The sequence below is a fragment of the Paenibacillus sp. GCM10027626 genome, from assembly GCF_042676285.1.
Taxonomy (GTDB): Bacteria; Bacillota; Bacilli; order Paenibacillales; family Paenibacillaceae; genus Paenibacillus_Z.
On record NZ_JBHTHC010000003.1, the window covers coordinates 403,700 to 461,370 of the forward strand.

The 57,671-nt window shown below is 50.6% G+C and carries 47 protein-coding genes (2 of these 47 running past the window's edge); 16 read left to right on the forward strand and 31 right to left on the reverse strand.

The annotated features are described in order from the left end of the window. The 3 genes from ACFQ0N_RS08910 to ACFQ0N_RS08920 form a co-directional block, all read left to right on the forward strand. Nucleotides 1-1,147, forward strand: the 3' portion of a protein-coding gene (locus ACFQ0N_RS08910) for a glycoside hydrolase domain-containing protein (protein ID WP_379325000.1). It extends 524 nt beyond the left edge of the window; only the last 1,147 of its 1,671 coding nucleotides appear in the window; the start codon falls outside the window, past its left edge; it ends in the stop codon at nucleotides 1,145-1,147. A gap of 207 nt (nucleotides 1,148-1,354) precedes the next feature. Next, nucleotides 1,355-2,179 carry a hypothetical protein gene (locus tag ACFQ0N_RS08915; protein ID WP_379325002.1) on the forward strand — a complete coding sequence of 275 codons (825 nt, stop codon included), beginning with the start codon at nucleotides 1,355-1,357 and terminating at the stop codon, nucleotides 2,177-2,179. 162 nt (nucleotides 2,180-2,341) lie between these two features. Then, complete coding sequence (locus ACFQ0N_RS08920; protein WP_379325004.1) at nucleotides 2,342-2,743, forward strand: hypothetical protein; 402 nt, start codon at nucleotides 2,342-2,344, stop codon at nucleotides 2,741-2,743. Nucleotides 2,744-2,844: 101 nt separating this feature from the next. Here the strand turns inward: ACFQ0N_RS08920 and ACFQ0N_RS08925 are convergent, their stop codons facing one another. From ACFQ0N_RS08925 to ACFQ0N_RS08970, 10 genes are all read right to left on the reverse strand, one after another. Next, entirely contained in the window at nucleotides 2,845-3,813 is a 969-nt protein-coding gene (locus tag ACFQ0N_RS08925) for a Gfo/Idh/MocA family protein (RefSeq protein WP_379325006.1), read from the reverse strand. Nucleotides 3,814-3,911: 98 nt separating this feature from the next. Continuing rightward, entirely contained in the window at nucleotides 3,912-5,249 is a 1,338-nt protein-coding gene (locus tag ACFQ0N_RS08930; RefSeq protein ID WP_379325008.1) for an FAD-dependent oxidoreductase, read from the reverse strand. Between the two features lie 520 nt (nucleotides 5,250-5,769). After that, nucleotides 5,770-6,783, reverse strand: coding sequence for a LacI family DNA-binding transcriptional regulator (locus tag ACFQ0N_RS08935; RefSeq protein ID WP_379325010.1), 1,014 nt, complete (start codon nucleotides 6,781-6,783; stop codon nucleotides 5,770-5,772). 140 nt (nucleotides 6,784-6,923) lie between these two features. Then, entirely contained in the window at nucleotides 6,924-7,517 is a 594-nt protein-coding gene (locus ACFQ0N_RS08940) for a TetR/AcrR family transcriptional regulator (protein WP_379325012.1), read from the reverse strand. 26 nt (nucleotides 7,518-7,543) lie between these two features. After that, on the reverse strand, nucleotides 7,544-8,965 hold the full coding sequence (locus ACFQ0N_RS08945) for an MDR family MFS transporter (protein WP_379325387.1): 1,422 nt from the start codon (nucleotides 8,963-8,965) through the stop codon (nucleotides 7,544-7,546). A gap of 167 nt (nucleotides 8,966-9,132) precedes the next feature. Then, on the reverse strand, nucleotides 9,133-10,143 hold the full coding sequence (locus tag ACFQ0N_RS08950; protein WP_379325014.1) for a zinc-dependent alcohol dehydrogenase: 1,011 nt from the start codon (nucleotides 10,141-10,143) through the stop codon (nucleotides 9,133-9,135). A gap of 12 nt (nucleotides 10,144-10,155) precedes the next feature. Continuing rightward, on the reverse strand, nucleotides 10,156-12,405 hold the full coding sequence (locus ACFQ0N_RS08955; RefSeq protein ID WP_379325016.1) for a helix-turn-helix transcriptional regulator: 2,250 nt from the start codon (nucleotides 12,403-12,405) through the stop codon (nucleotides 10,156-10,158). Nucleotides 12,406-12,456: 51 nt separating this feature from the next. Then, a complete protein-coding gene (locus tag ACFQ0N_RS08960) occupies nucleotides 12,457-13,326 on the reverse strand; it encodes a carbohydrate ABC transporter permease (protein WP_379325018.1) in 870 nt (289 codons plus the stop codon). Next, nucleotides 13,320-14,285 carry an ABC transporter permease gene (locus tag ACFQ0N_RS08965; protein WP_379325020.1) on the reverse strand — a complete coding sequence of 322 codons (966 nt, stop codon included), beginning with the start codon at nucleotides 14,283-14,285 and terminating at the stop codon, nucleotides 13,320-13,322. The genes ACFQ0N_RS08960 and ACFQ0N_RS08965 overlap by 7 nt, the downstream gene beginning before the upstream one ends. 478 nt (nucleotides 14,286-14,763) lie before the next feature. Next, nucleotides 14,764-16,389, reverse strand: coding sequence for an extracellular solute-binding protein (locus tag ACFQ0N_RS08970; RefSeq protein ID WP_379325022.1), 1,626 nt, complete (start codon nucleotides 16,387-16,389; stop codon nucleotides 14,764-14,766). A 464-nt stretch (nucleotides 16,390-16,853) separates the two neighbouring features. Here ACFQ0N_RS08970 and ACFQ0N_RS08975 point away from each other — a divergent pair, with 464 nt between their 5' ends. The 4 genes from ACFQ0N_RS08975 to ACFQ0N_RS08990 all read left to right on the forward strand — a co-directional run bounded on the left by ACFQ0N_RS08975 (nucleotide 16,854) and on the right by ACFQ0N_RS08990 (nucleotide 21,832). Then, entirely contained in the window at nucleotides 16,854-18,212 is a 1,359-nt protein-coding gene (locus tag ACFQ0N_RS08975) for an extracellular solute-binding protein (RefSeq protein ID WP_379325024.1), read from the forward strand. 14 nt (nucleotides 18,213-18,226) lie between these two features. Next, complete coding sequence (locus tag ACFQ0N_RS08980; RefSeq protein WP_379325026.1) at nucleotides 18,227-19,525, forward strand: sulfatase-like hydrolase/transferase; 1,299 nt, start codon at nucleotides 18,227-18,229, stop codon at nucleotides 19,523-19,525. Between the two features lie 57 nt (nucleotides 19,526-19,582). After that, a complete protein-coding gene (locus ACFQ0N_RS08985) occupies nucleotides 19,583-21,088 on the forward strand; it encodes a sulfatase family protein (RefSeq protein WP_379325029.1) in 1,506 nt (501 codons plus the stop codon). 105 nt (nucleotides 21,089-21,193) lie between these two features. Continuing rightward, nucleotides 21,194-21,832 (forward strand): pentapeptide repeat-containing protein, encoded by a 639-nt coding sequence (locus tag ACFQ0N_RS08990; protein ID WP_379325031.1) that lies wholly within the window; start codon nucleotides 21,194-21,196, stop codon nucleotides 21,830-21,832. Between the two features lie 72 nt (nucleotides 21,833-21,904). On the opposite strand, the gene ACFQ0N_RS08995 is transcribed toward ACFQ0N_RS08990, so the two are convergent. The 6 genes from ACFQ0N_RS08995 to ACFQ0N_RS09020 are packed head-to-tail and all read right to left on the reverse strand — an operon-like array spanning nucleotide 21,905 to nucleotide 27,689. Beyond that, a complete protein-coding gene (locus tag ACFQ0N_RS08995) occupies nucleotides 21,905-22,804 on the reverse strand; it encodes a Gfo/Idh/MocA family protein (protein ID WP_379325033.1) in 900 nt (299 codons plus the stop codon). Further along, the gene (locus ACFQ0N_RS09000) at nucleotides 22,797-23,981 is read right to left on the reverse strand and encodes a M20 metallopeptidase family protein (protein ID WP_379325035.1); all 1,185 of its coding nucleotides are present in this window, start codon (nucleotides 23,979-23,981) and stop codon (nucleotides 22,797-22,799) included. Before ACFQ0N_RS09000 ends, ACFQ0N_RS08995 begins: the two co-directional genes overlap by 8 nt. Beyond that, nucleotides 23,965-24,891 carry an L-serine ammonia-lyase, iron-sulfur-dependent, subunit alpha gene (gene sdaAA, locus ACFQ0N_RS09005; RefSeq protein ID WP_379325037.1) on the reverse strand — a complete coding sequence of 309 codons (927 nt, stop codon included), beginning with the start codon at nucleotides 24,889-24,891 and terminating at the stop codon, nucleotides 23,965-23,967. Before sdaAA ends, ACFQ0N_RS09000 begins: the two co-directional genes overlap by 17 nt. Then, nucleotides 24,888-25,571 carry an L-serine ammonia-lyase, iron-sulfur-dependent subunit beta gene (sdaAB, locus tag ACFQ0N_RS09010; protein ID WP_379325040.1) on the reverse strand — a complete coding sequence of 228 codons (684 nt, stop codon included), beginning with the start codon at nucleotides 25,569-25,571 and terminating at the stop codon, nucleotides 24,888-24,890. The genes sdaAA and sdaAB overlap by 4 nt, the downstream gene beginning before the upstream one ends. 27 nt (nucleotides 25,572-25,598) lie before the next feature. Continuing rightward, complete coding sequence (locus ACFQ0N_RS09015) at nucleotides 25,599-26,615, reverse strand: dihydrodipicolinate synthase family protein (protein ID WP_379325389.1); 1,017 nt, start codon at nucleotides 26,613-26,615, stop codon at nucleotides 25,599-25,601. Nucleotides 26,616-26,672: 57 nt separating this feature from the next. Next, entirely contained in the window at nucleotides 26,673-27,689 is a 1,017-nt protein-coding gene (locus ACFQ0N_RS09020) for an NAD-dependent epimerase/dehydratase family protein (RefSeq protein WP_379325042.1), read from the reverse strand. Nucleotides 27,690-28,186: 497 nt separating this feature from the next. Between ACFQ0N_RS09020 and ACFQ0N_RS09025 the strand changes: the two genes are divergently transcribed. Next, nucleotides 28,187-28,669: a hypothetical protein gene (locus ACFQ0N_RS09025; RefSeq protein WP_379325044.1), complete on the forward strand. Its 483-nt coding sequence runs from the start codon at nucleotides 28,187-28,189 to the stop codon at nucleotides 28,667-28,669. An 89-nt stretch (nucleotides 28,670-28,758) separates the two neighbouring features. Here ACFQ0N_RS09025 and ACFQ0N_RS09030 read toward each other — a convergent pair whose 3' ends face one another. From ACFQ0N_RS09030 to ACFQ0N_RS09055, 6 genes are all read right to left on the reverse strand, one after another. Continuing rightward, nucleotides 28,759-30,099, reverse strand: coding sequence for a helix-turn-helix domain-containing protein (locus tag ACFQ0N_RS09030; protein ID WP_379325046.1), 1,341 nt, complete (start codon nucleotides 30,097-30,099; stop codon nucleotides 28,759-28,761). 446 nt (nucleotides 30,100-30,545) lie between these two features. After that, a complete protein-coding gene (locus tag ACFQ0N_RS09035; RefSeq protein ID WP_379325048.1) occupies nucleotides 30,546-31,001 on the reverse strand; it encodes an OsmC family protein in 456 nt (151 codons plus the stop codon). 185 nt (nucleotides 31,002-31,186) lie between these two features. Beyond that, entirely contained in the window at nucleotides 31,187-32,011 is an 825-nt protein-coding gene (locus tag ACFQ0N_RS09040) for a carbohydrate ABC transporter permease (protein ID WP_379325050.1), read from the reverse strand. Nucleotides 32,012-32,039: 28 nt separating this feature from the next. Further along, on the reverse strand, nucleotides 32,040-33,002 hold the full coding sequence (locus ACFQ0N_RS09045; protein ID WP_379325053.1) for a carbohydrate ABC transporter permease: 963 nt from the start codon (nucleotides 33,000-33,002) through the stop codon (nucleotides 32,040-32,042). A gap of 24 nt (nucleotides 33,003-33,026) precedes the next feature. Next, nucleotides 33,027-34,451, reverse strand: coding sequence for an ABC transporter substrate-binding protein (locus tag ACFQ0N_RS09050; protein ID WP_379325054.1), 1,425 nt, complete (start codon nucleotides 34,449-34,451; stop codon nucleotides 33,027-33,029). 25 nt (nucleotides 34,452-34,476) lie between these two features. Continuing rightward, nucleotides 34,477-36,738 (reverse strand): Ig-like domain-containing protein, encoded by a 2,262-nt coding sequence (locus ACFQ0N_RS09055; RefSeq protein ID WP_379325055.1) that lies wholly within the window; start codon nucleotides 36,736-36,738, stop codon nucleotides 34,477-34,479. 156 nt (nucleotides 36,739-36,894) lie between these two features. Here ACFQ0N_RS09055 and ACFQ0N_RS09060 point away from each other — a divergent pair, with 156 nt between their 5' ends. The 4 genes from ACFQ0N_RS09060 (at nucleotide 36,895) to ACFQ0N_RS09075 (ending at nucleotide 41,991) form a co-directional block, all read left to right on the forward strand. After that, nucleotides 36,895-38,706: a cache domain-containing sensor histidine kinase gene (locus ACFQ0N_RS09060; RefSeq protein ID WP_379325057.1), complete on the forward strand. Its 1,812-nt coding sequence runs from the start codon at nucleotides 36,895-36,897 to the stop codon at nucleotides 38,704-38,706. A gap of 21 nt (nucleotides 38,707-38,727) precedes the next feature. After that, nucleotides 38,728-39,783: a response regulator transcription factor gene (locus ACFQ0N_RS09065; protein WP_379325059.1), complete on the forward strand. Its 1,056-nt coding sequence runs from the start codon at nucleotides 38,728-38,730 to the stop codon at nucleotides 39,781-39,783. Between the two features lie 712 nt (nucleotides 39,784-40,495). Beyond that, nucleotides 40,496-41,044, forward strand: coding sequence for an RNA polymerase sigma factor (locus ACFQ0N_RS09070; RefSeq protein WP_379325061.1), 549 nt, complete (start codon nucleotides 40,496-40,498; stop codon nucleotides 41,042-41,044). A gap of 5 nt (nucleotides 41,045-41,049) precedes the next feature. Further along, nucleotides 41,050-41,991 carry a DUF4871 domain-containing protein gene (locus ACFQ0N_RS09075; RefSeq protein WP_379325063.1) on the forward strand — a complete coding sequence of 314 codons (942 nt, stop codon included), beginning with the start codon at nucleotides 41,050-41,052 and terminating at the stop codon, nucleotides 41,989-41,991. Here ACFQ0N_RS09075 and ACFQ0N_RS09080 read toward each other — a convergent pair. Continuing rightward, nucleotides 41,975-42,313 (reverse strand): L,D-transpeptidase, encoded by a 339-nt coding sequence (locus ACFQ0N_RS09080; protein ID WP_379325065.1) that lies wholly within the window; start codon nucleotides 42,311-42,313, stop codon nucleotides 41,975-41,977. The genes ACFQ0N_RS09075 and ACFQ0N_RS09080 overlap by 17 nt on opposite strands. Nucleotides 42,314-42,441: 128 nt before the next feature. Here ACFQ0N_RS09080 and ACFQ0N_RS09085 point away from each other — a divergent pair, with 128 nt between their 5' ends. Further along, nucleotides 42,442-43,344 (forward strand): hypothetical protein, encoded by a 903-nt coding sequence (locus ACFQ0N_RS09085; RefSeq protein ID WP_379325067.1) that lies wholly within the window; start codon nucleotides 42,442-42,444, stop codon nucleotides 43,342-43,344. Nucleotides 43,345-43,621: 277 nt separating this feature from the next. Here ACFQ0N_RS09085 and ACFQ0N_RS09090 read toward each other — a convergent pair whose 3' ends face one another. The 4 genes from ACFQ0N_RS09090 to ACFQ0N_RS09105 all read right to left on the reverse strand — a co-directional run bounded on the left by ACFQ0N_RS09090 (nucleotide 43,622) and on the right by ACFQ0N_RS09105 (nucleotide 48,158). Next, nucleotides 43,622-43,756 carry a hypothetical protein gene (locus ACFQ0N_RS09090; RefSeq protein WP_379325069.1) on the reverse strand — a complete coding sequence of 45 codons (135 nt, stop codon included), beginning with the start codon at nucleotides 43,754-43,756 and terminating at the stop codon, nucleotides 43,622-43,624. Between the two features lie 236 nt (nucleotides 43,757-43,992). Continuing rightward, nucleotides 43,993-45,399 carry a hypothetical protein gene (locus ACFQ0N_RS09095; RefSeq protein ID WP_379325071.1) on the reverse strand — a complete coding sequence of 469 codons (1,407 nt, stop codon included), beginning with the start codon at nucleotides 45,397-45,399 and terminating at the stop codon, nucleotides 43,993-43,995. A 127-nt stretch (nucleotides 45,400-45,526) separates the two neighbouring features. Next, nucleotides 45,527-46,627, reverse strand: a complete 1,101-nt coding sequence (locus ACFQ0N_RS09100; protein WP_379325073.1) for a mechanosensitive ion channel family protein — start codon at nucleotides 46,625-46,627, stop codon at nucleotides 45,527-45,529. A 247-nt stretch (nucleotides 46,628-46,874) separates the two neighbouring features. Continuing rightward, nucleotides 46,875-48,158 carry an ArsB/NhaD family transporter gene (locus ACFQ0N_RS09105; RefSeq protein WP_379325075.1) on the reverse strand — a complete coding sequence of 428 codons (1,284 nt, stop codon included), beginning with the start codon at nucleotides 48,156-48,158 and terminating at the stop codon, nucleotides 46,875-46,877. 1,030 nt (nucleotides 48,159-49,188) lie between these two features. Here ACFQ0N_RS09105 and hflX point away from each other — a divergent pair. After that, entirely contained in the window at nucleotides 49,189-50,457 is a 1,269-nt protein-coding gene (gene hflX / locus ACFQ0N_RS09110) for a GTPase HflX (protein WP_379325077.1), read from the forward strand. A 53-nt stretch (nucleotides 50,458-50,510) separates the two neighbouring features. On the opposite strand, the gene ACFQ0N_RS09115 is transcribed toward hflX, so the two are convergent. Continuing rightward, nucleotides 50,511-51,671: a response regulator gene (locus tag ACFQ0N_RS09115; protein ID WP_379325080.1), complete on the reverse strand. Its 1,161-nt coding sequence runs from the start codon at nucleotides 51,669-51,671 to the stop codon at nucleotides 50,511-50,513. A gap of 172 nt (nucleotides 51,672-51,843) precedes the next feature. Then, nucleotides 51,844-51,972, reverse strand: a complete 129-nt coding sequence (locus tag ACFQ0N_RS09120) for an aspartyl-phosphate phosphatase Spo0E family protein (protein WP_379325082.1) — start codon at nucleotides 51,970-51,972, stop codon at nucleotides 51,844-51,846. Nucleotides 51,973-52,256: 284 nt separating this feature from the next. Here ACFQ0N_RS09120 and ACFQ0N_RS09125 point away from each other — a divergent pair, with 284 nt between their 5' ends. Beyond that, nucleotides 52,257-52,595, forward strand: coding sequence for a helix-turn-helix domain-containing protein (locus ACFQ0N_RS09125; protein WP_379325084.1), 339 nt, complete (start codon nucleotides 52,257-52,259; stop codon nucleotides 52,593-52,595). A gap of 161 nt (nucleotides 52,596-52,756) precedes the next feature. Here ACFQ0N_RS09125 and ACFQ0N_RS09130 read toward each other — a convergent pair whose 3' ends face one another. After that, on the reverse strand, nucleotides 52,757-52,957 hold the full coding sequence (locus tag ACFQ0N_RS09130) for an LPXTG cell wall anchor domain-containing protein (protein WP_379325391.1): 201 nt from the start codon (nucleotides 52,955-52,957) through the stop codon (nucleotides 52,757-52,759). A 172-nt stretch (nucleotides 52,958-53,129) separates the two neighbouring features. Here ACFQ0N_RS09130 and ACFQ0N_RS09135 point away from each other — a divergent pair, with 172 nt between their 5' ends. Further along, nucleotides 53,130-53,462, forward strand: a complete 333-nt coding sequence (locus ACFQ0N_RS09135; RefSeq protein WP_379325086.1) for a helix-turn-helix domain-containing protein — start codon at nucleotides 53,130-53,132, stop codon at nucleotides 53,460-53,462. A 148-nt stretch (nucleotides 53,463-53,610) separates the two neighbouring features. On the opposite strand, the gene ACFQ0N_RS38295 is transcribed toward ACFQ0N_RS09135, so the two are convergent. Continuing rightward, nucleotides 53,611-57,671 carry the 3' end of an isopeptide-forming domain-containing fimbrial protein gene (locus ACFQ0N_RS38295; protein ID WP_483874985.1) on the reverse strand. It continues 4,258 nt past the right edge of the window, so the window shows 4,061 of its 8,319 coding nt (coding positions 4,259-8,319); its start codon lies beyond the right edge, outside the window; it ends in the stop codon at nucleotides 53,611-53,613.

Here is a 57,671-nt window from a genome sequence, read left to right on the forward strand (position 1 = left end):
CGACTGGTTCCATACCGACTGTCTGGCCACTTATTACAATGTGGAAGTATTTAGCGAGCGGCACTGGCAAATAATCGAAGCCTTCGTCAAAACGGCTGTTGCAAACGGAATGAACATGATTTTGACGCCGATCTTTACCCCGCCGCTCGATACTAAGATTGGCGGCGAACGTCCGACTGTGCAGCTTATCGATGTCGAAGTGACAGACGGCGCCTACCGTTTCGGCTTTTCAAAACTGGAGCGCTGGATAGAAATGTGCAGCGCTGCCGGCATCCGCTATTTTGAGCTCGCTCATCTGTTCACCCAATGGGGAGCGAAGCATGCGCCGAAAATTGTCGGCACCGTGGATGGCGAGATGAAGAAGCTGTTCGGCTGGGAGACCGAAGCGACCGGCGAGCAGTATAAAGCCTTTTTGGCCGCTTTACTGCCGAAATTGACGCGTTTCCTGGAAGATAAAGGGCTGAAAGGCCGCTGTTACTTCCATATTTCCGATGAACCGCATCAAACCCAAATTGAAGATTATAAAAAAGCGAGCGATTGGGTAGCCTCCTTTATTGAAGGCTGGCCGACGCTTGACGCGCTGACAGACTACGAGCTGTTCGAGCAGGGCTTAGTGCAAAAGCCAATCCCTGCCTCGAATCATATAGAACCTTTTCTGGAGAACAAAGTTGAAGGGCTGTGGACCTATTATTGCTGCGGCCAGTACCGCGAAGTTTCCAACCGTTTCTTCTCGATGCCATCGCAGCGCAATCGCATTATCGGATTGCAGCTGTACAAATTCCAGATTGAGGGTTTCCTGCATTGGGGGTACAATTTCTGGTATACGCAATATTCGATCAAAGCGATCGATCCTTACCGGGTAACGGATGCTGGCGGCGGTTTCCCGTCCGGCGATTCTTTCCTTGTCTATCCGGGCGAGGACGGCACACCGGTCGAATCGCTTCGCCTCGTCGTATTCACCGAGGCGCTGCAGGACATGCGGGCATTGCAGCTGCTTGAGAGTCTGGCAGGGCGGGAGCGCACACTCGAAATTTTAGAGGAGGGGCTTGCTGAGCCGCTTACTTTCAGCAAGTATCCGACCGATGAAGCTTGGCTGCTTGCCTGCCGCGAACGGATCAACGCCGCGATCGCCGCTCATAGCAAATAAGGAGCTGCATGCTCTGTTGACAATGGCATAGCCTGTGCGGTATAGTTGAATGAACAATTGACATTCGATTACGGAAGCACCGTAAGCAAGAATCCCGTTAGAGGGATTCCGCGCTTGCGGTGCTTTTTTGCGTACAGGTTGATCCGGCTGATCGCTGCCTGTCTTAATGTCACATCATTCATTTGACTTAAGGAGGGTTTCAGCTCAATGTCCATTTTCAGAAAATTGCTTCTGGCCATCGTTTCGATGCTGCTGACCGCAATGCTGCTTGCCATTCCCTTTCCGCCGGCTCCTGCAGCTGCAGCGATCCAAGTGTCTGCTGCCGTCAAGAATGCGCTGGACAAGCTGCTTGCCGCGTCCACTGCAACAACGCAGGCAAGCATCCGCACCGCTTACAATGAGTTTGTCCGGCTTCAAGGTGAAGATGCGGAGTGGGACAGCAAGCTTAAGACGCTTCAGCAGCAAAATACCGCCGCCGAGCAGCAGGTTCGTAAGCAAATCTCCGCGATCGACAGCGCTAAAATTAACGCCCTGAAGCAGCAGGCCGAGCAAGCGCGCGCCCGCTACAAAACATTATTCGAGCAATATGCCTTTATTAACCGGCAGCTGGCAACCGCCCGCGCGCTCAAAAATAAGACCTCGACCGCTTTGCTCCGCAATCAGGCCGAGCTGATGAAGCCTGCCGTACAGCTCGCCCGCAGCGATATACGCGGCAAGGACACCCTTCTCAAAAGCGCAAGACAAGCTGCGACCCAGCGGAAAAACAAAATAAAAGCTGATCTCGCTGAGACGGCCCCGCTAAAAACAACGCGCAAAAATTTAAAACAATCTATAACGGACCAAAAGAAGAAATTAGCCGCCGAGTGGAAGCAAGCCAGCGCCGCTATACGTCAAGCCAACAGCGCCGTAACGCTGCGGTCGCTCGCATCTGCCGCTGCCGCCAGCAGCCAATTGGTCGAATTAAAGAAAAGCGCACATGCAACAGAAAGCAAAATTGCTGCAGTGATCGAGCGGGCGAGAAAGCAGCTTTGACAGGCAATCGTCACATAGATTTAAGCTCTTTTTAAGATCCGATCGTTATACTGAATATACAGGATAATTTTTTTGCAACCTTTTTGCCGTCCGTCCGTAGAAGTAAAGTATTGCAGTACAACACGGCTTACGCCGTCCTTTCAAGGAAAAGAGGTTCTGATTATGAATCCGAAACGTATGATTATCGCTGGGACGATGGCCTTTGCCATTGCTGTCAGCATGTTGAGCGATGAGACAAGCGCCTCATCCATCACCGGAGCTGCTCCCAAATCGGGAGTTCAGCCAACCTTGACGGAGAAAGCCGCCCCTCAAGAAGACTGCTTCCTCGAAGCGCTCGGTGCGGCATCTGAAGAAGATGTTTACGATGCCCTATATAACGGCCAATCTCTGTCGCAAATTGCCGAGAGTAACGAAGCCGATGTCCAGCCTATTATCGATCTGCAAATAGCTGAAATGACCGTACAATTGAATGAGCGACTGCTCAGCGGCAGCCTCACTTTGGGTGAATATCATGCCCAGCTGGCTGAGTTGCCCGAAATTATTACTAGAAGTGTCTATGGCTGACAAGGCTCAACCGTTCTTAGCTCCAACGAGCTCATAGCGGTTGGACAACCTGTAAAGTTGCTGAAGGGGCTGCCCGCGTCTGCCGGGACAGCCCCTTCTCGTTATATCCGCACCGGCTGTCCGATTGCTGCCGAATGATTTGCAGCAACTGCGATTTGCTGACTGCGCCAGGCATCTGCATAAGATGATAAAATGCGCGAGGAATCGCCTGTCCGCAAAGCATGAATGAAGGCTTCATTTTCGCTTGCATAAGGATCGCTGCTATTGTTATACTCAGTCGTTCTCCCTGCCGCTATATCCTTCAAGCCGCTGCTGCTTATTTCCAGCACTCCGCCGTCTGTATATACATGCAGGCCCGCCCAATGATCCACCGGGAGCATGCAGCTATTCGAAATCGTTGCCACCGCCCCGCTCGCCAGCTTCAATGTCACCGTTCCGACGTCAGGAACCGATACCCCTTCCGCTTTCTCATGCATCGAGCGCTGCCCATATGCCGCATACACTTCCGTCACTTCACCCAACAAATAACGCAGCATATCAATGATATGCGTCGTCTGCTCCACAAACTGGCCGCCCGATCCATCTGCCTTGCGCCACCAATATACGCCAGGCATCCCGCCAAGCCAATAGCCTAATGCCATGCCGACCGTCTGCTCCTGCAGCATCGCTTTTGCCCGCTGAGTGCCGTCCATGTAGCGAAAATGATAGCCTACTGAGGTCAGAAGCCCTTTGCTTTCCACTTGCTTCAATACAGCTGTCGGCGTCTCCAAGTCAACGCCTAACGGTTTTTCCACCAGAAACGGAATTTCCCGCTTGGCCAGCGCCAGCTCGATCTCACCGTGCGCAAAGGGCGGAACACATATATAGACTGCATCCAATTTGCGGTCATCAAGCATTTGCTCTACCGAATCGTAGCCGCGGGCATCTGAATAGTCTTGCGCCATGCGCTCGGCCTTTTCCTTGCTGGAGCCGCAAATGGCGCTGACCTTGACGCCATCCATCGCACTAAGCTGCTGCGCGTGCTTTTTACTAAATCCGCCATTCCCAATCATGCCAATATGCAAAGTCATCTCGTTATTCCTCCTCAATGAACCCTATTCGGTTCGAATAACTACTTCCCCCTGATATTGCCATCTTCCTTCCGCCAGCTGAAAAATTTCTGCGCGCGTTACAGTCCCAGCTCGGCATGATCAGCAAGCAAACGAGCCTGCAACTGCTCGATAGGCACGTCTACCGCATTGCATTGATGCAGAAATGCCAGCGCGGCCGCAGTGCCCGCAGCCTGCCCAAGCGCCATGCAGCTTGGTGTCAACCGTGTCGTGGCCTGGGCTTCGTGCGTTGTTGAGATGCATCTGCCAGCCAGCAACAAATTCGCTATTTGCAGCGGGACGATGCTGCGGTACGGAATATCATATGCTCCGCCTTCTTTAATAAAATTAGCGGTCACACCTTTTCCTTCAGGATTGTGAATATCGATTGGATAGCCGCTTCTGGCAATGACATCGGAAAATCTGCGCCCATCCAGCACATCCTCGCCATTTAATACATAATGTCCGATAATCCTTCTTGTTTCCCGCACGCCGATTTGCGTCCCTACAGCCGATACACTGGCTTTCTCGAACCCGGGAATTTTCGTTTTGAAAAACGCTGCAAGGAGCAGCACTTGCCTGCGCCCTTCGATCTCCGCCTTTGATAAATCTGCAATATTAGTTGGGTCCAGGCCTGACACGCGAGATACGTTAACAAGCACCTCATCCTCATTTGGCCCGGCAAAAAATAACAACCCATCGCGCTCAATCGGCAGCCCGGCTTCTTTCCAGTGCTTATAAAAGCCCATGACCCCTGACAGCGGCAGATGGTCAAGCTCGGCAATAAGCGATTTTTCGTAAAACTCCTCCGGATGCTGCTGCATATATTGCTTGACCTGCGCCAAATCCACACCCCGCATGCGGAATTTCATCGTCATCGGCTGCACCTTCCGCTTCTCATTTCCCTGCTCCCACGGCGCCCCGGCCATATAGGCAATGTCGCCATCTCCTGTAGCATCGACGTACACCTTTGCTTGCAGCTGCGAAATGCCGCCTTTATGCTGCAATGTAACCCGCTTGACGCAGTTGTCCTCCGTCACAACATCCATAACGGTAGAATGAAGCACAACCTCTACGCCCGCTTCCTGCAGCATGTCGTAAGCCAATACTTTGTAGACCTCCGGATGGTAAGGCGTCAAAGTATGAACAAAGCCGATCGTATCCCGCACATGCCCCGGAGAAGCGCCAAGCGCCATAAGCCGGTCAACAATTTCTTGCGCCACCCCGCGAATAACTTGATCCCCTGCCGCGGAATGAAAAGTCATCCACGGATATACCGAGGCAATCGTCGACATGCCGCCCAAAAATCCGTATCGTTCCACAAGCACCGTCCTTGCGCCATTCCTCCCTGCACTGATAGCGGCGGCGATACCCGCAGGCCCTCCACCCAACACAGCCACATCATAATTATATTCCATGATTCGCTTCTCCCTTCATTTTTGGAGCGCTCCCAAAATAGAGTTAAGAAGGCTGCTCCACGGTGTCATGAGCCAGCCATATGTTGTGCTTATTCAAATACATAGAGCTCAACCTTAAATGCTGATCTCGACTTCCTTTACCCCAAAACTAACTGGATTTCATGTAGGTATATACGCCAGAACAGACGGATTTTGCAGTCTAACTGGAAATCATCCAGCTAGTTTGGGCCAAATCGAGTCTGTCCCTCTCTAACTCCCATTCTAACTGTAGGTTTTCCATCTAGTCCGGCTATCTAACGAACAAAACATAAAACGAACTGTAGAAAATCCATTTAGTCGGCCAATATGAATAAATTCAAACTCATATTGCTGTAAATCAACAGCCTTGCAGTTTATGTAACATTCCCGTTCGATCCCCCTCCACGGCCGAGACGATCGCAGCAGAGGGAGCGAGCGGCAGCCAGGGCCCAGGGACAGCCGGGGCAACCGCCCCCCACTCCCCTAAGCAACGGACGGGCTATTACAACGTCCCTCTGACCACTAGCTCATTGGCGATCAGAATGTCCTTCTCTTCGTCGGCAGGCAGCTCGCCGCGCAGCATCGCCATCAGCAAAACCGTCGCTTCCCGCCCTAACCGGATTTTGTCCTGGCGAACCGTTGTTAGCGGCGGAGTTACATACGACGCAGCTTGAATATCGTCATAGCCGACGACAGCGACGTCTTCCGGTATCCGCAGGCCTGCCGCCTGCAATACCTCGATCGCTCCGAATGCCATTAAATCATTAGCGGCAAACACCGCGTCAATCGCAATACCCTTGGCCAGCAATTTCTCCATCTGTCTGCCTGCTTCAGCCCGATCAGCTCTGCCTACAATCGTCCGTGCAGGATCGGCTGCGACCCCTGCCTCCTCCAAAGCTTGACGAAAACCTCTAAAGCGCTCTGCTTCGTGATACATGCCTTCAAGCCCTTCAATATAGACGATGCGCCGCCTTCCGCTGGCCAGCAAATGCCGTGCCGCCTGATAAGCGCCATCATAGTAATCGGAGGTTACACAAGCAAGCGGCAGCTGCTCGAAGCAGCGCTTGCCTACTAGCACGAACGGAATTTGCTGCTGCCGGTAATAGCGCAAACATTCTTCCTGGATATGCTCGCCCATTACGATGAGCCCGTCGACCTTGCGCCTGATCGCCGCCCGCTTCCAATCCTGCTGCTCCGATCTGCTGCTGCCCGCAAACAGCAGCAGATCATAATCACTTGTCACCGCCTCGGTCTGAATGCCTTGCAATACTTCATAGAAAAGATGATGCGTCAAATAGTGCGGGTCCTGGCTAAACACCATGACGCCGATGTTGCCTGTGGCACCGCCAGCCAAGCTGCGCGCCTGCGGATGAGGCACGTATCCGGTCTGCTCAATAATTTGCAGCACCTTTTCCCGGACATGCGGCTTAACCCCAGGCTGTTGATTGACGATTCGCGATACTGTCCCCCGAGAAACGCCGGCCAGGCGGGCAATCGATTCTAAAGTATGCTTCATTTGTTACCACTCTCTTTTTTGGGAGCGCTCCATTTTTATAAATATGCTTATATTATTATTGAGAATCTGCCGAAAGTCAATGCAAAAGCGCACAAAAAGGCTGCCTGCAGCGCACAAGCTTCTGCAAAGCAGCCTTCTTTTTACACAGCTTCAAATAACGGTTCTACTAAAGTGGCAATAAAATGATCGGCAATCTGCTCAGCCTGATACCCCTGCTCTTCCAAGTGAATGATCAGCTCGGGCCGCAAAGAGGAAATCATCAGACTCGCCGTAAATGCGGGATCGAGCGGTCGCAGCTGGCCCGCTTCAGCCGCCTCCTCCAACAACCGCTGGATCGTTTCCCGCAAAAAGACACACGGGGGAAGCTCGAATAAATTGCTTCTGGCCTCCTCCAGCTTGTCCGTATGAGTCACCGCCCGGATCCATGCAAGGTCTTCATGCATGATCTGTATGATCATTCTCATAACAGCAGCCAGCTTCTCCATCACGGAGGCTGAAGCAGCATGTGCGAGCAAATAGTCGTAGATGCCTGCTTTAAATTCTTCGAATCTGGCCTCCATGATGCAGAAGCAAAGATTGCCTTTATTCGGATAACGCCGATACAGCGTGCCTTGCCCGATGCCCAACGTTTTCGCTACCTTATGCATACTGACAGCTTCCACGCCATCGCGCTCGAACAATTGCCGGGCCGTCCTCATGATCTCTTTGCTGAGATCGTCCGTCCCTTTGACCACTGCAGTCACTTCCTTCTCCGAAATAATTAGCCTTCCTGCTTGACTGGCTCCTCCGGAGCCTTGGTCTTCTTAACAAAGAGACCGAGGGCGAGGGCAATGAAACCGATAATAAAAGCAATCAGAAATGCGTCATGCATTCCTGCCACAAGGCCTTCAGCCTCAGTCGGATTAGCGGCAGTTGTAAAATATCTTTTTGTGCCTGCTGACATAATGCTAATAAACAATGCCGTACCAATCGCGCCGGACACCTGCTGCAAGGTGTTCAAAATGGCTGTTCCGTGCGGATACAAATTCCGCGGCAATTGATTAAGCCCTGTTGTTTGGGCGGGCATCATCACCATGGAGATGCCGATGAGCAATATAATATGCAGGGTGACAATATAGCCTACGCCGGTATCGACAGAGATTCCAATAAATAAGCCCAGCGCGACAAGCACCAGCATAATACCGGGAATGACGAGCACTCGCGGCCCGAATTTGTCAAACAATACACCGGAAACCGGCGCCATCAACCCGTTGACAATACCGCCCGGCATTAAGGTGAGACCCGCTGCAAAGGCCGTCATCATCAATGTTTTCTGCAAATAAAGCGGCAGCATAATCATGGTAGAGAACAAGGTCATCATCAGTACAAGCAGCAGCAAAGTGACCAATGAAAACATTGGATATTTGAAGGCGCGCAAATCGAGGATCGGTTCACGCACGATCAGCTGACGGATAACGAACAATATGAGGGCAATGCCACCTGCCGTAATCGTCCAAATGACTAGCGGATCACTCCATGAGCCTTCGCCGGCCTTACTAAAGCCGTACACCACGCCGCCAAAGCCGATTGACGACAAAATGATCGACAGGATGTCTACTCTCGGCTTCGTCAGTTCCGTTACATTTTTCAAATATTTCGCAGCAAACGCAATCGAAAACAGCGCGAGCGGAATGACCAGATAAAACAGCCAGCGCCAGCTGAGCTGCTCGATGATCAGACCGGACAAAGTCGGGCCGATTGCCGGGCCGAACATAATGACCAGACCGATCATGCCCATCGCACCGCCGCGTTTTTCGGGCGGATAGATGACAAGAATCGTATTCATCATCACCGGCAGCATCAGCCCTGTCCCAAAGGCCTGCACAATCCTGCCGATTAACAGAAACTCAAATGACGGGGCAATCCCGCAAATCACCGTGCCCGCCAGAAACAAAATCATCGCAGATAAAAACATCTGCCTTGTCGTAAACCATTGCTGCAGCAATGCAGTTACCGGTACAAGGATGCCGATTACAAGCATGTAAACGGTCGTCAGCCATTGAATAACCGATGGCTCAATCTTGAATTGCTTCATCAATTCCGGAAACGCAATGTTCAGCAGCGTCTCATTCAAGATCGCTACGAATGCGCCAATAATCAACGCGGCAACAATAGGCCCTCTCTTGATTCCACTTATGTCGATGGAACCTTGGTTTTCTGTACTTGCAGCGTTCAAGTATGTTTCCCTCCTCAGCCTTGCGGACAATTGTCCGCAACACTCCAAAAAATGATCGGACAATTGTCCGACCATTCGATTCTAGCAGAATATAAAAGATTTTGTCAAAATAAATTACAGTAAAGCTTTCTCCCCTAACTTCCGTACTGCAGCAGCGTGCCCAAGATCCGCGCATCCCCATTCCGGTATCGCTCGTAGGCCTCCGCCGCTTGTGCCAGCGGGTAGACATCAGAGATAAGCGGGGCCACCGAAATGCGGCCTTCCGCCAGCAATTGAATATAAGCGCCGACATTGCGCCCTTCCGTCCACCGCACGAATCCAATCGGATAGTCCCGGTTGTCGCGCTCATAACTTTTATCGTACCGTCCAGGGCCGCCGGCGCGGGAAATAAGCACCTCAGCCTCCTTAATAAACATTGCCTCACGGGAAAATTCAGTCGTTAAATCGCCGACAATAACAATTTTCCCTTTGTTGCGAATCCAGGTTAATGCCTGGTTAATAAGCGCCTCTCCCGAACCGCTCGCACATAAAATGACCGTATCAACGCCATACCCGCCTGTCAAGGCCGGCAAGCGCTGCGTAAGCTGCTCCGCATCGTCAAACACATCGGCGATACCTTGCCGTCTAAGCTGCTCCACCCGTTCGCTGTTCAAATCAAGGCCGGCGACTCGTACCGCTGCCGCCGACGCAATTTGCGCTATCATTTGGCCCAAAATGCCCAGCCCGACTACAACCGCCGATTCGCCAAAGCGTAAATCTGCCGTGCGCAGTGCATGAATGGCAATGGCCCCAAGACCGGCAAAAGCCGCCTCCTCTAATTTTACTTGCTCGGGGACGACCGCCACCAGATTCGACGGCACGGTCAAATATTCCGCATGGCCGACATAGGGAGCACCATAACAGGCAACCTGCTGACCGGCCTCGATCCCGCTGACCTGTTCGCCAATTGCTTCCACAATACCTGCCGCACTATAACCGAGGCGCATTCCTTCCTGACGGTTAGCCGAATTTCGCAATATAGTCATTTCTGTACCTGGGCTGATTGCCGAGAATGCTGTACGTATGCGCACATGACCGGAAGGAATAGCCCCTTGTTCCGCGTCGGCAATTACAATTTCCCCTTGCTGCGCTGTTACTCTTTTCATCCTCTCACTCCATTACTCCCCGGATCTTTTCCGATATTCGCTTGGGGAGATTCCATAATATTTTTTAAAGGTCGTCGTAAAGGTTGATGAATTCATATAGCCTGTTTTTTCGCCGATTTCGGTAATACTCAAATCCGACTGCTTCAAATATTCGCGCGCATGCGATAGCCGCACTTTGTTCAAATATTCCACATAATTGACGCCGAACGTCTTTTTGAAATAATTCGAAAAATATTTCGGACTCGTATCCAGCACTTCGGCCATATGATCCAAATATAAATTTTCCATATAATGCAATTCGATATATTGCGCAATAAAGACCGGATTTAGCTTGCTTTTCTCTTCGCGGCTCTGCTTCTCCGCGACAAACTGAATGATCGCCAGCAAGCTGTCCTCGATCTCCTTGTAGCCGTACGCTTCATCTATCGTCTCATAAAACTGCGTCTCCCGCTGTGCCAGTTCCTTGCTTTGCACAGACGGCATCTCGATCTGCCTGAGCAGATGCAGCCAAATGCTTTTTGCCGTATGCGCCAGCTGATGATGCGGCGCCATGCGCTCCACATGTTCGGCCACAATTTCCTGAATCAGCCTCGTCCCTTCGTTCAGCTTGCCGCTAACCAGACAATTGGACAGCTTCTCAATTTTTTCAACCGGAAAATGCACCTCTTGTGTCAGCAGTACTTCTTCCGTATCGACTACGCGCCGGACCGGATTGATGCTGCGATATTGCGCGCCTTTCTTTATTTCCTCATAAGCGACATGGCAATTGCCGATTTTCGATTCATAACGCTTGCTCACACATGCCCACAGCGAGAAGCTGCCAAGCGCCCCCAGACCGCCGATCCGCTCAATGGAAGCTTCCAATTGATCGGTAATCGCTTTGCGACTCGCCGTCTGTCCCATGCCGATAAGCGCGACAAATTGGTACTGGATCGTATGAAATACAACAACATGCCCGCATGACTGCTGCAAATCGGCGCGGATGACCTCCGCTATTTCGTCAAGACGCAGCAAAGGACTATCCTCAACATTCCGAACAGCCTTCAAATAGATTGAAGCCATGACAAAATGCCGCTCCCCGAAAAAATCCGGATAATATTTCTGCATCTGCAGCTCATACTCTTGCGAATGGGTGTGCTCATCCAGCGACTTCAAAAAAATTCCCCGGCGAATTTCCGAATCGACAAAATCCATCTGCTTTTTCAGCGACTCGTTCTCCGCCTGAATTTTTATAATGCCGCTGCGTATTTTCAAAAAGTCGTTGCCTTTCATCGCCCCGCTTCCAAGCAAGCCTAATATATCCTTGATCGGGCGGTACAAGTAAATGCTGAGCAAGACAGATAAGATGACCGCGCTAATAATCGCGATGATCATAATCATCCGGCTTAGATTCGTCACGGAATCGATATTTTTAAACTGGTAAGGCACTTTATCGATATAAATGAAATCGTTGTAATCCGATTTATAAAAATTGTACTCATAATTTTCGCGGGTTAATGACGCTTCATCCGAAGTGTTGAAGTATACATCGTTTAACACATTGACCAGATCCAGCCCGTCGTCGGTGCTCAATATTGTTTTGCGATTCGCATCCATCACAATCAATGAAGCGCCTGGAATCATCGCTTTCAAATCGACATGCGCCAGCAATTTTTCCACATCGACCAGAACCATAATATTTTTATCCGATAACCGTACTTTATTGCCGTCTAGAATGGGCATTAGCCGTTTGTAACGGTATTTTTGGTTTTCGATCCTGCTGGCAAAGGTATCGGCCGGAAAGACGGTTGACGGATGCTTCGACAGGGCAAACGTCCGCCAGTAGCTGGCATTATAGATATCATGCTTGTATTTTTTATCAAACAACACATTCAGGTCGCTCGTTCCCGACGATGTAACAGCCAGATTCGAATGATCGTAAAAAACGATCACATCCTCAATATAGTCGACGGATGAGACAATTTTGGACAGGCTGTCCTGCATCGTATAGACCTCGGACATTTCGATGCGGCCATCTTCAAAAGTATGATCATACGGCAAGCCGTGCACCGTATAAATCAAATTGTTGATTGTCGTAAAGCTGTTCGTAAACGATTGAATAATGTTTTTAATGACAAGCCGATTGTTTTGCGAAACCTTCTCGTATATGCCGGAAATAGATTTTTTGTATACAATATAGTTGGCGCCGAACATGATAACGACAACCAGAAGCAAAGAGAAAAAGATCTGCAGCAGTCCTCTGCTCGCGATCAGGCGATTCATTGGTGTCACCTCTCATGATGTCTTCCAACCTATATTCCACACCGCATCCGTTTAACCCTTTTCCGACCCGAGCATAACCCCTTTGGCAAAATATTTCTGGGCGAACGGATAAACCAGCAGGACAGGAATCATCGACAAGACGATCGTCGCATTTTTCATTGCTTGCGGCGCTAAAGCTGCCGCATCGACTAGACTGGCTTTGTTCCCTTCATCAAAAATGAGCATATCCCGCAGCACCACCTGCAGCGGATACAGCGTGGCGTCATTCAAATAAATCATCGGGATGAAGAAGCTGTTCCAATGGCCCATAAAATAGAACAAGCCAATTGAAGCAAGCGCCGGCTTGGATAACGGAATGACAATTTGCGACAAAATCCGATATTCCGATGCCCCGTCGACTACAGCGGCCTCCCGCAGAGAAGCGGACATATTTTCATAGAAGCTTTTCAGAATAAGCAACTCGAAAGTCCAAATCGCATTAGGCAGCACGAGCGCCCAGACCGAATCGAGCAGGCCCAGGTTTTGTACAATCACATAGTTCGGGATAATGCCGGGATTCATAAACATCGTGACGATAATAGCCATCAGAAAAAAATTGCGGCCGAAAAATGTTTTCCGCGACAGCGGGTACGCCGCAACCGCCGTCATCAGCAAATTGATCGAAGTACCGAGCGCTGTATAAAAGATGGTGTTCAGGTATGCCCGCGGGATCCGCTTATCCATCAGTACTTCTTTGTACGCATCGAAATTAAGCCCTCTGGGAAGCAGCGTCACTTTGCCTTGCACAATGGAGGCTGTATCGCTGAGCGAAACCGCTGTAATGTACAGAATGGGATAAAGGACGACGATCGCCAGCCCGGTAAGCACAATCGTATTGAAAATTTGAAAAATCGAGAGGCTCCGCAGCCCTTTTGCTACCATAATCCGCCGCCTCCCATTCGTCTGCTAATATAATTGGACGTCAGGAGCAGCAGCATAGCGACTAACGCTTCGAACAGGCCTACTGCAGCAGCATAGCTGTAATTCGTTTCCAATAGACCCTTCCGGTAAACATAGGTGGAAAAGACATCCGCCACTTCATAGGTCATCGGATTGTAGAGCAACAGCACTTTCTCATAACCGATCCGGATCATGGAGCCGGTTTTCAAGATAAACATGATGATAATCGTAGGCATTATGCTTGGAACCGTAATGGACCAAATCATATGCCAGCGCTTCGCGCCGTCAACCTTGGCAGCTTCATATAGAGAAGGACTGATGCCGGCAATAGCGGCCATATAGATGATCGCTTCGTAGCCGACGTTCGTCCAAATATCCGATAGAATATAGACCGGCCGGAACCAGTTCGGATCAATAAGAAAATAGATTTTTTCCAAACCGAGTGCCGCCAGCAAGCGGTTAATAATCCCTTGATTGGGGGACAAGAAGTCGATCAACATACTGCAAATAATGACAACTGACAAAAATGCAGGCAAATAGCTAATCGTTTGTACTGATTTTTTAAACCATTTCAATCTGACTTCATTGAGCAAAACGGCCAAAATAATTGGAAAAGGAAACGAGATGAGCAGCGTCAAGACGCCCAGCGTCAGCGTATTTTTAAACAGCAGCCAAAAATCGTCGCTGGTGAAAAACTTCTCGAAATGCTTGAAGCCGACCCATTCGCTATCCAAAATACCGGTAAACACGCTATAATCCTTAAAAGCGATAATCATTCCGTACATCGGTCCGTAGCGGAACAACAAATAGAACGCCAGGCAGGGCAAAAACAAAATCAACAGCTGCCGGTCGCGTCTCATATGCCGAAACATCGAGGCGATTCTGCCGGGAGAAGTGCGCGACGGTGGTGACGAAACAGGCTCAGTGTCTAATTGCGCCATTTTTTCAACTCCTAAAAGTTTTTGCGGGCTTTGCCCGACGTTAGTTGAGCAAAAACTCGCTTCGAAAGCATAGGCTTAAGTTTTGTGGAGCAAACGTCGGCTCTTTGCTAGGTCTGCGGTACAATTGTTGTAGAAAATACAACATTCGAACCCGAATTCTACCGTTATAGAGGCAAATGTTGTACGTTGTGCAACAATCATCGCTAGCTAAGCTCCCTAGAGGAGCGATTTGTTGCATTTCATACAACAATCGGGAATATACTTGCTTCCACTCATCGATTTGTTGCACAAACTGCAATATTTGAGCGCCTTTACACTCATCCAAGTATCGGCTTCGCATATTGAACACCTCTTCTTGGATTTGTGAATGCCTCGGGTTGCATCATAACAAAACATAAGCCTAGTTTTACGGGTGGTCCCGGGAGCCTTACGTCCAGGTCCCGGGCGCCACCGTGATTGCCGCTAGCGGCAACCTGCATTAATTGCCGGCATCGTAACGCTGCTGGGCAGCGTTAAAGATCTCGATCATCTTGGTCGCGCCTTGTTTTTCCGCTGTTTTTATCCATGCTTCCCATTGCGCATCGCCATAGGACTTGTCGAGAACATATTTGGCATTGAACTCACTGGCCGATTTCAACAGAGCCGTCTGCAGCTCCGCAACCGTTGCTGTTTCTTCATCATTAAAGTTCGGAACCGGATCAAGCGGCTCGAAGGAGTTCGCCTTCAGTCGTTTATCCTGCGCTTCTTGCTCTTTTTCAGTGAATTGATAGTAGACGCTGCGCGGATCAGCGTTGACATAGACGCCTTGAACCCACAGGCCGTAACGGTCTTCCAGCACCTTAATATCTACGAGCGGCACATCGGTCAATTCCGGATACACTACTTTGCCATTCTCGTCAATTTTAAAGATTTCATCCTCTACCCCGACTGTAACCAGTGTTGCGCCTGATGGACTGGCCAAGTAATCCAACAGCTTGAGCGCAGCTTCTTTCTTATCATTGTTAGCTACTGCTATGCTAAAATCAGGATTAATCTTAGACAAGGTTGCACCATTGCCGGTTGGCCCTACCGGATTGCCATAACGCAAATCATATTCCGGGTTTTGGTCTTTCACCTGGTTGTAGAACAAATCAAGACGGCCGATCCAGTCCCACGTTACAAACGATTTATTGTTCGTCGTCATTTTTGCTGTCCAGGACTCCGGCGTATCAGTAATAAATTCAGGGTCGAGCAAGCCTTCATTATACAGCTTTTTCATAAAATCAAGCATTTCCTTATGTTCCGGCTGCGTGGAAGCAAACTTCCATGTTTTCGCTCCTTCGTCGTAGTAAGCCGGGTAGCTGGTACCGCTGATTCCCCATCCGTAAGCCCAGTCTCTAAAAATGTGTTCCTTCGTTTTCGATGCAACCGGGTAGGAATCCGGATAAGCCTCTTTCAGTTTTTTGAGTGCTTGATAGAACTCTTCTGTATTTGTCCACTCTTTGATGCCCAGTTTGTCGAAAATGTCTTTGCGGTACATAAAGCCGTGATTGACATCGCGGCTAACGTACGCGACCGGCCACGTGTAAATTTTACCGCTTTCATCCGCGTAGGACTTCATGACCCATGGATTTTCATCAATAAAGAGCTTTTTGAAGTTCGGCAGAATATCAAGATAATCGTTAATGGCAACGACAGCCTTTTGCTTGCCGATTTTCTTCAGCTCGGAAGCCGTCAAACCGTGAAAGATGTCTGGAAGCTTGCCGGAAGCAACCGTTACTTTCAACTTGTCGTTGTAGGTTGTAGGTGAATAAGCCTGAAAATTAATTTTAATGCCTGTACGCTTCTCTATTTCTTTTACGAACAGCTTGTCATTCAAATCTGTATTCTCACTAACAACCATCCAATTGATCGTTGTCGGCTTATCGACAATCGGCAATTTCACCCCGCCTGTATCGCCATATTGGTTGGGATCGGCTGTTTTCGTAGTTCCCTGATTCGTATTTGCTGGTTTCTCATTGCCGCTTCCTTTAGTATTGGAGGTTCCGCCATTTCCACCGCACGCAGCCAGCAGCGTTGCAGATAATGCCAGAACGAGTGACATGCTTAGCCATTTTTTCGTCATCTTTGTCCATCCCCTTTTTAACTATTGTACACGGAAAATTTCGTTGCCGAAGTCCTTTAACCGGTATAGGCTTCAGTTCCCCCTAATGGTAAAAGCGTTTTCAACTTTCGTAAATTCTTTCTTTTCAGCCACAATACATTTCCTCCGCCTCCATAAGAGAAAAAGCGAAAAACCCTAGATATATCAAGGCTTTTCTGCATGTAGAAAATGATAAAGCGGTAGAAATATATAAAAAATAAGACGAATTTCATCAAGTTGTTCACCATGAAAATTCGGTCCTGCTTCGCTCCTTGGCCAAAGTAAACGTGGAGCAGAAAGGAGCCGGGGAAAGCGGAGAGCCGCAAAACTTTAATGCCTAGGGCTACCCGATCGTCAATGACAAAATAAAGTTAATTATGATGGGATCCAAAGCGGCTATTCACGGTCCGTGGAACGAAATGGTATTATTTAAGGAAATGGAGAATATGACGAACATCCATTTTGAATTCAATATGCATCCACAGGCCAATTATCAAGAAGCAAAAAACCTTGCTTTCGCCAGCCGCCAATTGCCTGACGTCTTTTTCAATGCGCAGCTCACCCCGGACGATGAAGTGACGTACGGCAGCCAGGGCTATCTGATCCCGCTTGAGGATCTGATCGACAAATACGCGCCCAACTTCAAAAAGCGGATGGAAGCCAATCCGGACATTAAAAAGTCGATCACGACGATGGACGGCCATATTTATGCCCTGCCGCTCATTATCGATCAGCCTCGCGCGTTCGTGCCGAACCGGTTGTGGCTGAACGGGGACTGGATGGAAAGCCTGGGGATTACGAAGCTTCCGGAGACGACGGACGAATTTTACGAGCTGCTAAAGCAATTCAAGAACGGAGATCTGAACAAAAACGGCAAAGCTGACGAAATTCCTATGTCCACCGTGAAGCTGGACAACCTTGAAGGCGTGCTGCTGCCGGCATTCGGCCTGCTCGGCCGCGAAGTCGAAGTGAAGGACGGCAAGGTGCGCTTTAACCCGGTGCAAAACGAATACAAGGAATATTTGAGCTATCTGAACAAGCTGTTCTCGGAAAAGCTGCTCGACAATGAAATGTTCGTGCAGACTTCCCAGCAAATGGCGGCCAAAGGGAACTCAAATCTGGTCGGCACATTCGTCGGCTCGGCGCCCGATCTCGTGCTGAAGGTGGACAAGCCGGAAGACAACTACAAGCATCCGATGCTCGCGCCGCTGACAAGCCCGTTCAACAGCGAAAAGCTGACGCTGCGCGCTTCCAGCATCCGCCGCGGCACGTTTGCAATCACGAATCAGAACAAATATCCGGAAGCCACGATGCGCTGGGTCGATTATTTGTATTCGGATGAAGGCAGCCGGCTCGGCTTCCTGGGCAACAGCTACAAATGGCTCGACGACGCCAAGACGAAGTGGACGTTCGTTTCTCCCGAAGGCGTGACCCCGGAGGAGTACCGCGCCAAGCTTACGCCGGACGTCGGAGGACAGCTTCCGCTCATCAAAGAGCGCGAGTTTGACGCAAAACGGGATAACGGCAAAGGGCTCGATTTCAACAAGATGGTCGATGAAAAGCTGAATCCTTATGCGCAGCGGGAATATCCTGACGTTTATTTTACGAATGAAGAACAGAAGCGGTTAAATGTAGTGAAAACCGACATCAAGACATATGTTGAGCAAATGGAAGCAAAATTCGTCGTCGGTCAGGAGCCGTTCACAAAATGGGATGACTACGTGAGCACAATCAACAAGATGGGGCTTGACGAAATGCTGAAAATTTACCAAGACGCCTACGATCGTTGGAATCAAAACAAATAAAAGGTGTGATCGCGATGACAAAGCCGAATATCGTAATTATTTACTGTGACGATTTGGGGTACGGCGATTTGGGTTGCTACGGGTCCGATGTTATTCGGACCCCTCATCTTGATGCGCTGGCAGCTGACGGGGTACGCTTCACTGACTGGTATTCCAATTCTCCGGTGTGCTCCCCCTCCCGCGCCGCGCTCTTGACCGGTCTCTATCCGGCAAAGGCCGGCGTCAGCCACATCTTGGGCGGAAAGCGGGGAACAGGAGGATTGAAGCCGGAAGCGAAAACGCTGGCCGAACGCCTGCAGCCCGCCGGTTACCGGACGGCGCTGTACGGCAAGTGGCATCTCGGCTCGGCGCCTGACGCCAAACCAAATGCGCGCGGGTTCGATGACTATTTTGGCTTCCATGCGGGCTGCATCGACTACTACTCGCACATTTTTTATTGGGGCGTGCCGCATGTCAATCCGGTGCACGACCTGTGGAGCAATCGCGAGGAAGTGTGGCGCGACGGCGAGTATATGACGCATATCATCACCGATAAATCGGTCGAATTTATTGAACAGAACCGCGATCAGCCGTTCTTCCTGTATGCGGCCTACAATGCGCCGCACTATCCGATGCATGCGCCGGACAAGTATATGAAGCGGTACAGCCATCTGCCGCGCGACCGCCAATTGATGGCGGCAATGATTTCGGCCGTCGATGACGGTGTAGGCGACATCGCGGCCGCTTTGAAGCGGGCCGGCGTGTATGACAATACGATCGTCTTCTTCTCCAGCGACAACGGCCCTTCCTCGGAAGCGCGCAACTATTTGGATGGCACCGAAGATGTGTACTACGGCGGCAGCGCCGGCATTTTCCGCGGGCATAAGGCCAGCCTGTTCGACGGCGGCATTCGCGAGCCGGCCATTCTCACCTATCCTAGCCGTATTCCTTCCGGTCAGGTATGCAGCGAAATCGGCATGATGGCCGACTTCGTTCCGACGGCGCTCGAATTTGCCGGACTGGATGTACCGGCCGCTGGCGAGATCGACGGCACCAGCGTTGTCGCGATGGTGACTGAGGGAGCGGCTACCCCGCATCAGCAGCTCTTCTGGGAGTATGGCAGCCAATTGGCCGTTCGCGAAGGAAAATGGAAGCTTGTGATCGGCGGCAAGCTGGATTTCGACCGGACGCAGCCGGATGAAGTTCATCTGTCCGATCTGGAGGCAGATCCTGGCGAGCGCGTCAACTTGAAGGACGCTCATCCGGAGTTAGCCGCCCGCCTGGAACGCGATGTGCGCGAATGGTACGCAGGGTTAGCTGCGGGAGAGGCTTGATCGGGGCAATGCGCCGATTTCGTGCGAGTGGATCAAACTTAAAAAGGGAGCTATACGATGAGCAATAAACAAACCGAACCCAGCCGGCCGAATATTTTGTTTATCCAGACCGATCAGCAGCGGGTCGATACGTTAAAAAGCTACGGCGGGCAAATTTGCCAAACCCCGCATTTGAACCGGCTCGCGGAAGAGAGCGTCGTGTTCGACAACGCTTACACCAGTTGTCCGGTATGCACCCCGGCGCGCGCTTCCATGCAAACAGGGCTGTACCCGTTCAAGCATGGGATGCAGACGAATAACTATGGCATGGGCAGCATGGTACAGGAGCTGCCGGACAGTCCGCGGCTGCTCAGCCGCCAGCTGGAGCAGCAGGCGTACAGCATTGGCTACACCGGCAAATGGCATCTCGGCTTCGGGCCGGAGATGGGCGAATATTTGCGCGGCAATCTCGCTCATGTACGGTTTCCCGACATTGCCGCCGGAATTAGATCGCTGCCGACCGATGTCGGCTATGAAGGCGACGACTTTGCCGGTCATGGCGGCGGTGGAATGAACTATGCGCAGTTCCGTCAATATTTGGCGGACAACGGATTGACGTGGCAGGAAGAGAACAAGGTAAGCGGCCATTTCGAATGGCATTATGCGTCTGAGCTCACTTCGCCGATCGAGTCCACGGTCGAATATTATTTGACTGAGCGGGCGATCCATTATATCGATGATTTCCGCCGGCGCGACAAGCCGTTTTTCTTCTCGCTCAATTTCTGGGGACCGCATGAGCCTTATATCGCGCCGACACGTTTCCTTGATCTGTACCGCGACATAGAGCTTGAGCCATGGCCGAATTTTTACGACGACCGTGCGGACAAGCCTTCCATCCACAGCATCAAGAGGGGCAATACGACCGAATGGGCCGATTTTGTCCCCTACATCAAGCACTATTATGCATTCATGAGCAGCATCGATGAGCAAATCGGACGATTGATCGCCTATTTAAAACAGCATGATCTTTACGATAATACCGTCATTATTTTCACCGCCGATCACGGCGAATCGCTGGGCATCCACGGCGGGCTGTGCGACAAATCATTTTTCATGTACGAGGAAACCTGCCGCATTCCGCTGATTGTCAAACCGGCCGCCAGTCTGAGGGGTACGCGCACGGAAAAAAGCTTTGTCGGCACATGCGACATCCACGCCACGATTCTCGATCTGGCCGGTGCGGGTGCGCCGCCGGAAGGAACGGATGGCCGTTCATTCGCGCCGATGCTTGCGGGAGCGGCGGTCGAGGACTGGCCAGAGAGCATCGTCACGGAAGGAGCCGGCTTGGAAGCGGCGATGTTTACCCAGCGCATGATCCGCAAAGGACACTACAAGTATGTGTTCAACTGCGGCGATCTGGACGAATTGTACGATTTGCAAGCCGATCCGTACGAAATGACGAACCTGATCGGCAACGATCGCTGTCGGGACACGCTCGCCAACATGCGTCAGGCACTTGCAGACTGGATGGTGCTACACGATGACGGGCTGCTGCGGCAGTACAAGCGGATGAGGATGGAATAGGGCTATTTCATATGATAAAATATTGTCCTGAATTGAAACTGGAATATTGTTCATCACAATTCTTATGAAGCTGCATTTCATCGGTGTGATGAGGAGGTTATCATATTGAACAAGAAGCAGATGATTGCAAGATGGGACGCTGAGCAACTGGCTGAAGCGAATCAGGCATTGGGTGCTGTTACAGGCAAACAAAACCTGCACAAAAAAGACCGTTCCTTTCCTTCTTCACCCTTTGGACAGACAGATGCCGGGCTAGAGGATTTTCGGGGAGCCGTCTTGACAGAGACGATTCAATACCTGACTGTACAGAAAGTGGATCTGTCTTATGCCCGTTTCGTGGAGGCTGCGAGTCTGAACACCTCAAAATTCACGAACTGTTGCTTTGATGGGGTTAAGCTGGATGGAAGGTATGTGACACGTCAATTCAGCCATTGTTCGTTTCGCGGGGCAAATTTGAATAATGCCAGTATTAGCGAGCAATTTGAGGATTGCGATTTTACAGGAAGTACTTTAAGAAAAGCAAAAGCAAGAGACGTATCGTTTATACGGTGCAGTTTTACTGATGTTAAATTTCACGGCGTAATGTTGATGCATTGCCGATTTGAGGAATGCAGCTTTGAAGGGGCTGTATTTCATTTCAGCTCATTAGCTGGAAGCCGTTTTACGGGAGAAACGGACTTGCTTCCCGTTTGGGGAGATACGATAGTGGACGGCGTCAAAATCAACGGGGAAGCTCTTGCTTAACCATCGCCTGCCCAGAACAAGGACAAGCCCTTCAGCACCATTGCCTGCCGGTGCTGGAGGGCTTGTTTTTTGTCAGTCCAACTGAACCGTAACGCCTTTTCTCCGGCTTTCCTCTGCCGCTTCCAAAAAGCGAATGACTTCCACTGTCTCTTCCCAGTCAAGCGCAGGCTTGCCGGACTTGAACATCGCCATGACATCCTGCAGCATATCGGCATAATACGGGAAGCCCTCGCCTTGCGAATCGCAATGGATCGTCCGTTCAGGCTGGAATATCGTAGCGCCGAACGGGTAGACGCCGCCGCGTCCGCCGCGCATCGTGCCAATCCGCCCGTCGCTCCACTTGCCGGTGACAACATCGTGGCCTTCTGTCGATACAGCGGTTACTTCCTTGCACCCCTTGCCCATAATTGCGAACAATGTATCAGCCAGATGAATGCCATACCAGAAATAATACGATTGCGTAGGCTCAATGTTGATCGGGCCCTGCACATCGGCGCCGAGTACAGTCGCTCGCGCTTCCCCGGCGATTGCCGCTTTCACCGTTCGCGAGTAACGCAAGGAGGAAGAGCTCATAATTGGCACCTTATGCTCAGCGGCAATCCGGCCGATCTCCACAGCCTCTTCTCCGCGCAAAGCGAGCGGCTTATCGATAAAGACAGGTTTGCCATACGGCGCAATCCGCCGAAACTGCTCCAGATGGACGCGGGCATCGCACGATTCAAGCAGGATAGCATCGCATTCAGCGGCTACCGCTTCTGGCGTATCGGCAATTTTCACTCCGAATTGCTCTTGCATATCACGCGTATAGCCGGCAACCCGATCAATGCTTAACGCAAAATCCGGAGAACCGCCCGGGTAAGCGACCGTTACTTTGCCTCCGGCAATATGCTGCTCATTCGCCGGATCATTCAGCAGCTTGGTAAATGAGATCGCGTGTGACGTATCGAGTCCGATCATGCCGATTTTAATCATTGGATAACTCCCCCCAATGCAATCGCTGCAGCGCAATTTCTGCGAGCAGAGATGCTCCTAATGGAATACAAGCCTCATTAAGCGTATATTTCGGATGATGCAGCCCGTAAGACTGCTCGGCATTGTCCAGCGGACTGGAGCCAATCCAGAAGAAGCAGCCCGGTACATGATTCAAATAGATCGAGAAATCCTCGCCTGCCAAGGTCGGCTCCGAATCCAGCCGCCGCTCGGCGCCAATCATCTGTTCAATGACGCGTTCCACATGAGCAACGCATTGATCATGATTGACCAGCACCGGCACCTGCTCGATATAGCGCAGCTCGGCCTTGCAGCGGTAGCCGTCGGCAATTTGCCGGACGATCCGGGCGATCCGCTCCTTCATTGTTGCCTGCACCTCAGGCGCAAAAGTTCGGACAGTGCCCGTTAATTCTGCGCGATGCGGAATGACGTTGTTCGCATTTCCGGCCTGAATGCTGCCAATCGTCACGACTGCAGGCGAAAATGGCGACAGCTCGCGGCTGACGATCGTCTGCAAGCCCATCACAATGGCCGATGCGCATACAACCGGATCGATGCTTTGATCGGGAATCGCCCCGTGCCCGCCTTTGCCTTCTATCGATATTTCAATCCGGTCGACCGAGCCCATCAAAGAGCCATATCTGGTCGCCGCCACTCCCGCCGGCAAATTGGGGCCATTGTGCAGGCCATAGATCTCGTCTACACCTTCGAGCGCCCCTTCGGCCACCATCGCCTTCGCCCCGGCATTGATCTCCTCGGCCGATTGAAATAGCAGCCGCACCGTTCCGGTTGTGACCCGCTCCTTGAGCAGCTCTGCGGCGCCAAGCAAAATGGCGGTATGCGCATCATGGCCGCAAGCATGCATAACCCCTGGACGGGTTGAGGAGAAGGCCTCGCCGGACTCTTCCTCGATTGGAAGCGCGTCCATATCAGCCCGCAGTGCAATGACAGGACCGGGCTGCTCCCCCTTGATGTCCGCAACAATTCCATGACCGCCTACCCCGGTGCGAAAAGGGACTCCCAGCCGCTCCAGCTCGCGCGCTACCTTGGCCGCCGTCTCGGATTCTTGAAAGCTGAGCTCGGGAAATTGATGCAGATCGCGGCGAAACGCAACCAACTGCCCGGCAAGCCGTTCTCCCGCTTCAATTATTGTTGTCATTGCTATGCTCCTCCTCCTTCTGCTGCTTACGTTTCCGATTTCCATACAAGTTTTTCATGATCCGCTTGCCTGTTGGCGTTTGCGCCAAGCCGCCCTGTGCCGTCTCGCGATGCTTGGCAGGCATGGCCGCTCCCACTTCCAGCATGACCCCGATCACTTCATCGGACGGAATGACGCTTCTTACGCCAGCCAGCGCCATATCGGCCGCCGCCAGCGCCGTCACTGCGCCGAAGCCGTTGCGGACGATGCACGGAATTTCCACTAAGCCGCCTACCGGGTCGCAAATGAGACCAAGCGAATTTTTGAGCGCCAAGCCTACAGCATGCACAGCTTGCTCGGGCGTTCCGCCCCGCATCTCGGTCAACGCGCCTGCAGCCATGCCGATTGCCGAACCGACTTCAGCCTGGCAGCCGCCCTCGGCTCCTGAAATAAAGGAATTGTTGGCGATTACGTAACCGATTGCACCCGCGGCGAACAATCCCATGACAAGCTGCTCGTCATCCCAGCCAAACCGCTGCTGCGAGCTGACGAACACGCCGGGAATGATGCCGCAGGAGCCTGCGGTCGGCGTGGCGACAATACGCCCCATCGAGGCATTCACTTCCGACACGGACAAAGCATAGGCCAGCGCCCGGCACGCCTCTTCGCCAAGCGACGATAAGCCGCTGTCCATGTACTGATGAACGCGGCCTGCATCTCCTCCCGTCAGACCGCTGCGCGAGGGGACAGGCTCCTCGATGCCTCTGCGAACGGCTTCCTTCATAATATTGTAGTAATCTGCCATCATGCGAAACGTTTCTTCCTGGCTTTTGCCCGTTTCTTTTGCCTGCTCATTTAACATTAGCTGGCCAATTGACACTTGCTCTTCCCGGCAAAAGTCAATTAATTGCTGCAATGTTGAGAATTTCATCTCTTCACCTCTCCGCCTGTCAAATCCGCCAGACATACCCGGGTCACATCGGGCAAACGATCGATTTGGGCCATCAGTTCAGCTGAAACAGGCTCATCCGTCTCGATCACGGTCAGCGCATCGCCGCTTCTGCCCTTGCGGTCCACGTCCATATAACCGATATTAACCCCGCCGCTCCCTAATATCTTCGTCATATCCGCCAGCATTCCCGGGCGGTCCTGATGAAACACAAGCAGCGTCGGGTAATTCATCGTAAACTTCACATCGAAACCATTCACGCCCATCAGCTCAATATTGCCGCCGCCGATTGACGAGCCTGTCACCACGTCCTCGCGGCTGCCGCGCCGCAGCGTCAGCTTCGCTGTATTCGGATGAACAGACATATTCGAGCCTGTCGCAAACGTGACCGCCATGCCCGCTTGATCAGCCAGCTCCAGCGCATCCCTAATGCGCATATCATCAGTCTCATAGTCAAGGAGACCGCCAACCAGCGCCAGATCCGTCCCATGCCCGCGGTACGTATCGGCAAATGAACCGTAAAGCTTAATTTCCACCTGATCCGGAAGCTCGCCAAAAATGCGGCGCGCAGCACGCCCAATTCGTACTGCGCCCGCTGTATGGGAGCTGGAAGGGCCGACCATGCTCGGCCCGATAATCGAAAATACATCCTTAAACCGCATTGCGGCCTCCCCCGTTCATCAATGCTGCTAATCAGCAAGCCATTCTTGCAAATGCGCGGCTACAAACTCGTCATCATGCAAATGCGGATAATCCCGATACATCCGGTCAATTTCCTCCGCTTGCCCCGGAGACAGCACTTCATTCGGATTCAAGCACCAGGTGCCTTTAAGCAGCCCTTGACGGCGCAGCACCTCGTGAATGCCCGGAATACAGCCAGCAAAACCGTTCGCCGGATCAAAGAACGCCGCATTCGTATCTGTCACCTGTACGTTCCAGGTGAGCCATTCGCGCGGGATTTCACGATTGTCGCGGCAGCGTTTAATTTCTTCCATCAGCTCAACCGCTTTTTTCGTCCAAACCGCCCAATGGCCGAGCAGGCCGCCAACGACTTTTTTCTCGACAATCGCTCCATTCACTGTAAAACGATAAGTCGTCAAAAGATCGTTAATAATATTATCGTCATTTCCGGTATAAAGTGCAATTTCATCGCGGCGGCTGGAGTTGCAGACTGCGCGCACCACGTCGATCGACTGGTAACGATTGAATGGCGCCATTTTGATGGCCACGATATTCGGAATTTCTGCAAATTGCCGCCAGAAATCATAGGTGAAAATTCTGCCGCCGGCCGAAGGCTGCAGGTAGAAACCGATAACAGGGAATACCGCCGCTACCTTGGCCGTACGATCCAGAATCTCCTGCTCGCTCAGATTAGCCAAACCGCCCATGCTTAGCAAGCCGGCATCATAACCAAGCTCGGCAGCAAGCTTCGCTTCTGCAAGCGCCTGCTCCGTCGGCCCGCAAATCCCCGCTACTTTAATGAACGGACGATCCAGCTTCGCTTTCTCTATCTCTTCTGCAGCCAGCCGCAAAACTGGTTCATATAGGTCGATGCCTTTGTCGCGAATTTCAAATTGTGTCGAGTGTACGCCAACAGCGATGCCCGTAGCGCCTGCAGCCATATAATAACGCGTCAATGCACGCTGATGGCGCTCGTCAAGCTTGCGGTTCTCATCCAGTGCCAGCGGATGCGCCGGAATAACCATCCCTTCATGAAGGGCTTTAAACAACTCGGGAGACAGTGTTTTCTTTGCTTCGCTCACTTAGAATTTCCCCTTTCTTTCCTGGAAGTGCGTCGGCTTGTTCCAAGTTTCTCCGCCATTCTGGACCCACTCTGCCACCCAATCGATCATTTGCAGCAGCGATACGCGCGGATAGCCGAACATTTGGTTCGCTTTGCTTGATTTGCTGAGCAGCGCCGTATCCGCTTCCGTACCGGTAAACAGCGCTTCTTTGCCCATTCTCTGCGCCAGCTCAGTCGCCGCCCAGCGGATCGACATCGTCTCCGAGCCGGTTACGTTCAGCACCTCTGGCGGTGTCGAGCACTTCGTCAGGCAGCGCAGCGCAATCTCATTGGCATCGCCCTGCCAAATCACGTTGGCGTGCCCCATCGTCAAGTCGATCGGACGGCCTTCGTCTACTGCTCTTGCCAGCTCCAGCAAGACGCCGTAGCGCATATCGATCGCATAATTCAAACGGTACATCAGCATCGGCGTTTCATTTTTACGCGCAAAATATTCAAATACCCGCTCGCGGCCAAGGGTCGATTGCGCATATTCACCAACCGGCTCCGGCGGCGTGGATTCGCTTACACCGCCATGCGAAACCGGCAGAAACGGATAAATATTGCCGGATGAGAAAACAACGATGCGCGAATTTTTATATTTTTCAGCTACGCGGCCTGGCAAATAAGCATTCATCGCCCATGTAAAATACTCTTTGCCCGTTGTACCGAATTTATTACCGGCCATATAAATGACGTTAGGCACATCCGGTAATGCATTTAGCTGCTCATCATTCAGCAGATCGCAAGAAATCGTTTCCACGCCTGCGTCTTCCAATTCCTTTCTGGCCTCTTCATTGGAAAAGCGCGAGACGCCGATGACCCGCTTATTCAAACCGCCTTGGCGGATAGCGTTCGCAGCCAGTCTGGCCAAGCTCGGTCCCATTTTACCGCCGACACCCAATACGATAATATCGCCTTCAACTGAACGTAAATCCTCTATTAGTGCCTCAGACGGCTCTGCTAACTTTGCTTCAAGCTCTGCAACTGTCTTCATTTCCGCTCTTCCCCTCTCAAGTAACTTTACATTTCCATCATACGTGTAAATGATATTAAAAGACAAATCTTTTAATTGTCTTTAAATTGCTTTGCATTGCTGCGGGGAGCTTACCAATCATACCTGCCCCCATAGCCACAATATGGGCTGTGAAAGAAAAAAATTTGTAGATTGGCCGACTAAATGGATTTTCTACAGTTGGTTTTATGTTTTGTTCGTCAGATAGCCGGACTAGATGGAAAACCTACAGTTAGAATGGGAGTTAGAGATGGATAGACTCGATTTGGCCCAAACTAGCTGGATGATTTCCAGTTAGACTGCAAAATCCGTCTGTTCTGGCGTAGATACCTACATAAAATCCAGTTAGTTTTGGGGAAAAGGAACTCGAGATCAGCATTTAAGGTTGAGCTCTATGTATTTGGATAATCAACAGACGTGCTGAAATTGTAACATTTAATGTGTATTCTCCGTTTAGCACATAAGGAGATGATGAGCTCATGATGAACTATGACAAGAGATTTCTGAGTATTTCGTTGATCGTGCTGCTTTCGTTCGTGCTTATTTCCTGTAACAAATCAATTGCGCCGCCCAATGCTGCCAAACCGGCTAAAGATGTCGCGGAAAAAATACTCGTCCCCTTCCACGTCAATGAAGAGGATATTGCAAGTGTGACGATTTACCGCGAACCGGAAAAGGGGATACCTTCCGGCTTGATCGAGACAGCTGAAGATGTTGCAACGATCGCAGATATCTTAAATAATTCAGAGCCGCCCCCTGAAAATGGAACTGCCGATTACTACTGCCAGCTAGATTTGAACCTGAAGGATAGTTCAAAGATTTCGCTTGAATTCGGCGGACGCGGCGGCTTTTTCAAAATTGTCGATACTGGCGTTTTCTACGGTCTTAAGGCAGGCTACAGAGAGAAGCTGAACGATTTGGTTGATCGGATAGAGAAAGGAAATGCGAATATCAGGAAGTAAGCGGTACTGAGATGACGTGCGCGGACATATGATCCGTTATTGCTCCAAAAAACACAAACAGGACATGTCCCCATGCCCTGCCCGCGCCCCTATAAATTTTTCTGCAAAAACGCAAAGCGGAAAATTTGCCGCGGCCGCCCGCGCGGCACCTTCTCCATCCCCGCCACCTCAACAAGGCCATGGTCGATCCAGTTCAGCAGCAGCCTGTGGGCGCTTCTAACCGTAATGCCCAGCAAAGTGGCAAGCTCGTGCACCATATACTCATATTTGCCGTGATGGGCGCGGTTATGCAGCAATTTGCTCAAATAGGCGCTGGTCATGCCGGCATCCTCAGCCCGCTTGATCAGCTCCGCATCTGTAAAGGAGAGTACCTCCTGGACCGGCTCGGCCATCTCCAAGGGACCGATCAACGTCCCGTCCTCGCGGACGATAAAGCCGGTGTTGCCTCCGACCTCCTTCGCCTTGCGCATCGCTACCCGGGCATTCGTGCCTGCCGCGCTCGCAGAACGGCCGAAGCCGATCCCGATACTTAAAGACACGCCATATGTTTTATTCATATCTTTGGCCAGCGGAATCGATTTGTAGCCGCCGGATTCCCGCTCGAATATGCCTCGTGTCGTAAAAAACAAATACTCATCCCCGCCCAAATGAGTCAAATAGCCGTCCAGCGACTCGACGTAATCGAGCACCATGCGATGAATATCCAGCTTCAGCTTTTGCACCTCGTGCTCGCTGTTGTGCTTCAATGCTACACGGCCGAAATCGTCGACATTGATCATACCGACGACGATTTGCGCCTCCCGGCTTCTGCGGGATGCCGTCGACAGAAGCGCCCGCTCCAGCGTCACGACAATTTCCTGATCAGAAGGCACCAGCCATTGAACCGGAATGCCTTGCTCTGTCAAGGCCCGTGCCGTTGATCCGACCCCGGTGAAGGCGATTCGCGCGCTCCCCCGCTCTACCTGCTCCTTGTGAAAGGCAAGCAGCTTGTCGCTGGAAGCATACGGCGGCCCATCATAAATGATTGGCAGCACACTGGTAATCTCCAGCTCCTTCAATGCCCGGACAACCATCGTTTCCGTCAGCGTATCGACGGAGATGCCGCCCTCCAGCATGCCCGAACGCCCGGCAAAGAACAGCGCTTTATATAAACCCGATCCCGTAATTGGAATATGAAGCGTCGGAACGGCAACATTCATTGCGTCCTTCACCTTCCGGTGGGCCAATGGATCGGAATATAAAATGACTTCTACGTCCGCGGCGATTTCGCCCGTCAAGGCCGGTGCCTCGTCTTCATGCACAAAAATGCGGGAAACAGGCGCAAACGAAGGAAAGGACTCAAGAATGCGTAAAATTTGCTCTACAATCTGCTGCGAACCGACGACGCCGATCCGAATATGATGCTGTGGATTGCCGCTTGCAACCGACAATGTAAATCACTCCTGAAATCGGTTTTTTACTAGTATACCTACTTCAACGTCCTCTGGCAAAACGAATCTGGCAGCTACATCGGAAACACCCCGCTTCAGCGGTATCTTCACATACCTAGGAGCATGCATCGCGGCAGCAGAGGTCAGAGGTTCGAGCACCGAAGGGATAAGCCCCAAAGCGGTTTCATCTTACGGAAGCCACAGACGTTATTTCGCCTATAAACCCCCTTTTTGAATTCTAACGGAGCTGAGCGACCTTAATTGGACGTTTTCTTGCGAAATCGTGCTAACAATCAGCAAATAGCGGCACACTGTTCCGTTACAATTTCAGATCGGCCGATTTTTCGAAAATAGCGGCCGTGAGATCCGTTAGCGTCATGACAAAGAGGCCGCCCCCTAGTTATCATCCAACCGATAACTTTCGGGACAGCCTCTTACAATACCTCTTACACCGCTGCAGGATTTTCGATCACGATGCCGCTCAGCTTCATGTTGACCGGAGCAGCGATCGTGTCGCCTACCGGGCACTGCTTCTCCAGGTATGCAACAAATTGCTCAACCCGCTCGCGCGGAGCGTCGGTCTTGATGTGGAACGTGTAGCGAATGTCAGAATAGCCGCGGCGCACATCGGATTTGTCGAAGAAACCGTCCAAATCGATATCGCCTTCTACCTCAACGCGGAAATCTTCCAGACGAATACCAAACTTGCGCGCATATACGCGTGCCACGATCGATTGGCAAGCTCCAAGCGCTCCCAGTACAGCTTCCACCGGATTCATTCCTGTGTCGGCTCCGCCCAGGCTTTTAGGCTCATCGATTCTAATTTCGAAATTACGGGCGCTAACGTTGACCGCAACCCCTTCTTGCAAATGCGCAGTGGCTTTGAACGTTTCTACAGACATGACCTTCGCTCCTCTATGTACAACAAATTAGTAAGTTAGCACTATAATAGCATACATATCCGACAAAGTTAATATGAATTAAAAAAATTATATTTTTCTTCACAAATCGGCTACGATTTGCTCACAATTATCGTTAGACAAAGAGCGGCACCCTTAACAAGGGCACCGCTCCAATCAAGCTAATCTTATTTAATGCCTGAGGCATTATGATTTTGCACGAAATACTTCTCTGCGAACAGAAATACGAGCAGGATCGGCACCAGACTAAGCAGCGCTGCCGCCACCATCATTTGCTCATTGCCAGTCCATTGGCCGCCTAGCGACAAGATCCCGACCGGCAAAGTGAACTTCTCGCTGCTGGTCAAATAAATGACCGGGGCGAGAATTTCATTCCATTTGCCCATAAAAGTGAAAATAGCCAGCGTCGCCAATGTCGGGCGCACCATCGGAATGAAAATGCGGGCATAAATCTGCAGCGGGTTGCAGCCTTCCATTTTGGCCGACTCTTCATATTCCTTCGGTATATTCAGGAATGCCTGCCGCAGCAAAAAGATGCCGAACGGCTGCGCCAGCCACTCGATGACCCACAGCGGAGTCAGCGTATCGAGCATGTTCACGCTGTTGAAAATAATGAAATGCGGAATGATGATGACGACTGGCGGAATCATCATCGTGCCCAGCACCATGACAAACAGCGCATTTTTCAGCGGAAAACGCAGCCGGGCAAAGGCGTAGCCCACTAACGAGCAGGACAGCAAAGACCCTGTTACCGACAGCAGCGCCACATAAAAGCTGTTACCGATATATTGGCCGAAGTCGCCGAGCTTGAGCACCTCGGAATAATTCGACCATTGAAAAACAGCCGGAATCCACTTTGGCGGTACCGCCGTATATTCCTTGTACGTCTTAAGCGAATTCATTAATGCCGTTAAAAAAGGCACGACCATAATAAGCGAGCTGATCGTAATCGCGATATAGCCAACCCATTTTCCTATTCTTTTATGCTTCATGCGTCAAGCGCCTCCCCTTGCGTGCATGCTAGTTGTAATGCACCCATTTTTTCTGCACGGTCATTTGAATGAGTGTCAGCACGAACAAAATCATAAAGAGTACCCACGCAAGCGCTGATGCATAGCCCATCCGCATATAGGTGAAGCCCTCGCGATACAAATAAAGCATAAGTACAAGCGTCGAGTTGTTCGGCCCGCCGGCCGCACTGATTTCTCCCCCGCCGGTCAAGACATAAATTTGCTCAAACGCCTGGAAGGTGGAAATTGTACTAAGAATGATGACTAGGAACGTCGTCGATGAAATCATCGGCAGCGTAACGGCTGTAAATTTCCGCAATGTTCCCGCACCGTCGATTTCGGCAGCTTCATACAGATCGTTCGGCACGCTTTGCAGTCCGGCCAGGTAAATGACCATAATATAGCCGATCCCTTTCCATACCGCGATCAGCACAAGCAGCGGAATGGCCAGACTGGCATCCTGCAGCCAGCGCTGCGGATCGAGGCCGAACCAGCCCAAAATCGCATTGGCAAAGCCAAAGCGCGGATTAAAAATCGCATCCGCAACATACAAAATGACCGTCCAGGATGAAATAACAGGGATGAAATGCGCCATTCGGAACAGCTTAAGCCCTTTCAGCTTCTGATTCAGCGCCGTAGCCAGCACCAAGGCCAGAAATGTCTGCAGCGGAACAAACAAAATCGTAAAGTACAAAGTGTTGCCAAGCGACTTCCAAAACAGCTCGTCGCCGAACAAGCGACTGAAGTTGTCCAGACCGGTCCAACGCGGCGGATTCAGCATATCGTAGTCGGACAGGCTGAAGTAAAACGATGCCGCGAGCGGCCCTGCCACGAACAATATAAAATGAAGCAAGTAGGGGGAGACCATTAACAGGCCCCATCTCCCCTCATGATCAAACGATTTGCGTTTTTTAGCCTTGACCGGGATTTGATCGACAGTTGGCAGCGTATTTCTGCGGATGGAATTGTCCATATCAACCCCGCCTTTCAATCTTCATTATTTTTTATAGAAATCGTCAAGCACGCGCTGCACATCTTTGTCCGCTCCGGCCAGCGCATCGTCGATCGATGCATCGCCAAGGAAGGCGCGCTGTGCATTTTCGTTAAACTTGCCGACCCATTCTTCCCAGACGGCATTTACATCCAGTGTACTGGCAACTTCCAGGCTGTCGAGGAACGCCTGCACATTGGCCGGCTTCTCGTTGGCATTCAAGAAGACATCCGAGTTCGCCACCGATTTCTTCACCGGAATCGCCTCGCCCAGCTCAGCCCATTGCTTCTGTACATCGTCTTCCGTCGCCCAATATTTGACCCATTCCCATGCCGCTTGCGCTTTTGCATCGTCCGATTTCTGATTAATGACCCATGAATTGGCGATAACCGGCGCTACCCGTTTTCCTGTCGGACCTTTTGGCAGCAAAGTAACATCATAATTCAAGCCGGCTTCATTCTCGGCCAGCACCCGGGCATAGATGCCGATCCGCATCGCCGCCGAGCCGCTTGGGAAGACGGCCATCGAGCTTTGGAAGCTTTTCAGATCGACCGGATCGGTAATGATGCCGCGTTTCATGCCGTCAACCATCCATTCAAAGGCCTGCTTGTTTTCCGGCGAGTTGATAATTGACTTTTGTCCCGTTTCATCCAGCGCGCCGCCGCCATAGGAGCGAATGACCGGGAACCAGCCCTCTGTAATGCTGAAGAAGGTCAAACCGAATTGATTCACGTTGTTCGCGTCAAAGCCGGCTTCATCCGCCGTTTTGCCGTTCCCGTCAATCGTCAGCTTGGCAGCGGTCTGCTTCAGATCTTCCCAAGTCCAATCTTCGGTCGGATAAGGAACATTGGCTTTGTCGAACATATCTTTGTTGTAGTGAAGCGTTGCCACCTGAATGCCTTGCGGCACCCCCCAATACTTGCCGCTTGCATCTTTGTTGAAATCAAGACCGTAATAGTCATCCTTGTTCAAATCGCGCGAGATCCAATCCGACAAATCTTTGATAGCACCGCGCTCAGCATATTTCATTACATATACGCCGTCAGAAAGCCACACGTCCGGAGCCTTGCTTGCGGCAATTTGTGTATCCAGCTTTTGAAAAAACTGCCCGTACGGCGCACTTTGCGTCGTCACTTTAATATTGGGATGCTTGCTCATAAAGGTATCGATCAATTGCTTCATTTTCTCGTCGGATGTGCCGCCTGAATAGTAGCCGAGCACAATCTCGACCTTCTCATCGTTTGTTTTGGCGTCACCGCCGCCGCCTTCCGATACCGTTCCTTTATTATTTCCTCCCGCGCCATTATTGCCCGTCTCCGGCTTGGAATTCCCGTTGCCTTTGCCCCCGGAGCAGGCTGCGGTCAGCATGACGAGTACAATTACCATCGCCAGCAGCATACTTTTACGCCAGTTGTTTCTCATCTTCTTCATCCCCCTTGTTTAGTTGCCCAGCCGCTTACCATACAACCGACGCATGATGAGGCTGATCATAGGCACTTGCCCAGTAGTAGCCGCTCGCCATAATGCGGCGCGGTACAAAACCGATTTCGCCGGTCGCCGACGCCTTTACGGCCTCGGATACCGCACTCGCGCTTCCATTAGCGGCAGCGGTCTGCATCGATACATATTTACCGGCCATATGTGTAAATCGGCCATGGACCTTTGCTTGCACCGGAGCGCCTGATTGCAAATCCGCCACCTCCAACTGCACCGTCCCTTTACCGCCTTCATAAGTTACCGTCATGCTCTTTACTATCATCGGCTTGAGCGTTGTCGATGCCGTCCGCGCCTGTGCCGCTTTGGAAAGCTTCCCTACATTGCCCGAGCTGTCGACCGCCTCCACCTTATAATAATAGGTCGTGTCCGGAAGCAGGCCAGTGTCCTTGAAGGTCAATCCTCTGGCAACACCGGCCAGCGTTGCGTCCGTTGCGGCAAATTCCGGGCTCGTTCCGCGATAGATGCGGTATTCCGCTACCTCCGCATTATCGTACGCCCGGCCGTAGGTCACATCGATGCGCTCATGGCTGAAGGTGGTTGCGACCGGCTCCTTGCTCACTTTGCCGGGCGCCTTGTGGTCTGCAGGCGGACTCCAAGTCAGACCGCCAGGTCCCCAGCGGGACGGAAGCGTCCTGACCGTATCATAATGATGGAGCGCAATGCCAGCAAAAGCCGGGTTGTCCTCAAAGGCGTGATAAACCTTCTGCAGCTCCGCCTCCATATAGGTGCGGCCTTCTTCATGGAAGGTAATGGTCGCCGGATCGCCGCCGTCAGCGATATCCTTCGTTTCCACGCCGATTACGACCGAATTCGGCTTGCCAATCGCGTTGGCATAGTCAATTTCCCCTTGTGCCTGGGCGATAATTCCGACACTGCCCTCCGCCTGATCGCGGTAATCCATAATGGCGATGTAGTCTACCGTATCCTGAATATGTTCCGACAGCCATTTGGTCGAGCCGTTCCAGGTAATCGCCTTTGCCGAATCGGAGGAATCGTACCAGCGCGGAATTGCCGGCCCTACTGCCAGTCCGAGGCCCGATGCCTGCTTCCGCTCCATCAAAGCGGCTAGCATATCGAGATATTGCAGCTGTACAGATGGATATGCGGCATGAAAATCCGGCAAGCTGTATGGCTCCGTATCGAGATTGATGCCGTCGAACCGTTCCTCGCTGCTTGATGAAATGTTATAGTTCAGCACCTTTTCAAATTCTCTTACGGCCGCCTCCCTGTAACGTTCATAGCTGCCAAAATACGGCGGATTCGTTCCTCCGGCAATTAACGCCTCGACGCGATAGCCCTTGCGATGCGCCCACGAGACAAAACCGCGCACCTGCTTGCGCAAATCCTCCAGCATATCCTGCCCGTCATATTTGTCTACGCCCAAATATAACGTTTTGACAGGCTGCTGATTAAAGGTGGCCGTATCCGCCGCCATTGCATCGAGCACATCGCGCGAGCCGTCATTCAGCATCAAATTGTAGGAGGCATGCTCCCAAATCCACATGGCGCGATCCTGCTTGACAAACACTGTCGGCTCTTCACTGCCCAGCCCAACCTTGACATAGGTGGTCAAGCTGCGTCCGATATTGCCCCGCTGATCGATAGCCCTTGCTTCGATGCTGCTCGTTTTATTGCCAATTCCATTCGTATTCCATTTGTAAACGTACTCATTTTCTTGCTGTTTAGCTTGCTTCCACGGCCCGCCGTTGATGCGTATTTCTACGCTTTTTAGCGGATTGATCGCATAGACTGCCACAGTGACATCGACTTTCCCCTCCACAGCAGCCTTGTCTGCCGGGCTTGTAATCATCACTTTCGGCACATTGGCCGCCGGGTTGTTTACGTTCAGCCGGACAATACCCGACCAAGCATTATAGCGAGTTGAAGCATCAACTCCGCGGGCGATCAGCTCTACTTCGCCGTCATACTTCGACAAATCCAGATCGTAGTACCAGCTGCCGGCATCATCGCCATCCGGATCATCCATATGCGCATCCTCCACGCGCGCCCCGTTAATAACAAGCTGCATGGCGTATGCTCCTTGATAAGAACCGCTAATTCTTGTCATTCCCGCCGGCACCGTCTGCTGATCCGTGTGGGAATCAATGGTCAAGACCGTCCCTGCTGCTTCTGTTTTTGTCGCTGTCAGCAATGGCATTGCGAGTACCATCGTTAACAGCAGTATGACCACTTTATTGCCCTTTCCGGAAAAAAGTGACATCGCGTTTACCTCCTGCGTCATGTTGTAAATCAACTTGAAGCGCTTTCTAAAGGGTAGTATAATCAATCTCCAAGAACTGCGACATGCAATTTTATTTACAACTTGTGTTTTTTTGCTATGAGTTATTTTGTTTTGGCAAAGGGAGGGAACTGCGGGATGAACGAGGAGATCGGCCGTCGCAAGCGTGTGCTTTCGATCAATCAGCGGCTTATTATGATTATCATTTTCTTTATTTGCATCCCCTTTTTCGCACTCGGCTGGCTATGGTATAAATCGTCCACAGCGACGATCGAACGAACCGCAATCGATACGAATAAGCGGATTATCGAACAGACGAACGAGTACTTGGATCTCTATTTTTCCAATCTGGAAAACTCCACCTATCCCTTTGTCAACAATCCGCAAATTCAGCAGTTTTTGAACAAACCCGTACTGACGCCTTACCAGTATTACATGCTGTCCGATAAAGTCGAGGACGACTTATTCAATCAAATGATCCATGGCCGTCCGGACATCGTCGGAATGTCGCTTGTGAATACGAAAAATCAGCAAATTTATGATTATAGTAAAACAGACGAAATGCTCGATATGAAGGAAATCCGCCAGCGCAACTCCGAGCTGGTAAAGCAAATGGAAAATATCAACACTTATCAAATACTAGGGGTCAGCAAGCTCGGCTCTACTACCGTCTTGACAGTCGTGCGCAAGCTGCACAGCAACACAACCTTTCTCTATGAAGGGCTGCTTGTTATCGATCTTAATTTGCGGCAAATCGAGAACATCTGCAACAACGTCTCGCTGGGCGGCTTCAATGTGTGGATTGCGACAGCTGATGGCAGCACGGTGTACCATCCCGACCCGACTCTGACCGGAAGCCGCGTCGAGCCCGAGCTTGCCGCCCAATTCAAGTCGAAAGGCACCGATCATTTTCGCTATCCGCAGTCGACGCAGGCAAATCTGGTCATCTTCGAGCATTCGCGAACGACCAATTGGATTGTAGCGGCCGAAATTCCGTTCCGCCAATTGATCGGCGACCTGCTGCAGCTGCGCAATTATACCTTGGTAGCCGCAGCCATCCTGCTGTTGCTCGCTCTGATCATCGTCGGCGGCTACTCGCTGTCGTTAACCCGGTCGCTGACGTTTTTGCAGCGGTTAATGGCCAAGGTGGAAAATGGCGACTTCACCGCCCGCGTTCATCCCAGCCGGCAGCGCAATGATGAAATCGGTTCGCTGTATCGCAGCTTTTTCAAAATGGTGAGCGAGTTGAACCGGCTCGTGAAGGAGGTGCACTCCTCCAAGCTTAAGGAGCAAGCGCTTATTATTAAGCAAAAGGATTCGGCCCTGCAATCGATGCAATCCCATATTAATCCCCACTTCTTGTACAATTCGCTTGAGATTATTAACTCGCATGCGATCATCGAGCAGAACCGCGAAATTGTACGGATGACGGGTGCGCTGGCCCATATGTTCCGCTACAATACCGGCAGCGCCAAGCAATTAGTCACTTTAAGAGAGGAGCTTGCTCACATCCGCTCTTATCTTGATATTCAGCAGGCGCGCTTTCGCAAGCTGCAGGTCGATATTGATGCCGAGGAGTGGGCGCTGGATGCTATGCATACCGTCCGTTTCACCCTCCAGCCTTTAGTTGAGAATGCTTTCAAGCACGGGTACGCTCACAAGAAGCCGACCTTTATCGGCATTGACTGCAAAGCGGAAAAGGACTATTTCTCCATTATCGTGACTGACCATGGATCAGGCATGGATGCTTCGCAAATAAGCGCGCTCCAGCACGCTCTTGAGCATGAATCCGCGGAGGAGTATGACCGGGGCATCGGTCTGACAAATGTTCACCAGCGGCTGTCGCTTACGTTCGGCGCTCATTTCGGCTTGCGGGTGTTATCTGTCGATGATGGCCGGCCCGGAGCCGCGTTCGAAATTCGTCTTCCTCTGCCTTCAACCGGCAACTAATTTATTCTAGGGGGTGCCACTATGTACCGCATGATGATCGTCGACGATGAACATATGATTCATCTCAGCTTGCGCAAGCTGGTCGAGTCCTCCGGACTGCAAATTACGATTGCGGCCGAAGCCGAGGACGGTGCCGAAGCGCTGCAGCTGCTGGAGGAGACCAGGCCCGATATCGTTGTTACTGATATCCGCATGCCCGAGCTGGACGGACTCTCCTTTATCGAAGCTGCGCTCGAACGCAAAAAAGGAACCCGGTTTATCATTTTGTCAGGGTATAACAATTTCGAATATGCGCGGCAAGCGATCAAATTCGGCGTAGCCGATTTCTTATTAAAGCCTGTAGATCCCGATCAGTTTCTGCAAGCCCTGCAGCAGCTTTATAACGAACTGCAGCAGCGCGACAGCCGCTTCTCCCGCCACAATGAATGGATGGTCTCCCTGCAGGCAATCGTCAAAGAGCTGGCCGCTTCGATTTGGGCCGCAAACGCCACAGAGGCCTCCGCGCTCGCAGCGCAGGCCTGCCAGCTCTACAAAACGTCGCGCCCGGATGAGCTTAGCTTTGCACAGTTCACACACAATGTTGCCGGCCTGATCGCCCAAGAGCTGCAGGAGCGGAACTTCACATTAGCTGCGCATCCTTATCGTGATTACTCGTCATGGCCAAATCATGAGGAAGAATGTGTGCAAGCGCTGAATGCGTTCATCGTACGGGCGGCAGAGGAGGTGCGCGGAACGCGAAATTTGGGATCGCGCGCCAATATTCTCAAGGCAGTCCGTTACTTGGAGGAGCACTACGCGGAGGAAGAATTGTCACTGACTGACGTCGCCCAATCGCTCGGCATGTCTGACGCTTATTTCAGCCGCTCCTTCAAAGAAGAAATGAACATTAACTTCGTAAAATATTTAATACGTTTACGAATGGATAAAGCGAAAGAACTGCTTACAGCAAGCAGTTCGCCAACCGCTGAGGTCGCTTACCGGGTCGGCTTTTCCGATTACCCGCACTTCAGCAAAACGTTCAAAAAGCATTTCGGGCTGACGCCTTCGGAATACCGCAAACAATTGGGTTCCAGTTGAGCGGTTGTTAGGCGAATGAGTTGCGGCTATGCGTTTCATAGCCGCTTTTCGGACTGCGCAACTCTGGCGGAACTGTAACTGGGCGTGGCCGGACAGACGTTCCGTTATTTGGTTGAAAGCCGGCTAATTTGGAGGATACACGAACATATGTTCCGTTATTTGCTGATTTTGCTTGGCTTTCGCGGCGATTGGAGGGCAATAACGGATCCTGTGTCCGCGGACCGCCGATTTAGCTGTTTTGTTCACAGACAAGGGATCTACGGTCCGGCAAACGAAAACCGCGTTGAAATCTTAAAAGCTGATCCCGGCTTCCTTTTCCCAAAAACTAACTGGATTTTATGTAGGTAGATACGCCAGAACAGACAATTTTTGCAGTCTAACTGGAAATCATCCAGCTAGTTTGAGCCAAATCGAGTCTATCCATCTCTAACTCCCATTCTAACTGTAGGTTTTCCATCTAGTTCCGGCTATCTAACGAACAAAACAAAAAACAAACTGTAGAAAATCCATTTAGTCCCCACTATAAATAAATTCACAGTAAAATAGAGCTACAAACCAAAACCCATGTTGTGGTAAATCAACATTTAGGCCTTATCATGCTTGAGATGTGGTATTCTATGCAACATTTCGCCCCAGCCCCAGCCCAGTTACAGTTTGCCATACGGGAACCTTTTTCCTTATCGCGGGTCTACTTGTATGAGGTGATATTTCGATGGATCGGCACTACTTGCACGATTTAGCGCCAGGTTTTGATCGCAACACAGTTCTGCACGATCTGATGACCGAATTCGGGGAAGATGTATGGAATTTTGCTTACTTCCTGACGCGCCGCTCCGATGCTGCCGACGATATTTCGCAGGATGTGTTCCTCGCCGCCTATAAGCGGCTTTACTCCTTTCGCGGAGAAAGCAGCGTCAAAACCTGGCTGCTCAGCATTACCCGCAATAAGTCCTTTAATTATTTACGAAGCGCTTTTGTGCGCAAAGTAACGCTGCTGGACAACATTTTGGCGCGTGCCGGCCAGTCCCCTTCGGCAGAAGAAGTGCTCTTTGACCGCATGGAAAACAAAGCGTTGTGGAACACGGTAATGGAACTGCCCCTCAAATTCCGCGAGGTGCTAATCCTTGACTATCATTACGGCTTGAGCATTAGGCAGATCGCTGAGCTGCTGCATATTTCCGAAGGTACGGTCAAATCCCGTATCAGCAGAGCAAAAAAGAAAATAGCCGCTTTATTGGCCAATGAACATGAAGGAGCGTGATCGATATGCCGCAGGAGCATGAAGAATATTTGGGCAGACAACTGAAGGATTCTCCTTTTTCCCGTCCGCATTTTACGGATGCAATGAAAAACAATGTGCTCGTCCGGGCAAATGCCGGCCAACGGAATCGATCGCGCACTCCGCGCTACCGGCTGATCGCAGCGGCATCCGTATTAATCGTCGTCGCGGCTGCAGCCATATTCGGATGGAATAGCATTGCACCCCAAGCCGGCAAGCATGGATCATTTGTGGAAGAACGTCAAAGCTACTACGAGGAAGGCAAGCTGAAACTAAGCGTGCTTCCTGATCCGTCTCTTCGTGCAGGCAGCAAATTTCGATACATCTTTCACCTGACTGCGCCATTCGCCGAGCTGAAAGACCGCACGCTTGCTATCTCGGCCGAGCATATAGAGACAGGACATCTGGAGCAGATCGTAGCTGCGGAAAAAATCACCTCGCCGATAAGCGGCTATCAAGGGCTGGAACGTTATACGGCATTTGCCGCGCTGCCGCTCTCCGGCTATTGGCGCTATACTATCACTGTTGACGGGCAATTTTATGGCGATGCTGTGCTTCATGTACCAGACGCTTCCTGGCAAGCAAGCCCGCTATTTAAGTACGAGACTTATACCCTCAGAGGGACAGAGGGCACGATCGGCCTTATCGACGGCGGACTTGTAGCAGGTTCATCGCAAAAGGTGATGTGGCATATATGGGAGAAGGAAACGCCCCTGGAACGGGATTTTGTTGTTAAAGCGGTCAAGCAAGGAGAGACGCAGATCATCGATGTCTTCACAGGCTCGCTTACCGACAAGGAGCAGCCGCAAGGCCCTCGCAGAGCCATCTCCTCGATCGCATTGCCCGAGCCGGGCTTATGGCGGCTCCTGCCTTATGCGGGCGACCAACTGCTTGACAGCATTACCGTTGAAGTCAAGGACGGATCGTAACGCGCGTGCCAACAGGTACAAGGCTGGCCAGCGTCAGCACATCCTCGTTATACATCCGAATACAGCCATGGGATACCAGATGGCCGATCGAAGCCGGATTATTCGTCCCATGAATGCCGTAATGCGGCTTGGAAAGCCCCATCCAGAAAGCTCCAAAAGGGCCGCCCGGGTGGGGCTGCTTGTTAATGATCGTAAATTCTCCTACCGGCGTCTGCGTCACCATACGGCCTATGCCGACAGGGAAGGCACGCACGACGGTATTTTCATCCAGCAAATAAAGCCGTCTGTCTGACAAATCAACAATAATGCGGTAATTCGCCATAGCCACAACTCCCTTTTACTGGAATTATGAATAAAAAATGAGTGAACTTAGAAATTTCTAATCGCCGCCGCTCCCTCTAATGAAAGCTTCCTAACGAATGTTTTAGTATAGAGAGGTGGCCTGACAACATGACACAAACGGATACAAAACGCTGCTTATTTTGCAATCAAATTGTTTCGCTGCGGTTGCATGGTGAATATGAATGGTATGAGAACTGCCAATGTGCAGAAGGCAAATATTATGGTTTAAAACTCGATAGCTATCCCTTATTTCAAGCATTGCCCCATCATACGAAAGGGCAGATTTTCCCGATTATATCTGCTTATATCCGGGAGCTGACTGACTGTGGACAGACCGTCACTCTATCTGGCGATGACATTGAGGCTATTCCGAACTCGCCTCGTATACCCGTCACAGTCGAAGCAAAGGGAAACCGCTTCTTGCATTATCTGCAGCGGCATACGAAGGGGCCCGGCGATCCGCTTGTGATCTCCAAGCTTCCTACCCGCTACAACCTAACCTATTCTCCGACTTTGCAAGAAATGATCTACATTATCGAAACGCTGAAGGATAAAAAGTGGATTGAACGGGCGGGCTCCAAATTTTCACTCACTGAACAGGGATGGCTGCAGGCGACAGCCACCGTTTGGGGGAAAAAGCTGAAGCCTTGTGTAGTGCTGCTGCCAGAAACGCCGGAGCTGCGGGAGGAATGGTTCAGCGGCGTATTTCCCAGATTGGAGCAATGCGGCTACAACCCGCAAATAGCTGACACTGCACAAGGCCGAACCGACGCGGAGGCCATGACGCAGCTGCTCGATGAAAGCAAGCTGCTGATTGCGGATTTATCTGCGCCCGGTCCCGAGACTTATTACGCCACCGGCTATGCCTTGGGCTTGAATCTCCCGGTCATTTGGACAGCCAAGCGCGAAGATGCGCACAGCATGGAAATTCATCCCAAGCAAATCCGCCATATTATATGGAGTGATACAGAAGAACTCGCTGCAACCTTACAGGAACGATTGTCGGTCTAGCACAAAAAAATACCGAAAATGCCACTTGGACTCCTGATCTGCAAGCTGTGCGGTGTCGATCCGCAAGAGGTTGATGAATGGAAAATTGATAGAGATTAGCGGTGAATCATGAAATCGCTGTTCCGGATTGATCCTAATGTGGTATAATACAAGCATAGGAAGCGTAAAATAAGAAAGCCACGATGCTGGACACATCGTGACTTCTTAACAAAGGCCAGTGGGCGACCACGGCGAGAGATTCATATGAGATGAAAAACCACCGGATCAAGGGCCCAACCTATCGCCGGTGGTTTTTCTTGTCTTTACGTGTTTTCTTCTGTTTTCCACTGCCAAGGAAAGTCTTCAGGCCGGCAAAAATGCCAACCACTTTTAGCAGCACATCCAGAATCTTCACCAAAAGATCAAGTGACACAGCGTCACCCCCTTTCGGGTAGCTTCGCCGTGTCTGAAATCCCACCGGTTACTTTGTCTTAAGCCGTTCCTGGCCATAGGTTACCAGCATCTCAAACATCATTATTTGACGATTATTGATCGTTACCCCGTATGGCTGAATTCGGATAATCTCTCCCTGCAAGGGAATTCTTTCCGATTTATTCCGGTCAGACATACTTCCATAATCAAGCAGGCGGGTAAGCCCTTCGATTTGAATCAGCGATGCCGTTTCCCCTGTTCGATATTCAAACCCTGCCGACCCTGCTCCAGTTTTCGCTTGTGCTTCGCCCGCAATATCGGCGGCAAAATAGCTAACAATCCAAACATGAATACCGGAATGAAAACCCAGATCGCCCAGTTGATTACGACCGCATCCCCTTGTTTGAGATAGTTCATGAAGCTTTGGATGGATTTTTGGTTTTCGTCCCTGCCAAGCTGCCATTGTTGAAACGTCCCGCTATTGATAAGCCCAAACGCCCCATCGTGCATATTCATCCATGCGGCAGAAGCCGTCGAGTTGGAGTAATATAGAATGTCGTCTCCGGCTTCCTTATAAAAAAGAAGCTTCGCGTTTTTCAGATCGTCATAAGGTATTAAAGAAACGATTGCCGAAACATCCGTGAACTGCTTCGTTTTTTCATTGTATAGATATCCCAGAACATGTCCCTCTGCTTCATCTTTGGTGTTAGAGCCGGCAATCAAGGTCTCTTCGTCGTTCAAAGAATACAGCTTCGCCTGATATACAGGCATTGGAGTTGGCAGTACGCCGCCCCATTTATCTGCTGCCGCGTCATAAACCCTGACCTGTCCGGGATATTTGCCATCCACTTTAAGCAGTCTGGTTTCATTACGGTGGAATTGGGAAGCGAATTGGCGGGCAGCGCGGTCTCTCGCCTCAGAGTAGTTCTCTTCTTCTTTTTTGATGTACGTCAGCGGGAGGCCTTGCTGATTCAGCACTCCGCTCACAAATGCCCTTCGGTCATCATGAAGGTCCACCTCCAACATCGGCAAAGCCGCACCGCTGTCGAAACTCTCCTGAACGGGCCGCGCATGTGTTGGTCTGGAAGGCAGCAGGTTTTTATGGTTCAGATTAATTGTCTGCAGCTTACCCTGATCGATCTGGGCGATATAGGGGATTTTTCCGGTCGATTCACCGAAAATAACAAGCTTTCCACGCCATGTATAAGCGCTGCTGTCTAAAAACCCGAAGAGATCAAGTATTCCGGAAAGATCAGGTTTCCCTTGCGCTAATTCCTTCACGCCGCCCTCGGAATCGATCATATTCATCACAAGCCGATTCTCGTTATTTTTAGTGACCAGAATCAAACGCCCATTTTGGTAGGCTGAAACGAACTGTTTATGTATGTCGGAATAAAGCGGTATTCCTTTTATCAGTTTCTCTGTCTTGGCGTCGTAGAGTTCGCCTTTTAATCCAGCGCTGTCATCCTCGGCGATCCCCATCACCTTGCTGCCGCGATCCAGAAAAAACAGGCCGCGCCCAGATGACGCCGTCTTCTTCATGTTAGCGTCAAGCCCACTGGTATATTCATTCCACACTACGAAACTTAAAATGATGGCCGGAATAAAGAACACCAGATTAAGCAGTGAAAAGCTTCTTTTCACCCGATCCTCTCCTTTACTGCCGTTTGCCACTAGACAAGCGCAAAAGGTGGACAAATTCCACCCTTTCACGAAAACGTTCTTTAGTTAAAGCATATCATAGCTGTTTTTTCAATACGTCCGTCTCCACTTACCATCCTGTCGTTTCTCCCTGTTGACGATCCGCGGCGCCTTCCAGGAAGATGCGCTGTGCCGGATAGGCCAGGCGCACTCCCTCCTCCTCCAAAATCCGCATAATCTCAAGGTTGATATCCTGCTTCACTGTGAGATACTCCGTCCACACAATCGTCTTGGTAAAAAAGTAAAAGAAGATGCCCAGACTGCTTTCCTTGAATTCGCTAAACCGCACCATAATCATCGCCGGGTCAATATGCTCATTGTTGCGGAGCAATTGATCCATCCGTTCAATCGCCCGCTCCATTCGTTCGCGATCCGAATTAAGCGCCACATTAAGCGTGAACGTAATCCGCCGCTTGCCCATCCGGCTCCAGTTCGTAATCGGGTCGCTCGCTAAGGTCGCATTCGGCACGGTGACAACCGCATGCGCGAAAGTGCGAATTTTCGAGCTGCGAAACGTAATATCTTCTACAATTCCCTCTACGCTTGGCGTCATAATCCAGTCTCCTTTGGAGAATGGCTTTTCCAGAATGATCACGACGCCGCCAAGTATGTTGCTCAGCGTATCCTTCGCTGCAAGGGCGACGGCAAGACTGCCGAGCCCCATGCCGGCTACAAGGCCATTAACGCTAAAGCCCCACTCCGAGCCGATAATCGTCACCGTAAGGACAATGACGACAAATCGCAGCACCTTGGACAAAAAGGGAATAAGCATGCTGGTTTCATCCAGGCCGAAACGCTTGCTGAGCCCCTCCAGCAATGCCGACGACGAGGCAGACACATTGTAAATGCCCCAACCGACCAGCGCAACTCCGATGCTGCGGCAAATCCCGTTGACTACCCGCATGCCTTCTGTTGCCATATATGCCTCAGGCACATAGCACCGTATAGCCAGATACACCCCAATCAATATAAAAAAGGCGCGCAGTGGCTTCTCGAAGGCCTCAACCCATTTCAATATGCCTTCCGACTGCTTAAAGACGCGCTTTATAATCGCAATCAAATAGTTCGTAAATAGCTTGCGAAACAATAGGAATAGCAGCAAGATGCCGATTGATATCAGCAATTGCACCCATCTCAGCCATTCCAGCTGCTGCATTGTCCATTCTGTCAATTCCATCATCCTCCCTCAAAAGCTGGCAGGCAGAGTCAATTTCATAGTTCCGCTTGCGCCTGTAATCCAGGCGATATACAGGAAATTGACTCAAGTACGCAAGATATTATTTTATCACAGATCATGGACGATCAACAGCAAGCCGGGTCCGCCGCGGAACTGAAAACAAAAAAAATCCCGATGGCGCCAACAAACGGATCATCGGGATTTTCTAGCGGAACTCTGCTCATTCGAGGTCGTTTCCTTATTACAGCAAGTATCTGAGCCATATATAGATGCTCGAAATTAGGATTGACAGCAGCATAAGCGGGAAAGCATATTTCAGAAACTGCATAAATGTAATCGGGTAACCTTCTTTAGCGGAAAGACCGGCAGTAATCAGGTTGGCGCTGGCGCCGATTAACGTGCCGTTGCCGCCGAGACAAGCACCTAACGCCAGGCACCACCATAGCGGCTCCAGATTTTGTACCCCCATATTGCCCATTTCCTGAATTAACGGAATCATCGTCGCCACGAACGGAATATTGTCCATAAAAGCCGATGCCAATGCGCTCATCCACAAGATCAGCATCGAGGCTGCAAACGTGTCCCCGCCGGTCAGCTTCACCGCCTGGCTGGCCAACTGGCCGATCAGGCCGGTATCCACCAGCCCGCCAACAAGGACAAACAGACCAACAAAGAAAAAGATGGTTGTCCACTCCACACGGGTGAATGCCTCCTCCATCGCATGCTCACCCGTTAACAGCAGCAGCAGAAACGCACCCGTCAGCGCTACGACCGAAGACTCGAGATGAAGCGTTTGGTGGAGGAAGAAGCCGGCAATTGTCACGCCAAGAATGATCAGACAGCGCGTCAGCAGCGGCCGGTCTGAAATCAGCTCGCTAGCGTCCATCATCATAATCCCCTGCTTGTTTTCATCGGTTGTGCGAAGCTTTTTGCGAAACAGCAGCAAAAAGATCGGCAAATGAACCAGCATAATCAGTACTACGATCGGTGTCAGGTTGTTAATAAAGGCGATGAAAGTGAGCTCCCTTACCGCACTGCCGATCATAATATTCGGCGGATCGCCAATCAGCGTAGCCGTCCCGCCAATGTTGGAGGCTAATATTTGCGAGAACAAAAAGGGAAAAGGGTGCACCTTCAACTGTCTGGTAATACTGAATGTTACCGGAACAATCAACAGCACCGTTGTTACATTATCCAAAAACGCCGAGCCGATTGCCGTAATGAGCGACAAGGCCAGCAATATTTTTACAGGCTCGCCCTTCGCCCGTTTGGCCGCAATAATCGCAATATACTTGAACAGCCCTGTCTTGGCCGTTACACTTACAATAATCATCATCCCGATCAACAGACCGATCGTATTGAAATCGATATGATGACTGATCGCCGTATGCACATCGACAATCCCCAGCAGCAATATGATCAAACCGCCAAGCATCGCCACAATGGTGCGATGGATCTTTTCCGTGATGATCATTGCATAGGTAACTAAAAAGACGGCAAGTGCTATTATAGCCTGCTGCTCCATACATCCACCCTCTACTCGCCTTTAAAATATCCAATTGCGCTTTGGCCAATATAGCCGGCATTCCCCACAAAATCACGTTCTGTCTCAGGCGAAAGCCCCGCCCTCACAAGGCCAGACGCCCGTGACCGCACCAGCATTTTGACTGTCATCTCTCGCGTTTGCAGAACCATGCGCGCTTTAGGATCGTCGTATCATACACCAAAATCCCATGATTTTCAAGCAAAAACTATATTCACGCTCCACCTTTTCCCAACTTAATATTCCCCCTATCTCCTCACGCCAATTCATACTACATTAGATAATTGCCTATGCTGCAGTTCTTTTCGCGCCCGTTCGAGGCTGAACATTTTTTTTGCATAAAATACTCAAAAATGAACGAGATCCCAATCGTCATTTTTTAACTATAATAAAACAGATAATGGATCCACGGTCCGCCACAATCCGATACTGCCCGTCTCGACAGAATGCCCTCCTACGGTTCGCTCATAATCTCATTTTTTTTGCAAATTAACACACAAAATAGTCAGAAATAAAGACAGTAGATTTTTATATTAAACAGATCTCCTCAAAATGACTGCGATTACGACATCCGGCAGCCGACAATTTTTATAAAAGAAGATTACATTTACGGCTGCAGCTTTGATGTGCTACAATAAATGTACTTTTTAGGAACGGAGGGTTACATGTGGTAGACTTCATCCGAGTTCGCACTTTGCGCCGCTAATTGAATAGCGCCAAGGCTCTGCTTGTGTGCAGAGGAGACTCAGGATTGGTCTGTCCATTTTAAGAGGTAACCCCATAAATTCGGATGATGGTGCAGCTATACTGTACAGTGCAGTATCGCCCCATGCGTTTACCTTTATAGGATGGAAATATGCGGATGTATTGGAGCTCAGCTTTCATCTTGATTGGCTGAGTACCAGACATTTGACCAGCTTATCGTCCATGTTGTGCTCCTCTGATGATTACTGCGAACACAAGGCAGTCCTGCTTGTGTTCTTTTTTATGTCTATTAAAGGGAGGAATCGTATTGGAACAAACAAAACAACGCGCCGTCATGGTCGGCGTTCAATTACAGCTGCAGCCGCAGTCAGACTTCGATTATTCAATGGAGGAGCTGCGCAATCTTGCCGAGGCCTGCGAGATCGAAATCGTAGGCCAGCTTTCGCAAAAAGCCAGCCGCATCAACCCATCCCATTATATCGGCAGCGGCAAAATCGACGAACTGGTCGCATTATTGGAGGGTCTCGATGCCCCCCTGGTTATTTTCAACGATGAACTGTCTCCATCGCAGATTCGCAATCTGGAAGCCGCTTTGGAGCGCAGAGTTGTGGATCGTACTACGCTCATTCTTGATATTTTTGCCGAACGTGCCCAGACGAGAGAGGCGCAGCTGCAGGTCGAGGTAGCCCAGCTGCATTACATGCTGCCGCGGCTCGTCGGGCTGCGCGAATCGCTTGGCCGGCAAGGCGGCGGCTCCGGCTTGCGAAATCGGGGTGCCGGCGAGAAAAAAATCGAGCTCGATCGGCGCAGAATTGAAGAGCGGATTGCGGCTCTGCAAGGCGAGCTCGAGAAACTGGTCGCTCAGCGCCAGCTGCAGCGCAAACGGCGCCGCAAAAACGAAGTGCCGGTCGTCTGTCTTGTCGGCTACACCAACACGGGCAAATCCAGTCTGATGAACGTGCTTGTCGAGGCTTACAACCCGGGCACGAACAAACAGGTACTGGCAAAAGATATGCTGTTCGCCACGCTGGAAACAGCGGTCCGCAATATCGAATTGCCAGATCACAAGTCTTTTCTATTAACGGATACAGTCGGCTTTGTCAGTCAACTGCCCCACCATCTTGTAAAAGCATTCCGCTCCACATTGGAGGAGGTCGCCGAAGCCGATCTGCTTATCCATGTCGTCGACTGCTCTAATCCGGAGTACGAGCAGCATATTGCGGTAACGAATGAAACATTAAAGGCGCTCGGCGCAGGCCAAATACCGGTTATTTTTGCTTATAACAAAGCCGATCTGACAAGCGAGCCTTACCCTCAAGTAAGTGACAACCGGGTATATTTGTCGGCTAAAGAGCAGCTCGGCATCGATGAATTAATAGGAGTGATCCGCAGCCGTATCTATCGCGATTACATGCAATGCGAGATCACGATCCCGTTCGATCAAGGCCGCCTTGTCGCATACTTTAATGAGCATGCTCATGTACAAGAAACAAGCTATGAAGAAAACGGAACGAGGCTAAAGATGGAATGCCGGACCGCCGATTACGAGAAATATCGCCTATTCTTTATTGAATAGCAGCAAAGGCCGTCCTGCCGCAGCTTATCGCTGGCGAAAGACGGCCTTGTTTTTTACATAGGTTGCAATGCGATATCCTCCCGCCTCCAACGGTAGTACCACTCGGTAATACCGGGATCAATCACTGATTCGGGTTTCTGCGCCATCCTGACGACCAGCAGATTATATTGCTCCTCTACTCCTCCCCGGTTATTAACGGCATCGTAAAGCTGCATTAACTGGTAATAACTGTCCTCCGCATCTGGAAGCAATTGCTGAATACGATGATTTATTCGGATTGCCGCCTCCATATCCCCCTGCTCAATATAGAACTTGCTTACATTCCTTGCATGCTGATGCCATATTTGCTGCAACCGTCCCCTTTCCTGTTCGGCCCATCCGTAATTATGGTCACCCAAGTAATCGCCTTCATAGAGAGACAGCACGCGCTCATGCTCCGCAATGGTAGGCAAGCTTGGCACTTCCAGCGCTTCCACTTGCCGTTCCCACTCCTCTACATCGACACGCACTTCACCCAGAACAAGGCGGTAACCCGCATCCAAATTGCCGCTATAAAGCGACACTTGTTCCAAGCCGTTCCTTTTTAAAGTTTGCCGAATATGATAAATCGTCGTATAAAGCTGCTGCGCGGCTTTGGCCTCTTCAAAACCGGGCCACAGCAATTCCATCAATTCGTTTCTTTCAATCGAACGACCCCGATGGCATAACAGATATGAAAACAATTCCTGCGCTTTGCTGGTCCGCCATTTAATCTGCTGCGGCTCGGTACCCGGGAACTGGAAGCGCACCTGCTTGTAGCAGCAAATCATCGGCTGCTGTACCACAGGCTCCTGAACAGGCGCTGTGTTAATTCGCTTCTTGGAAAGCAGACGCTGCACGGTCATTTGCAATCTGCCGCTCTGTACAGGCTTCAATAAATAATCGAGCGCATACAGCTTGAACGCCTCCACAGCATGATGATCGTAGCCCGTTACAAACACCAGCTCGACATGCGGCACTTCCGCTTGGATCCGTTCGCCCAATGCAAGCCCATCCATCTCAGGCATATGTATGTCCAAAAAGACAACGTCCGGCTGATGATCCGCTACCATCTGCACCGCATAGCCCGGATCGGAGCAAATCCCAACAACCTCTACACCACCCACATCGCATTCCAGCATGTTTTTCAGCTTTTTCAGCGCAAGCCTCTCATCATCAACCAGTATCGCTCTCACAGGAATACCCACTCCTTTTTTCCTAGTATTGAACATAAATCACCAAATTTCGACATTTGCTATAAGTCTACCAATTGGGTATATACAGTTTCTATACAAAAAAAGCAGCCGCTGCTGGCCATTGAAAGACCGGTGGCAGTTGCTGCTTTTAGAATTATTTCTTCCGCTGAAATTAGTTCTTATATAGATTTAAAAGCTTATCAAGTTCAATTGATTTTTCCAAAACTAGTGAATCTAACATACTATATTTACTAACTAATTCATGAAGTTCACCTCGCACTTGTTCTATTTCCTCCTTCAATGAACGTTCAACATTAAAAGACTTCTTCTCATGATAGCTATCTGGAAACTTTCTTTGTTCGTTAATGTTGAAAACGGCAAGCCTCCTCTTTTTTCATGGATTTTGTATATTTCTTTGTTGGTTTTGTAACACTAAGTAAGCAAAACAGAACTCTTTCGTAAAATAGGAGGTTCTAAGAAAATTATACTGAATAAAACAGAAAACGACAATGAATAATCACATTAGTCGTTTTAACGACTCCATTAATCCTATCTCATGTTCTACACTGACTATGAGGTGTAGAAATGGTTAATATTCAGGAACTCGTAGGGGCAAAAATCAGGCTATATCGCTCTGCAATGGGATGGACCCAAGAACAATTGGCAGAAGCTATAGGTTCTACCGGCTCATATATTGGACAACTTGAACGCGGAGAGAAAAATTTTCGCATACAAACACTTATAAAAATAGCGGATGCCCTTGAAATTAGCATATTTGCCTTACTGGATAACGACAATGAAGAGTACCTTTACCAGAAGACCTGGGTTTGGGAAAGCGTCACCCTTATGCTGCAGCAAACTGAAGCCAAGCAACGCAAGATTTATCGAATGCTCTCTGAAATGTTGGCTGATGAAAATGATTGAGACATTGAAGCTGTCCAAGTATATAAAGTAGGGTTTCTCTCCCCTTGCAACAAGAAAAAAGTTCGCTTTTTTGACCATCCCCCCAGTTCAGACAATAAAAACTAATATAAACGCAAATGCAGCCCACCTCCCGAAGGAGAGGGGCTGCATTTTCAGTTTTGCTATGAGGCATTCTTTTTATCGGTCTTTTTTCTTCTTGCCAGCCACATGCCTGCAATCAGGAGTAGGCCTCCTGCCAACAAATACGTGTACATATTGGTCGCTGTTTTTGGCAAGTAGTGCTGACCATTGTTCTTGCTGCCGCTTTCCGTGCCTTCCCCTGCACCTGTGGATTCCCAAGGTCGCTCAGGTGTCGGAGACAGGGTTGGTTGGTTCTTTCTCTCCCGGCTTCACCGGTTTATCAGGTTTATCCGATTGGCCTTGTTTGCCGGAAGAACTTAAAAGTTCAAATATATTTTATTTGAACTTTTGGTAATCTCCAAGAGCACTACACCATTGGTCTACACTTCTTATAGAAAGAGGTGAACGGCTAACATGAGTCAGTTATCCAAAATGATAGGTGAGCAGATACGGCATTACCGATCAACGAAGGGTTGGACACAGGAACAGTTAGCAGAAGTGCTGGAATCGCAAGGAACATATATCGGTCGCGTCGAGCGAGGTGAACAGAACATACAGCTTCAAACTCTAGAAAAAATAGCCGAAGCCTTGCATACCAACGTAATCGTGTCATTCGATCATGATCAGCATGAGCAGTTCAAAGCAGACGAATGGATATGGAAAACCGTTATGCTGCTTAAAGAACAGGATGTTCAGGATCGGGAACGGGCCTTTCGGGTACTGCGGGAAATGTTCTCGACACACTAAGCGAAGCTTCCTTGTCCTGTATTTGGGCACGGGAGGGGCACTATAACCGCACCCCCATGCTATCTAACGCTTACCACCAAAGAAAACTGATACAAGCACAAAAAGCAGCCCGCCTCCCGAAGGAGAGGGGCTGCTTTTTTAGTTTTTGCTACGAGGCATTCTTTTTATCGGTCTTTTTTCTTCTTGCCAGCCACATGCCGGCAATAAGGAGCAGGCCTCCTGCCAACAAATACGTGTACATATTGGTCGCTGTTTTTGGCAAGTAGTGCTGACCATTGTTCTTGCTGCCGCTTTCCGTGCCGTTCCCTCCACCTGTGGATACCCAAGGCTGCTCAGGTGTCGGACCCGGTTTGGTTGGTTCTTTCTCTCCCGGCTTCACTGGTTTATCAGGTTTATCCGGTTGCCCTGGTTTGCCTGGTTGTCCCGGTTTGCTTGGTTTGCCCGCTTGATGGTTCCCGTTGTCATTTCCGCCAACGATGATCTCCTCATAAGGCTCCTCCGGTGCACGTACATTGTCCCCAGCTACTTCGCCGATGTTTTTGATCTTTTTGCCGGCTTGGCCCTCTTCGACCTGGACCTGGAACACAATCGTATGCCACTTCGTATCCATGACATCGCCAATTTCTCCAACAACTCTTCCAGCAGCATAGTAGCCACTGTCACCATCTGCTTTATCCGTTACCTTATGACCATCCACTTTTAATGTGCCTGGCACATAAGCCAACCCTGCCGGCAATTCGTCGGCTATCACCAAATTACTGACCATGGTTCCTGGTACTGTATTCCGCGCTTTCACCGTGTACACCAGCTTGTCACCGGCTTTGATGCTGCCGCTGCCCAGTTTCTTCGAAACTTTTTGCGACTCTAGTACAGGAGTTTCAGGATCAGGAACAATTACTTTTTCAACTACCGTGATTGCTTCACGAGGGCTATCTGTCACTAACAGATTATCCCCGCTCACTTTAGCGATGTTTTCGATCGTCCGGCCAGCTTGTCCTGCTTTTACTTTTGCCTGGAACTCCAGCTTATGCCAGTTCATGTCTGTGATGAAGCCGAACTTCCCGGTTACTTTGTCATCCTCATAGTCGCCGTTGTCTTCATCTTTAGCATCGGTCACAGGCTTGCCGTCCACTTTCAAGCTTCCAGGGACGTACTCCAGTCCTTCCGGCAATTCGTCGGAAATGACTAGATTGCTTACGGTGCTGCCTGATACCGTATTGCGCGTCTGGATCGCATATTCGATCGTGTCGCCCTCTTCGACGTTACCGCCGTTCAGATCCTTGGATGTTTTATGCGACTCCATGACTGGAGATTGATACGGCGGGTACGGCGGATAGATAATCGGCTCATTGTCGACGAAAATCTCTTTCGTCGGTTTACCCGGTTCGCCAATGTTGCCGCCTGTGACTTCCGCGACGTTTTTGATCGTTTGACCGGCTTGTCCTGCTTTCACTTTGGTCCGGAACTCCAGCGTATGCCAGTTGGTATCGGAAATGTTACCGATGATGGCGTTCATAACGCCGTCCTTATAGCTTCCGCTATCGTCTCCTTCCGCATCTGTAACAGCTACGCCGTCTACCTTCATGCTTCCGGCGACGTATTCCAAGCCTGCCGGCAGAGTATCCGAAATCTTCAGATCGGTCAGAACGCTATTGCTTACTGTGTTTCTTGCCCGGATCTTATAGATAACCGTATCCCCGACTTCGTACTTCTGCTTGTTTTCAGTCAAATTCGCTGCCGACTTCTCGGATTCGAGGGCCGGATAACGCGGATAAATTTCGACTGTCGTTGTCGGCTCATCTGGCTTGCCGACATTGTCTCCCTTGACAACCGCTTTGTTCTGAATATCCTTGCTCGCTTGGCCTGGCAGCACCTTCGCTTGGAAGGTTACCGTATGCCATGTCGTATCAGATACATTGCCGAATTGACCAGTCACTTGACTGTTCACATAATGACCAGCATCGTCTCCTTCGGCATCAGTGACAGCTTTGCCATCTACACTCAGGGTTCCAGGAACGTATTCCAAACCTGCTGGAATTTTATCCGTGATCACCAGATTGGTGACCAAACTATCCGCATTGGTATTGCGAGTCTGAATCGTATACAGCAGCGTGTCGCCGACTTCTGGATGTGCTGCATCTTTATTGCCATCCGCTTTAGTTTGCAGACTGGACGTTTTGGTCGACTCCAAAACCGGGCCGCGCGGATAAATCTCGACTGTCGTCGTTGGCTCGTCCGGCTCGCCGACATTGTCTCCTTTGACAACCGCTTTGTTCTGAATATCTTTGCCCGCTTGCCCTGACAGTACTTTCGCCTGGAAGGTTACTGTATGCCAGGACGTATCGGTCACGATGCCGATTTGGCCCGTCACTTGGCCATCAACATAATGGCCGCGGTCTCCATCCTCAGCATCGCTCACCGCGATTCCGTCTACGAACAACGTTCCTGGAACGTATGCCAAACCTGCCGGAACTTTGTCCGTAATGACGAGATTGGTGACTACACTGTCGGTTACGATGTTACGAGTCTGGATCGTATACAGCAGCGTGTCGCCTACCTCTGGATGATCCGCATCTTTATTGCCGTCTGCCTTGGTTTCCAGCTTCGCCGATTTCGTCGATTCAAGCGCTGGATAACGCGGATAGATCTCGACTGTCGTTGTCGGCTCATCTGGCTCGCCAACATTGTCACCCTTGACAACCGCTTTGTTCTGAATATCCTTGCTTGCTTGGCCTGGCAGCACCTTCGCCTGGAAGGTTACCGTATGCCACGACGTATCGGTCACATTGCCGATTTGGCCCGTCACTTGGCCATCGGTGTAATGGCCGGCATCGTCTCCTTCAGCATCGGTGACAGCTTTGCCGTCTACGCTCAGCGTACCCGGTACATACTCCAAGCCCGCCGGAAGTTTATCCGTGATCACCAGATTGGTGACCAGACTATCGGCATTAGTATTGCGAGTCTGGATCGTATATAGCAGTGTGTCGCCTACTTCTGGATGATCCGCATCTTTATTGCCGTCCGCTTTAGCTTGTAGACTGGACGTTTTGGTAGACTCCAAAACAGGGCCACGTGGATAAATCTCCACTGTCGTTGTCGGCTCGTCCGGCTCGCCGACATTGTCTCCTTTGACAACCGCTTTGTTCCGAATATCCTTGCCCGCTTGGCCAGGAAGCACCTTCGCTTGGAAGGTTACCGTATGCCAGGACGTATCGGTCACATTGCCGATTTGGCCTGTCACTTGACCATCGGCATAATGGCCGGCATCGTCTCCTTCGGTATCAGTGACAGCTTTGCCGTCTACGCTCAGCGTGCCTGGAACGTATGCCAAGCCTGCCGGGATTTTATCCGCGATGATCAGATTGGTGACAACACTGTCGGTTACGATGTTACGAGTCTGGATCGTATAAACCAGCGTATCGCCAACTTCAGGATGATCCGCATCTGTATTGCCGTCCGCCTTCGTATCCAGCTTCGCGGACTTCTCCGATTCAAGCACCGGGTAGCGCGGATAAACTTTCACTTCTTCTTCCGGCTTCTCTGGCTCGTCAATATTGTCTCCTTCAACGGCGGCTATATTTTTAATATCCGCACCAGCCTGGCCTGCTTTTACCTTCACTTCGAAAGTAACCGTATGCCAGTCCGTGTCTGTGATATCGCCAAATTGGCCCGCCACCTTGCCATCGACATAATGACCTTTGTCATCGTCTTTTGCGTCTGTAACAGATTCGCCATCCACTTGCAGGCTGCCTGCGACATACTCGAGACCTTCCGGTATTTCATCGGAAATCACCAAGTTTTTCACAAGACTGTCTGTGATCGTATTCTGGGTCCTGATTGTGTAGAGAAGGGTGTCACCCACTTCCGGATGTTCCTTGTCCTTGTTACCCACAGCTTTTTCTTTAATCGTCGAGGATTTCTCCGATTTCAGGACAGGATCTTTCGGATCAACCTTGACAATCTCCTCTGGTTTATCCGGCTCATCGATGCTATCGCCTTCAATAGTGGCTATATTTTTGAGCTCTTTGCCAGATTGACCGGACATAATTTTTGCTTCGAATGTAACTGTGCGCCATTCCGTATCGTTCGCTTCACCGAAGTTCGCTGTAATGGTACCATCTTTGAACTCACCCATACCTTCATGACTTACTTCTAGGCTGCCATCTACATATTCGAGCCCTGCTGGAAGTTGATCGGTGATCGATAGAT

What these genes read in the sequence shown, in the direction of transcription:
- ACFQ0N_RS09125 (WP_379325084.1), top strand. Translation starts at nt 52,257, where the DNA reads ATGGTTAATATTCAGGAACTCGTAGGGGCAAAAATCAGGCTATATCGC.
- ACFQ0N_RS09085 (WP_379325067.1), top strand. Translation starts at nt 42,442, where the DNA reads ATGACACAAACGGATACAAAACGCTGCTTATTTTGCAATCAAATTGTT.
- ACFQ0N_RS09135 (WP_379325086.1), top strand. Translation starts at nt 53,130, where the DNA reads ATGAGTCAGTTATCCAAAATGATAGGTGAGCAGATACGGCATTACCGA.
- ACFQ0N_RS09020 (WP_379325042.1), bottom strand. Translation starts at nt 27,689, where the DNA reads ATGAAGACAGTTGCAGAGCTTGAAGCAAAGTTAGCAGAGCCGTCTGAG.
- ACFQ0N_RS08975 (WP_379325024.1), top strand. Translation starts at nt 16,854, where the DNA reads ATGACGAACATCCATTTTGAATTCAATATGCATCCACAGGCCAATTAT.
- ACFQ0N_RS09035 (WP_379325048.1), bottom strand. Translation starts at nt 31,001, where the DNA reads ATGTCTGTAGAAACGTTCAAAGCCACTGCGCATTTGCAAGAAGGGGTT.
- ACFQ0N_RS09105 (WP_379325075.1), bottom strand. Translation starts at nt 48,158, where the DNA reads ATGGAGCAGCAGGCTATAATAGCACTTGCCGTCTTTTTAGTTACCTAT.
- ACFQ0N_RS08950 (WP_379325014.1), bottom strand. Translation starts at nt 10,143, where the DNA reads ATGAAAAGAGTAACAGCGCAGCAAGGGGAAATTGTAATTGCCGACGCG.
- ACFQ0N_RS08960 (WP_379325018.1), bottom strand. Translation starts at nt 13,326, where the DNA reads ATGGTAGCAAAAGGGCTGCGGAGCCTCTCGATTTTTCAAATTTTCAAT.
- ACFQ0N_RS09050 (WP_379325054.1), bottom strand. Translation starts at nt 34,451, where the DNA reads ATGAAGAAGATGAGAAACAACTGGCGTAAAAGTATGCTGCTGGCGATG.
- ACFQ0N_RS08980 (WP_379325026.1), top strand. Translation starts at nt 18,227, where the DNA reads ATGACAAAGCCGAATATCGTAATTATTTACTGTGACGATTTGGGGTAC.
- ACFQ0N_RS09025 (WP_379325044.1), top strand. Translation starts at nt 28,187, where the DNA reads ATGATGAACTATGACAAGAGATTTCTGAGTATTTCGTTGATCGTGCTG.
- ACFQ0N_RS08935 (WP_379325010.1), bottom strand. Translation starts at nt 6,783, where the DNA reads ATGAAGCATACTTTAGAATCGATTGCCCGCCTGGCCGGCGTTTCTCGG.
- ACFQ0N_RS09075 (WP_379325063.1), top strand. Translation starts at nt 41,050, where the DNA reads ATGCCGCAGGAGCATGAAGAATATTTGGGCAGACAACTGAAGGATTCT.
- ACFQ0N_RS08965 (WP_379325020.1), bottom strand. Translation starts at nt 14,285, where the DNA reads ATGGCGCAATTAGACACTGAGCCTGTTTCGTCACCACCGTCGCGCACT.
- ACFQ0N_RS08985 (WP_379325029.1), top strand. Translation starts at nt 19,583, where the DNA reads ATGAGCAATAAACAAACCGAACCCAGCCGGCCGAATATTTTGTTTATC.
- ACFQ0N_RS09070 (WP_379325061.1), top strand. Translation starts at nt 40,496, where the DNA reads ATGGATCGGCACTACTTGCACGATTTAGCGCCAGGTTTTGATCGCAAC.
- ACFQ0N_RS08915 (WP_379325002.1), top strand. Translation starts at nt 1,355, where the DNA reads ATGTCCATTTTCAGAAAATTGCTTCTGGCCATCGTTTCGATGCTGCTG.
- ACFQ0N_RS08955 (WP_379325016.1), bottom strand. Translation starts at nt 12,405, where the DNA reads ATGAATCGCCTGATCGCGAGCAGAGGACTGCTGCAGATCTTTTTCTCT.
- ACFQ0N_RS09060 (WP_379325057.1), top strand. Translation starts at nt 36,895, where the DNA reads ATGAACGAGGAGATCGGCCGTCGCAAGCGTGTGCTTTCGATCAATCAG.
- ACFQ0N_RS09080 (WP_379325065.1), bottom strand. Translation starts at nt 42,313, where the DNA reads ATGGCGAATTACCGCATTATTGTTGATTTGTCAGACAGACGGCTTTAT.
- ACFQ0N_RS08970 (WP_379325022.1), bottom strand. Translation starts at nt 16,389, where the DNA reads ATGACGAAAAAATGGCTAAGCATGTCACTCGTTCTGGCATTATCTGCA.
- sdaAB (WP_379325040.1), bottom strand. Translation starts at nt 25,571, where the DNA reads ATGCGGTTTAAGGATGTATTTTCGATTATCGGGCCGAGCATGGTCGGC.
- ACFQ0N_RS09015 (WP_379325389.1), bottom strand. Translation starts at nt 26,615, where the DNA reads ATGGTTATTCCGGCGCATCCGCTGGCACTGGATGAGAACCGCAAGCTT.
- ACFQ0N_RS08995 (WP_379325033.1), bottom strand. Translation starts at nt 22,804, where the DNA reads ATGATTAAAATCGGCATGATCGGACTCGATACGTCACACGCGATCTCA.
- ACFQ0N_RS09000 (WP_379325035.1), bottom strand. Translation starts at nt 23,981, where the DNA reads ATGACAACAATAATTGAAGCGGGAGAACGGCTTGCCGGGCAGTTGGTT.
- ACFQ0N_RS08920 (WP_379325004.1), top strand. Translation starts at nt 2,342, where the DNA reads ATGAATCCGAAACGTATGATTATCGCTGGGACGATGGCCTTTGCCATT.
- ACFQ0N_RS08925 (WP_379325006.1), bottom strand. Translation starts at nt 3,813, where the DNA reads ATGACTTTGCATATTGGCATGATTGGGAATGGCGGATTTAGTAAAAAG.
- sdaAA (WP_379325037.1), bottom strand. Translation starts at nt 24,891, where the DNA reads ATGAAATTCTCAACATTGCAGCAATTAATTGACTTTTGCCGGGAAGAG.
- ACFQ0N_RS09045 (WP_379325053.1), bottom strand. Translation starts at nt 33,002, where the DNA reads ATGGACAATTCCATCCGCAGAAATACGCTGCCAACTGTCGATCAAATC.
- ACFQ0N_RS08930 (WP_379325008.1), bottom strand. Translation starts at nt 5,249, where the DNA reads ATGGAATATAATTATGATGTGGCTGTGTTGGGTGGAGGGCCTGCGGGT.
- ACFQ0N_RS09040 (WP_379325050.1), bottom strand. Translation starts at nt 32,011, where the DNA reads ATGAAGCATAAAAGAATAGGAAAATGGGTTGGCTATATCGCGATTACG.
- ACFQ0N_RS09055 (WP_379325055.1), bottom strand. Translation starts at nt 36,738, where the DNA reads ATGTCACTTTTTTCCGGAAAGGGCAATAAAGTGGTCATACTGCTGTTA.
- ACFQ0N_RS09065 (WP_379325059.1), top strand. Translation starts at nt 38,728, where the DNA reads ATGTACCGCATGATGATCGTCGACGATGAACATATGATTCATCTCAGC.